A 56,669-nucleotide genomic window follows, 5' to 3' on the forward strand; every position below is an offset into this window, starting at 1 on the left:
CGGGTCGGACTCCAGCGGGTCGTGGGCGGGCGGGGCACGGCGCGTACCGGCTGCGCGGTGGCGAGGCGCCGGTGCGGCGTGACCCGGTCGAGGAGGTCGCCGAGGCGGTCCGGCGGGTGGTGGCCGAGCATCCCGGGCTGGCCGTGACGCTGCGCGTGGAGCTGGGCGAGCAGGCGTACCCGCTGCGGGTCTCCTGGTCCGGCACGGCGGTGACGGTGGGCCCGGCGGCGCCGCCCGCGCCGCCGCCGGCATGGCCCATGTCGGTGAAGACGGTGCCCGCGCCCGGCCACGACCCGCTGGAGTCCGACCCGGCGGCCCGGCTGGCCGAGATGATCCGGCGCGACCCATCGCTGCTGGACGACCCGGGTACGCGCTGACCGGCACCCGATGATCGGGGCGGCTACTGTCGGCGGGTGGCCGAACCCGACCTGACCCTGACCGCGACGCTGCGGCCGGCCGCGCTCGACGCCCGGCGCGGCGTGGTGCGCCTGCATCCCGAGGTGCTCACCGCGTTGGCGCTGCGCCCCGGCGACCCGGTACGCCTGACCGGCCGCCGGGTCACCGCCGGCATCGCGGCCGCCGCCGAGCCGAGCACCAGCGGCGCCCTGCTGCACGCCGACGACCTGCTGCTGGGCAACCTCGGCCTGCGGGCCGGCGGCCAGGTCACGGTGAGCCCGCTGCCCGCGACCCCGGCACGCCGGCTCACCCTGTCCGGCCCGGCAGCGGTGGTCGCCGCGGTCCCGCCGGAGATGCTGCGGCTCGCGCTGCTGGGCAAGGTGGTCACCGCCGGGGACGACGTCTCGCTGCTGCCGCAGGACGTGCTGCCGGACGCCGCCGTGCGCGGCCTGATCGAGGCCGCGCGGCGCAGTCTGGCCAGTTCCGTCGGGTACGCCTGGACGAGCACGCTGCTCACCGTCGTGTCGGCCGAACCGGCGGTCGGCGCGCTCGTCACCATGGACACGGTCGTGGGCTGGGAACACGGCGCCGCCACCCGCGGCTCCGGCCCGGCGTCCTCGGCCTCCACCGTGCGAATCTCCGCCCCCGCCGCCCCGGCCGGGACGGAACCCGAAGCGGACCTGCTCGGCCCGGAGGACGCGCCCGACGTGGACGAGCTGCCCGGCCTGCGCGCCCAGGCCGAGGAGCTGACCGAACTGCTGGACCTGGGCTTCCACCACCGCGAGGTGCTGGGCCGGCTCGGCACCACCGTCTCGCTCGGCGTGCTGGTGGAGGGTCCGGCCGGCTCGGGCAAGTCCGCGCTGGTGCGTGCCGTGGCCGCCCGGGTCGGCGCGGGCGTCCGGCCGCTGTGGGCACCGGAACTGGCCGCGCTCAGCAACGACGCGGCGGCCCGCCGGCTGCGCGAGGCGGCCTCGGCGGTACGCGCCGGTGGTCCCGCCGTGCTGCTGGTCACCGACGTGGAGTCGATCGCCCCGGCCGACGAGCCGGGCCCGCTGGCCACCGTGTTCCGGCAGGTGGTCGCCGAGACGCTGCGAGCAGGCGGCGCTGTGGTGTGCACCAGCGGGCGCCCCGAGGCGGTCGACCCGGCGCTGCGCGGCCCGGACCTGCTCGCGCTGCGGATCACCGTGCCGCTGCCCGACGCGGCGCTGCGCCGGGAGCAGTTGACGGTGCTGACCCGCGAGGTGCCGCTCGCAGGTGACGTCCGGCTGGACGAGGTGGCCGCCCGTACCCCCGGGTTCGTCGCGGCGGACCTGGCGGCGCTGGTACGCGAGGCCGGCGTGCGCGCGGCGCTGCGGCAGAAGACGGTGGAGACGCCGACGGTGGCGATGGCCGACTTCGCCGCCGCGCTGGAGGTGGCCCGGCCGACCACGATGTCCGCGTCCACGCTGGAGCTGGCGTCGGTGACGCTGGACGACGTGGGCGGGCTGCACGAGGTCAAGCAGACGCTCACCGAGTCGGTGCTCTGGCCGCTCACCTATCCGGACACGTTCGCCCGGCTGGGCGTGACACCGCCGCGCGGCGTGCTGCTCTACGGTCCGCCCGGCTGCGGCAAGACCTATCTGGTGACCGCGCTGGCCGGTACCGGGCGGGCGAACGTGCTGTCGGTGAAGGGCGCGGAGCTGCTCTCGAAGTGGGTGGGTGAGAGCGAGCGGGCGGTCCGGGAGCTGTTCCGCCGCGCCCGCCAGGCCGCGCCCACGCTCGTCTTCCTCGACGAGGTGGACGCGCTGGCCCCGGTACGCGGGCAGGCCACCGACGGCGGTACCACCGACCGGGTGGTGGCGGCGCTGCTGACCGAGCTGGACGGCGTGGAGGCGCTGCGCAACGTGGTGGTGGTCGGCGCGACCAACCGTCCCGAGCTGGTCGACCCGGCGCTGCTGCGTCCGGGCCGGCTGGAACGGCTGGTCTACGTGCCGCCGCCGGACGGTCCGGCCCGCGCGGAGATCCTCCGCGCGTCCGCCCGGGACGTCCCGCTCGCGCCGGACGTGGACCTCGACGCGCTCGGCGCCGAGCTGGACGGCTTCTCCGCCGCCGACTGCGCCGCGCTGATCCGGGAGGCGGCGCTGGCCGCCATGCGGGAGTCGCTGGAGGCGAGCACCGTGACCGCCGCGCACGTCGAGGCGGCCCGGACCCGCGTCCGTCCCTCCCTGGACCCGGTGCAGCTCGCGCACCTGGAGTCGTACGCCACCGGCCGGTCCTGACGAACCGGCCCGCCGCCGGTCAGCTCTCGCCGCGGCGGCGGGCGGCCGGGCGGCGGGGACGCTCCGGGACGCGGCGGCGCCGCTCGGGTTCGCGCTGCCCGCGTGCCGGACGGCGGGAGCGCTCCGGCGCGGTCAGGACCGGCTCGTCGGCGTACTCGTCGTCGTCGAAGTCCTCGCCCTCGTCGTAGGCGGCGTACTCGTCGTCCTCCGGCCCGGCGTCGCCCCGCTCCTCCCGGAGCGCGGTCTCGTGGTCCTTGACGACCTGGGAGTCCTCGATCTCGCCGCGCCAGCCCTCGACGGAGTCCGGGTCGAGCACGGTCTCGGTCATCACGTGCCGGACGAAGTGCTTCAGCTCCAACCGCACGCGGCGGCCCTGGGCCCGCCACAGGTTGCCGGTGTGCTCGAAGAAGCCCTGCGGGTGGTACTCCAGCACCACCAGGATCTTCGTCAGTTCCGGGCCGACCTCGTGGAAGCTGACCGTGCCGTCGACGGAGCCCTTCTCGCCCTTGGACCGCCAGTGGATCAGCCGGTCCGGGATCTGCCGGACGATCGTCGACTCCCAGGTGCGGTGCGACCAGAGGACCTGCGCCTTCCAGGTCATCTTCTCGTCGGCGTCGCAGTCGGCCTGCTCGACCTTCTTCATGAAGCTCGGGAAGTCGCCGAACGTCGTCCACTGGTTGTAGGCGACCCGGACCGGCACGCCGACCTCGATGGTCTCGACGATGTTGGTGACCTTGAGCTTCTTGCCCCCGCCCTTGCCGCCCTTGCCACCCTTGCCGCCGCCGAACACCGACATCACCTTCTCCTTACCGCCGGCCAGGCCGGCATGGAACATCGCCTTCAGCGGGGAGTCGCCGTCCGCGAGCTTCTGCGCGCCGGTGGCCGCAGCGACCAGGCCCGGCCCGCCGCCCTGCTTGGCGTACTCACTGAGCCGACCGGTGGCGCCGGTGACCCGCTCGGTGACCGCCTCCACGGCCCGCTCCCCGATCGCGGAGGCGAGATTGCGCAGTTCGCCACCGATCTGGTCGCGGGCCCGGTCGGCCAGGCTGCTCGTCGCCACGGCTCACCGCCCCCGATCGGCTCGGGCCGGCACCGGCGCGCCGGGCTGGTCGTCCAGCTCCTGCTCCTCGTCGGGCGCGGAGCGCTCGCCCTTCGGCGCGGAGCGCTCGCCCTTCGGCGCGGAGCGCGACCCGTCCGGCGCGGAGCGCTCGGCATCCGGCCGGCCCGCGCCACTCTTGCGGCGCAACGCGTCGGCACCGCCGCGCAGTCGTCCGCCGATGGCGTCGATGCCGTTGCCGGCGGCTGCGGTCGCGGCCGCCCGCCCGGCCGCCACCAGCGGCGGGCCCAGCCCACCAAGGTTGCGCAGCTGCGGGTTCGCGGACATCAGGTCCGCGCCGAGCTGCTTCAGACCGCCTGGGCGCCGGCTGGCCCGCCCGGCGGCGACCGCCGCGGCGAGCGTCAGCGCGGTACGCATCTTCTTCCGGCGACCCAGCAGATAGCCGAAACCGACTGCCAACGCCACCCGTGATCCGCTTTTCATCCGCTCTCCTTCGCGCTCTCCGGGAGGCGGACATCGCGTCCCGGAGAGGCGGGCAGTACCCGCCACTCCATCGGCAAAACATTTCCGCAGGAGCGCGAAACCACCCATTAAGGCGGTACTGAGCAGGAGAAACGTAAACGGTGAGCGAGGAGCCTCAGCGGATCGGAAGTGCCGAATCCAGGCTCATCCGGGCGTGCAGGCTTCCGTCTTCCTCACGCAATTCCGCACCGCATTTACGCAGCACCGAGATCGCACCCGCATTGTCCAGAGTGGTTTTCGCGACCACTGTGTGCATCCCGGCCGCCGCGGCGGCGTTCAGCAACTGCCGCAGCGCGGCGGCGCCCAGGCCCCGGCCCCGTGCCGACCGGCCCAGCCACATGCCGGTCTCCACCGTCCCCGGCTCGTCCCGGCGGGTCATCCGCACCATGCCGACCACCTCACCGCCGGAGACGATCGCGTACATGGCCGTGCGGGTCGGGCCGTTCAGCCCGCCGAGGCTGGCACGGTGGAACTCGCGGAACGCGTCGCGGCGGGCCAGCGACCAGCCCGCGGGGGCGTCCACCGGAGGCATCACGTCCTCCGGCTCCGCCTCGGCCGCCGCTACGGAGAGCAACGGTTCCAGGTTCCGTTCGTCCACCGGCTCCAGCCGTACAGCACCCGTCACGTCGCGCAGTCTGCCGCGCGTGGTCCGGGTCGTCCACCCCTTTGGGGAGGGATTGCCGCTATGGCCGACCGCCTCGTCCGGTCGTACCCCCGGGGTGTTCCCGCCTCACGCTGCGTTGTCATCCGACCGGTCGTTCCGGCGTGAGCGTGGTCACGCCGAGGGGTCGAACTCGCAGAGCACGGCCGAGGCGTCGTCGGTGCGCTTGTGCCGCCGCAGCCGGTCCGGGTGGTCCCGCTCGGCCGCGCGGACCCGGCCGATCAGCCCTTCCGGGCCCTCCACCGCCAGCACCTCCAGCAGCCCGGCCCAGTCGAACAGGCCGAACTGGTCGACCGCGCAGGAGGCGCCGTCGCTGAGCAGCGCGGCCCGGCGCAGCGCCCCCGGACCGCGCAGCGGAAGCGTCCCGGTCAGCGCGTGGTACGCCGCGTCCGGGTCGCTCGCCGCCGCCCAGTAGCCGTGGGTGCGGTTCATCCGGGTCCGCTGCACAGTCGTCGCGCGCCGGAACCGGGTCACCGGGTCGGTCTCGCCGTCCGGCAGCGCGGCGGCGCTGCGGCGCAGGTCCGCCACCGCGTCCGCCAGCCGGTCGTCGGTCACCACCTCGATCCCGCGGTCGGTGTCGAGCACCAGCGGGCTGTCGCAGAGCACCAGGTAGTCGACCCGGTCACCGCTGTGCCGCAGCAGGCAGACCGTGGACGACGGGGTGCCGGGATGGTCGAGGTCGCACGTCCCGCCGTGGTCGGCCCGTACCGCGAGGATCGCCGCCGCGAGGCTGCTCATCAGCGTGGCCGCGGGGCGGGCCGCGATCGCCAGGCCGATCCGGGCGGCCAGGTGCCGGACGTACCAGGCGGGACCGTGCGTGCAGCCGGTGTCGAAGCCCTCGGGCACCGTCGCGCCGTCGAGGACGCCGACGAGCGGGCCGAACCGGAAGACCACGTCCTCGTTCTCCGACCGCCCGGGCGCCGGGTCGGAGGCGGAACGCACCCGCATCACCGGCGCCTCCGCGACCGGGCGGGCCGGCCTGCTGCCGATCGCGTACCGGCGGTCTGGTGCCCCCATCGTCGGCCTCCGTTCGTCGTCGCCGGCCGCCTACCCGGCCCGCGCCCGGTCATCCGCGGCCGACCCGATCGAGGTAACCGTGCGTCATCTTCGCTGGACCTTCGGTAGCGTCGGACGCGACCGGGTCGGTCCCGGTGACAGGGGGTTCGAGATGTTGGAGCGGTTGCACGAAGGCGGCATCCGGGCGGAGCACGCCTACCTCGCCGGGTTCGTCAGCATCGGCCTCTCGGTCACCAGCTGGTTCCTCTCCAAGCACATGGAGCGCGCCGGGGTGGCGCGGGCGGACCGCTGGGGCATCTTCATCGGCGAGTGGGCGCCGACGTTCTTCGCCATCGGCAACGGGCTGCGCACGTACGAGAGGTGACGCCGGTCAGCGGCGCCGGTTACGGGCACGCGACGAGCGCAGCCGGCGCAGCCGGCCGATCAGCACCGGCTCGGCGGCGAGTGCGGCCGGCTGGTCGAGCAGGGCGTTGAGCAGCTGGTAGTAGCGGGTGGCGGAGAGCCCGAACGTGTCCCGGATGGCCTGCTCCTTGGCGCCGGCGTGCTTCCACCACTGCGCCTCGAACGCGAGGATCCGCCGCTCCCGCTCGGTGAGGCCGTCGCCCGGCGCGCCGGACGGCGCCGGGGCGGACGCCGTACCACCGGACGGGGCGACGTCGTCGAGGGACGTGCTGTCGTCGGCGGGCGCGGACCGGTCCGGCGGCGTGGACTCGACCGGGGGCGCGGTGCGTGGCGGCGGGACGGCACCCGCCTGGCGCGTGCCCGCTGTCGGCCCCGACGGGTCGGGCCGGTCGACGGCGGCCCGCTGCGAGGCGTCGGCGGACATGGCGCTCCTCTCCGACGGCGGGTGACCGGCACGCGGAGCGCGCCGGCCGGGGGAGCCCCAGCGTAACCAGGGCCGCCCCCGGCCGCATCGGACGCGGGGTCCGCACCGCCGGGGGGAGCCGGCGGCGCGGACCAGGTCAGGCGATGTCCCGCCGCCGCATCGTCCAGAACGCGGCCACGAGCGCGCCCACCAGGGCCACGCCGAACACCACCGCCGACTGCTGCCAGGTGACCATGTACGTGGCCGGCTCGCAGGCGCCCTGGGAGAACTGGCAGGTGTCGTAGTCGAACAGCTCCGCCTGCTTCAGGAACCACGACTGGGCGTACGTGGAGAGCACGTACCGGTCACCGAACTGGACGCCGAGCACGGCGACCGCGATCCGGATGGCGATCTCGCTCACCGCGAAGATCCCCACCGCCGCACCGAGGGCCATCGCCGTGTGCCGGCCCAGCGAGGCCAGCGCGAACCCGATCGCCGCCACGAGCAGCGTCATGCCCAGCGCGCGCAGCCCGTCCAGCCCGATCGACTGCCACACTCCGGCGGTCATCTTCGCGGTGCTGCCGCGCTGGCTGGCGATCAGCCAGAACGCCGCCGTCCAGAGCGCGCCGAGCACCACGGTCAGGCCGAAAACCGTGGTGAGCAGGGCGGCCAGCTTCGTACCCAGCACGGTGAGCCGTTTCGGCCGCCAGAGCAGCAGGTTCATCATCCCGCCGGTGTTCCACTCGGCGCCCACGAAGGAGGCGCCGACGATGAAGCCGAACAGCGCCACGGAGGCGGCGAACACGGCGATGAACAGGGGGAACTCGGCCCGGAAGTCGAACTGGTACGGCAGGTACCACTTCGCCTCGAACATGTCGGGCTGTGGCTGGTAGTCCTTGCCGCAGTTCGGGCCGTACCGTTCCTCGGTCTTCTCGCCGCGCGCCTGGGCCGCCTCACACTCGGCGATGGTGCGCTTCCACTCCGTCATCGCGGTCTGGTAGTCGTTGTTCGCCTTGGCCTCGGCCTCGGCCACCGCGGCGGGCGACAGCTTCTCGCTGGAGAAGCTGAACGCGGTCGCGACTGTGGCCAGGCCGACCACCAGCAGCACGAGCATCAGCCGGGTCACCCGGCGCTTGCCGAGCCGGCGCAGCTCGGTGACGAACAGGCTCATGCGCCCCAACCTCCTGCGGTGCCGGTCTGGTCGACCTTGGCGGACTGATCGACCTGACGGTGCTGGCCGGGGACCGGCGCGGTGGCGGTCAGTTCGAGGAAGACGCTCTCCAGGTCGACCGCGACCGGGGTGAGCTCGCTGACGTAGAGGCCCTGCTCGGCGAGGAGCCGGCTGACGGTGGCCGGCTTGTCCACGCCGGACAGCACCAGGTGGTCGGGCTCGGTGGCGACACGGACCCCGGCGCGGGTGAGCGCGTCGGCGGCCTGGGGCAGGTCGCTGACCGCCTCCAGGCGGACCCGCACGGAGGCCTGGGAGTGGGCCGCGAGCACCTGCTCGACCGGCCCGAACGCGACCCGGCGGCCGAGCGAGATGATGGTGACCGAGTCGCAGATGAGCTGGATCTCGCCCAGGATGTGGCTGGAGAGCACCACTGTCATGCCGTTCTCGGACAGGTCCCGCATCAGCCCGCGCATCTCCCGGATGCCGCCCGGGTCGAGGCCGTTCGCCGGCTCGTCGAGGATCAGCAGCTTGGGGTTCTTGAGCAGCGCGGAGGCCACAGCGAGGCGCTGCTTCATGCCGAGCGAGTAGGTCTTCACCCGCTCGCCGGCCCGGTCGCGCAGCCCGACCAGCTCCAGCACCTCGTCCACGCGCTGCTTGGGCAGTTCACCGGCCTGGGCCAGCAGGCCCAGCGTGTCCCGCGCGGAGAAGTGCGGGAAGAACTGCGGACTCTCCACGATGGCGCCGACCTGCCCGGCGACCGCCGGCAGGGCGTGCGGCAGCTCCTGGCCGAGGATGGCCATCCGGCCGCCGTTGGGCCGGATCAGGCCGAGCAGCGTACGCAGCGTGGTGGTCTTGCCCGAGCCGTTCGGGCCGAGGAAGCCGTGCACCTGGCCGGCCTCGACTCGCATGTCGAAGCCGTCGAGCGCGTGGCGGACCCCGCGTTTCCGGCTCCGGTACGTCTTGCGGAGACCTTCGATCTCCAGGACAGCCGACACAGCTGACCTCCCCCGATAAGTAGGCGTCAGCGACACCATACGCGGTATGCACCCGAAGGCAATACCCGGTATGCAGTGTCGGCGTGTCGGGTGAGGTCAGGCGCAGACGACGTGCACGCCCGCGTCGCGGAACGCCGCCACCACGTCGGGGGACGCGCCGGAGTCGGTCACCAGCGTCTCGACCCGGTCCACCGGGCAGATCCGGGCGAACGCGTGCCCGCCGAGCTTGGAGGAGTCAGCTATCACGACGACCCGCTTGGCCCGCGCGACCATGAGGCTGTTCATGGCCGCCTCGCCCTCGTGGTGGGCGGCGGCGCCGAGCTGCGGGTCGATCGCGTCCACGCCGAGCAGCGCGACGTCCAGCGTGACCTCGCGCAGCAGCGCCCCGCCGAGCGGGCCGACCAGCTCGAACGACTTCGGCCGGACCACGCCGCCGGCCACCACCACCTTCATCCGCGAGCGCACCAGCAGCTCGTTGGCGATGTTCAGCGCGTTGGTGACCACCGTGAGCTGTGCGCCCTCAGCGCTCGTGTTGAGATCGGGGCGGACCGCGAGCGCCCGCGCCACCTCGGTGCTCGTGGTGCCGCCGTTGAGACCGACGACGGTGCCCGGCGACACGAGCGCGGCGGCCGCCGCGCCGATCCGCTGCTTCTCGGCCGAGTGCTTCGCGGTCTTGTAGCGCAGCGGCAGGTCGTAGGAGACGCCGTTGGCGACCGCGCCACCCCGGGTACGGGTGATCATCTGCTGCTGGGCGAGCTGGTCGAAGTCGCGGCGGATGGTGGCCTGGGAGACGTCGAGCCGCTCGGCCGCCTCCTCGACGGTGACCCGACCGCTGTCGGTCAGCATCTCCAGCAGCGCGTTCCAGCGCGCGTAGCGGTCCACCGCGGGGCCCTCCCCAGACTGTGCGTGAACGGTGATCGGTTGCGTGCACACTAGTGCGCGAAACTGGGTCCGCGCAAAACCCTGCGCTGCGCGAACTGGGAGACGGTTGCCACGACCACCCCACTTCGCGCAGAATGACGCGCGAAAGGCGGCCGTATCGCGCCGTATTGCGCAAGGTCTCCCCGGCGAGGAGTTGTCATGGCGTACGTGCACGCGGAGATCGCGAGCCAGCCCGACTGCTGGCGGGAGGCGGCGCGACTCGCCCCGACCGTCGCCGCGCACCTGCCGCGCCCCGGCGAGCGGGTCGCCGTGGTCGGTTGCGGCACGTCGTGGTTCATGGCCACGGCGTACGCCGGGCTGCGCGAGGCCGCCGGCCAGGGCGAGACCGACGCGTTCCAGGCCAGCGAGTTCCCGGCCGGCCGCCGGTACGACCGGCTCATCGCGATCACCCGCTCCGGCACCACCACCGAGGTGCTCGACCTGCTCACCGCGCTGCGCGGGCGGATCCCCACCACGGTCCTGGTCGGCGACCCGGACTCGGCCGCCGTCACGCTCGCCGACGCCACAGTCGCGCTGCCCTTCGCCGACGAGCGGTCGGTGGTGCAGACCCGCTTCGCCACCACCGCGCTCGCGCTGCTGCGTGCCCACCTCGGCGAGGACCTCGGCCGCCTGGCCGCCGACGCCGAGGTGGCCGTACGCGCCCCGCTGCCGATCGACCCGGCCGGCATCGAGCAGGTCACCTTCCTCGGCCGCGGCTGGACCGTCGGGCTGGCCCAGGAGGCCGCGCTGAAGTGCCGCGAGGCGGCCACGTTCTGGGCCGAGGCGTACCCGGCCATGGACTACCGGCACGGCCCGATCTCGGTCGCCGCGCCCGGCCGGCTGGTCTGGGCGCTCGGCGAGATCCCGGACGGCCTGCCCGAGGACGTGGCCGCGACCGGCGCCGCGTTCGTGCACAGCCGCACGCACGGCTGGCGCACGGTGCTGACGAGCTGGTCGGCCGGCCGCAACCCGGTCGACCCGATGGCCGACCTGATCCTGGCCCAGCGCTTCGCGGTCGCGCTCGCCACGAGCCGCGGCCTCGACCCGGACGCGCCCCGGCACCTGACTCGGTCCGTGGTACTGGCGTGAGCCGCGGCGACGAGGTCGTCGTCGCGCTGGACGTGGGCGGCACCGGGATGAAGTGCGCCCTGGTCCGGCCGGACGGCACGACCGTGCACACCGAACGGCACGCCACCGACGCCCGGCGCGGCCCGGAGGCAGTGGTAGGCACGATCCTCGACGTGGCCGAAGGGCTGGCCGGCAAGGCCCGCGCCGACGGCCGTACGCCGGTCGCCTGCGGCATCGCCGTACCCGGTGTGGTCGACGAGGCGCGCGGCGTGGCGGTCTGGTCGGCGAACGTGGGCTTCCGGGACGTACCCCTGCGGGAGCTGGCGGGCACGCGGCTGGGACTGCCCGCGGCGCTCGGGCACGACGTGCGTGCCGGCGGCCTGGCCGAGGCGCGGCTCGGGGCCGGGCGGGACGCCGGCCACGTCCTGTTCGTCGCGATCGGCACCGGCATCGCCGCCTCACACGTGGTCGACGGGTCGGCCGCCACCGGCGCGCACGGCGCAGCCGGGGAGATCGGCCACATCCTGGTACGTCCCGGCGGCCCGCGCTGCGGGTGCGGGCGGACCGGCTGCCTGGAGGCGGTGTCGTCGGCCTCGGCGATCGGGCGCCGGTACGCCGAGCTGTCCGGCGCGCCCACCACCGCCGCCGAGGTGGCCGACCGGGCGGCCGCCGGTGAACCGCTCGCCGTGGAGGTGTGGCAGGAGGCGGTCGAGGCGCTCGCCGACGGACTCGCCACCGGGCAGGCGCTCTACGATGTGTCGACGGTGGTGCTCGGCGGCGGGCTGGCCCAGGCCGGTCCCCGGCTGTTCGACCCGCTGCGGACGGCGTTGCGCGAGCGGCTGACGTTCCACCGCGAGCCGCGCCTGGTCGCGGCCGACCTCGGTGACGAGGCCGGCTGCCTGGGCGCCGCCCTGCTGGCCCTGGACACCCTGGCGAAGGAGAGTCGATGACCCGGCGCGTGACCGGCAAGGTGGTGACCCCGACCGGCGTCATCCGGCAGGGTTGCGTGGAGATCGCGGACGGGCGGATCACCGCTGTCGCCGAGTATCCGTCGGTGCGTGACGGGCACTGGATCGTGCCGGGCTTCGTGGACATGCACACCCACGGCGGCGGCGGGCACACGTTCACCACGGGCGACCCGGAGTCGGCGCGGCAGGCCGCCGCGTTCCACACCGGGCACGGCACCACCACGCTGCTGGCGAGTCTGGTGAGTTCCCCGTTCGAGCTGATGCGCGACGCCACCGCCGCCTACCGCCCGCTGGTGGAGTCCGGAGTGCTCGCCGGCGTCCACTTCGAGGGCCCGTACCTGTCCGCCGACCGCTGCGGCGCGCAGAATCCGGAGTTCCTGCGCGACCCGTCGACCGCCGAGCTGACCGAGCTGATCGAGCTGGGCGGCGGCGCCGTCCGCATGGTCACCATCGCTCCCGAGCGGGACGGCGCCACCAAGGCGATCGAGCTGCTGGTGTCGCACGGCGTGGTCGCGGCGGTCGGGCACACCGACGCCACCTGGGAGCAGACCCGGGCGGCGGTGGCCGCGGGCGCGAGCGTCGGCACCCACCTGTTCAACGGGATGCGCCCGGTGCACCACCGCGAGCCCGGCCCGGTGGTGGCGCTGCTGGAGGCCCCGAACGTGGTGTGCGAGCTGGTCGCCGACGGGGTGCACCTGCACGACGGCATGCTCGGCTTCGCCACCTCGGTGGCCGGCCCGGAGCGGACCGCGCTGATCACCGACGCGATGGCCGCCGCCGGGATGCCCGACGGCGAGTACGAGCTGGGCGGCCAGGCGGTCACCGTGTCCGACGGGGAGGCCCGGCTCAGCCACAACGGCGCGATCGCCGGCAGCACGCTCACCATGGACGCGGCGCTGCGCCACGCGGTCGGCGCGGGCGTGGCCCTGCCGGACGCCTGCCGGATGGTCGCCACCACCCCGGCCCGCGCGATCGGTCTGGGCGACCGGGTGGGCGCGCTCATCGCCGGGCTGCGCGCCGACCTGGTGATGCTGGACGACGACCTGAACGTGGTACGGGTGATGCGCGGCGGCGACTGGGTGGAGTGATCCGCCCGGGGGTCAGACCGTTGGCACCTCGACGCCGAGCACCGCCTGCTCGTCCGGGCGGTGCACCAGCACGTCGGCCAGGTACGACTGCACCGCCCGGCGCATTCCGACGTCCCGCCCGGCCTGCTCGGAGAGCAGCCACTTGTGCTCGATGATCTGGGCGAACAGCTCCTGCGGCTCCAGCTTGCGGCGCAGGTGCGCGGGCACCGCCCGGACCACCGGCTCGAAGACCTCGGTCAGCCAGCGGTGCGCCGCCTGCTGCTCGTCGGTCAGGTCGCTCTCCAGCCGGTAGGCGTCCAGGTCGTTGAGGAGCTTGCGGGCCTGGTTCTCCTCCGCGTCCAGACCGGTCAGGCGCAGCAGCCGCCGGGTGTGGTAGCCGGCGTCGACCACCTTCGGCCGGACCAGGTAGCGCCCGTTGTCGACTGTCGACATGGCCACCTCGGCCACGTCGAAGCCCAGCTCGTTGAGGCGGCGGATGCGGCGCTCGATGTCGTGCCGGGCGGCGCGCTCGACCTGCTGCTCGTACGTGATCTCGTGCCAGAGCCGCTCGTAGCGCCGCACGACCTCCTCGCAGACCACCTCCGGGTCGATCGACTCGTGCAGCAGGCCGGCGGCCTGGAGGTCGAGCGCCTCGCCGAAGATGTTGACCCGGGCGATCTCCAGGTCCTCGCCGCGCTGGCCGTTGGACAGCGACGGGTACAGCGCACCGGTCTCGGCGTCGACCAGGTAGGCGGCGAACGCGCCCGCGTCCCGCCGGAACAGCGTGTTCGACAGCGAGCAGTCGCCCCAGAAGAATCCGGTCAGGTGCATCCGCACGATCAGCGCGGCCAGCGCGTCCAGCAGCCGGTTCATCGTCTCCGGGCGCAGCGTGTTGGAGAACAGCGCCCGGTAGGGCAGCGAGAACTGGAGGTGCCGGGTGATCAGCACCGGGTCCAGCGGCTCGCCGTCGTCGGTCTGCCGGTCGGCCACGATCGCGATGGCCTCGACCGACGGGAAGTCGATCCGCTCCAGCGCCCGCAGCAGGTCGTACTCGCGCTCGGCGACCCGCTCGCCGGTCTCCTTCACCGCGTAGACGTACCCGCCGAGCCGGACGAACCGCACGATGTGCCGGGAGATGCCCTGCGGCAGCGCCACCAGGTGCTCGGCAGGCCACTGCTCCAGCGGGGTCGACCAGGGGAGGTCGAGCAGCGCCGGGTCGACGAGGGCCGAGGTGATCCGCACGGCAACCAGTGTGACCGCTGACCCCCGCGCCGCGCTTCCCTTCGTGGCTGGGCACACAGCCGCCGATGCCCGCGCCGCCCGGCCGCCGCCCGCGGCCGGTAGCGTGGTCGCGTGCGTCAGACCTCGGGGGTACGCGGTGACCTGCGGCTGCGGCCGGTCCGGCCGGCCGGGTGGTGGTTCGACGGGCTGCTGCTCGCGGCGGTGGTGGCGCTGACCGTCGCGCTCGCCTCCGGTCACCTGTTCGGCCTCGACCGGGCGGTCGCCGACTGGTCCGACGACAACCGCCCGACGGCTGCCCGCTGGGTGGCGATGACACTGAACCTGCTCGGCCAGGGCACCCCGCTGACGCTGCTCGCGGCCGGGCTGGGCGTGCTGCTGGCGCTGCGGCTGCGCTCGGTGCGGCCGCTGCTGCCGCCGGTGGCCGGGTTCGTGCTCACGTTCTTCACGATCGGCCCGCTGAAGGTGTGGACGGCCCGTCCGGCGCCGAGCGCCTCGGTCAAGGAGCCGTTCCTGTCGCCCGACCAGACGCTGCCGCTGTTCCAGCACGACCTGCCGGTACGGTTCGCGCAGTCGTACCCGTCCGGGCACGTCGCCAACGCGATCGTCTGGTACGGCGTGCTGGCGCTGCTGCTGGCCCCGCTCGTGCGCACGTTCGGCCGGACCGCGCCGCCCCGGCTGGTCACAGTGGTCCGGGTGGTGCCCCCGGCGGTGGTCTTCTGCACCACCGTCTACCTGGGCTGGCACTGGCTGACCGACTCGGTCGCCGGGCTGCTGCTCGGCCTGCTGCTGGACCGCCTGCTGCGCCGGGTGCCCTGGAACAACCTGCCGCTGCCGGCGCGGCTGGGCGGCTGGGCCCGGCCGGCGGAGCATCTCGGCTAGCAGTCCGCCTCTTGTCTCGGCGCATCCACGCCGGTATACATTTAGCAACCTTAATAGTTAAGTTTGTTAAATGTAGGAGGTGCGCGTGCTGGCGAGACGAATCAGCCGCTGGCTGTCGGCCGGCGCCGCCGGTCTGCTGACCGCGATGATGGCGGTGGTCGTGGCCGCCCCGGACGCCCGCTCGGCCGCCGCCGACGACGAGGCGTGCCGGCCCGACGGGCTCCACCGCACGACGGGAGTGTCGGTGCCCTACTGCACCGTCTACGACACCGCCGGCCGGGAGAAGATGGGCGCCGACCACACCCGCCGGATCATCGGCTACTTCACCAGTTGGCGGACCGGCCGCAACGGCGCTCCCGCCTACCTGGTCAACCAGATCCCGTGGCAGAAGGTCACCCACATCAACTACGCGTTCGCGCACGTCGACGGCAACAACAAGATCTCCGTCGGCAACCCGGCCGCCCCGAACAACCCGGCCACGAACATGACCTGGCCCGGCGTGGCCGGTGCCGAGATGGACCCGGCCCTGCCGTACACCGGGCACTTCAACCTGCTCAACAAGTACAAGAAGCAGAACCCCGGAGTCCGTACGCTGATCAGCGTCGGCGGCTGGGCCGAGACCGGCGGCTTCATCGACGACAGCGGCAACCGCATCGACTCCGGCGGCTTCTACCGGATGACCACCACCGGCACCAACACGGTGAACACCGCCGGCATCGACACGTTCGCCGACTCGGTGGTGACGTTCCTGCGCACGTACGGCTTCGACGGGGTGGACATCGACTACGAGTACCCCACCTCCAACAACAAGGCCGGCAACCCGCTCGACTTCGCCCAGGCCGACGCCAAGCGGGCCGGTCTCAACGCCTCGTACCAGGTCCTGATGCGCACGCTGCGGGAGAAGCTCGACCGGGCCGCCGCCACCGACGGCAGGCACTACCTGCTCACCGTGGCCGCGCCCGCGTCCGGCTGGCTGCTGCGCGGGATGGAGTCCTACCAGGCGTTGCAGTACCTCGACTACGTCAACGCGATGTCCTACGACCTGCACGGCGCGTGGAACCACTTCGTCGGGCCGAACGCGGCGCTCTACGACAACGGCGACGACGCCGAGCTGGCCGCCGGCGGCGTGTACGGCGCGTACTCCGGCATCGGCTACCTGAACACCGACTGGGCGTACCACTACTTCCGGGGTGCGCTGCCCAGCGGCCGGGTGAACATCGGCGTCCCCTACTACACCCGGGGCTGGCAGGGCGTCACCGGCGGCACCAACGGCCTGTGGGGACGGGCGGCGCTGCCCGACCAGACCAAGTGTCCGGCCGGCACCGGCGGCTCGATCGGCTCCACCACCCCCTGCGGCAACGGCGCGGTCGGCATCGACAACCTCTGGCACGACCTCGACGCCGCCGGCAACGAGGTGCCCGGCGGCGCCAACCCGATGTGGCACGCGAAGAACCTCCAGGCCGGCATCACCGGCGACTACCTGGCCGGATACGGCCTCACCCCGGCCACCGACCCGGCCGACCGGATCAGCGGCAGCTATGCCCGTAACTACTCGGCCGCGCTGGTCGCGCCCTGGCTGTGGAACGCGGAGAAGAAGGTCTTCCTCTCCACCGAGGACGACCAGTCGCTGGCTGCCAAGGCCGACTACGTCGCGGCCAAGGGCCTCGGCGGCGTGATGATCTGGGAACTCGCCGGCGACTACGCCTACGACTCCGCCAAGGGCCAGTACGGCATGGGCGACACGCTGACCACGCTGCTCTACGACCGGCTGAAGGCCGCACCGGCGTACGGCGCCCGCAAGGCGGGCATCACCATGCCCACCCGGACGCTGGACGTGGCGGTCGGCATGGGCGGCTTCGCGCTCGGCGACAACAACTACCCGATCAACCCCGAGCTGCGGCTGACCAACAACACCGGCGCGCCGATCCCGGCCGGCGCGCACCTGGAGTTCGACTATCCCACCACCACCCCGGCCACGCTCAGCCAGCAGTCCGGCTGGGCGCTCACCACTGTCACGACCGGCCACACCGGCAGCAACGTGGGCGGCCTGAAGGGCGACCACAACCGGGTACGCCTCACCGTACCGACCGCGATAGCGCCCGGCTCGTACGCCGAGGTGACGCTCAACTATCAGCTCCCGATCTCCGGTCCGGCCAACTTCACGCTCGCCTTCGGCGGCCAGACGTACGCGCTGGCCGGGGACTGGGCACGTGGTGGCGAGGTGGTCACGCCGTCGCCCAGCCCGAGCGGTTCCGCCCCGCCCGGCGGGGGCACCTGCACCGCGCCGGCCTGGTCGGCGGCCACCGCGTACTCCGGCGGTGCAACCGTCTCGCACGCCGGACGGACCTGGAGCGCGAAGTGGTGGACCCAGGGCGAGACGCCGGGCAGCGCCGCGGTCTGGGCCGACCAGGGCGCCTGCACGGGCTCCCCGACGCCGACCGCCTCCCCGACGCCCACCGGCTCGCCGTCACCCACCGGTGGTGCGTGCGCCGCGCCGGCCTGGGCCGCGGGCACCGCGTACCCCGGAGGCGCCGTGGTGTCCTACGGCGGACACCGGTGGACCTCCCGGTGGTGGACCCAGGGAGACGTGCCGGGGACCAACAGCCAGGGCGTGTGGACCGACAACGGGCCCTGCTGAACCCGATCCCGGTGCCGCCGGCAGAATCCTGCCGGCGGCACCGGCCGTTCACCCCGGGCGCCTGGGACGCCGGTGTGGAAGGCCGGCACGGCGCTCAGCCGGCCGGGCGGATCTCCACGATGCTGATCCGGGTCCGGGTGCTGTAGGTCAGCCTGCGGCGGTGGTCGTCGTCCTCGGGCCGCACCGCCACCTGGATGCGGATCCGGGTGCCCTTCGGCAGCTCGACCCGTTCGTCCGGCGTACTCACCACGAACACCCCGCCGGTGGTCTCCGGGTCGATCGACACGCGCTCCTGCCGCAGCAACGGGGTGTCGTTCTCCGCGTCCCCGGGCCGGGTGTACTCGGCGCGTATCCGGACCAGGTCGTCACGCCGCAGACCGCGCAGGTCGACTGTCGCCTGGACGCTGACCAGCCCGGTCTCCGGCACGGTCCAGTGGTACAGGCCGGTGGCCCAGCGGATGGCGTGGAACCGGTCGGTGGTGTCGAGCGTGTCGCCCGCGTGCGCGGTGCTGTGGAAGGTGGCGATCACGTCCCGTTTCGTGGTCGTGGACGTCTTCTCGCCGATCATCGTCGCGAAGTCGCCGGCGGTGCCGCGGAACGCGTCCGCGTCACAGGTGTGCTGGCGGCCGATGATCGCCGAGTCGGTGAACTGCCAGATGCGCGGCGTCTCCGCCGGCTTGCCGTACCGGGTCCAGCCCGGGCCGGAGTCCCCGCCGGCCCGCGCGTACGCGGCCTTGAAGTCCTCGGCCACCCGGTACGGGTAGTCGGCGTTCCAGCGCGGGAGGTCGCCCAGGTCGTCGTCGCCGTACTGGCCGCGCGAGGCGTACATCACCGCCACCTTGCCGGTGCGTTCCTCCAGTTCCCGGCCCACGTCGACGCCGATGTGCGGGGGCACGTCGTCGGTCGGCCAGCGCTCCAGGTCGATCTGCCAGAAGAACCCGTCGTACGTGCGCCACCAGGGGGTGTGCTTGTCGGCGTAGTCGACGGCGGTGGCGGCCTGGTCCTCGATGGAGACGTCGGAGTGCACCACCACGTACATGCCCAGGAACGGGATGCCCGCGTCCTTGGCCGCGGTGAGCATCACCCCGTAGTACTGGCTGTGGAACGTGCCGTCGCGCGACTGTTCCGTGCCCTTGTAGGTCATGAAGTCGATGCCCGCGGCCCGGGCGTCCCGGATCCGGTCGGCGGTCAACCCCCGGTCGACGTCGTAGTCACTCGCGTCCCAGCCGAACAGCGTCATGTGCGGTACCTCCCGCGATCGCGGTGAAGTGGTTCCCGGAACTGCCGGAGCCGATTCGAGGGCACCTTTGCCCGATCGACGCGGAAAGAATCTGATCATCGCCATCGGACAACCGGCACGGAAGAATTTGTAAACCGCGCCTGACCTGCGTAAACGACTCTACAGAGAACGTCGACAATCGACCACCGCTGAGCGCGGATTATTTACGCAAATCATTCTCGTCAATTTGCAGCTCGCGGGCACCTGCCGTTCACCCGAGCGCTTTAGGCTGCCGGTGTGGAACAGCTGGCACGGCGACTCGGCGTACCCGACGCGGTCGTCATCGGTCTCGGCTCGATGCTCGGCGCGGGCGTCTTCGTGGTCTTCGCCCCGGCTGCGGCGGCGGCCGGCGGCACCGGCCTGCTCGTCGCGCTGGCGGTGGCCGGTTTCATCGCCTACTGCAACGCCACCAGCTCGGCCCGGCTCGCCGCCCGCTACCCCGAGTCCGGCGGCACCTACGTCTACGGCCGGGAACGCCTGCACCCGTTCGCCGGTTTCCTGGCCGGCTGGGGGTTCGTGGTCGGCAAGACCGCGAGCTGCGCGGCCATGGCGCTGACCGTCGGGGCGTACCTGTGGCCGGGGCGGGCGCGGCTCGTCGCGGTCCTCGCCGTGGTGGCGGTGACGGCGGTGAACCTGCGCGGGATCGGCAAGACCGCCACCGCCACCCGGGTCCTCGTCGCGGTGGTGCTCACGGTGCTCGCCGTGGTCGCGGTGACCGGCGCGCCGCAGGTCGCCGCCGACCGGCTCACCGCACCGGCGGGGATCGGCGCGGGCGGCGTGCTGACCGCCGCCGGCCTGCTGTTCTTCGCCTTCGCCGGGTACGCGCGGATCGCCACGCTGGGCGAGGAGGTACGCGACCCGGAGCGCACCGTCCCCCGGGCGGTGCCGCTGGCGCTCGGCGCGGTGCTGGCGATCTACCTGACGCTGGCGGTGGTCGCGCTCGGCGTGCTCGGCGCCGACCGGCTGGCGTCCACGGACGCGCCGCTGGTCGAGGTGGTGACCGCCGCCGGGCACCCGGGGCTGGCCTGGCTGGTCCGGGCCGGTGCGGCAGTCGCGGTGACCGGGGTACTGCTCTCGCTGGTGGCGGGCGTCGGCCGGACCACGCTGGCGATGGCCCGCCGCCGGGACCTGCCGGGCGCGCTGGCAGCGGTCCACCCGCGCCACCGGGTGCCGCACCGCGCCGAACTGGCGGTGGCCGTCGTGGTGATCGTCGTGGTGACGGTGGGCGATATCCGGGGCGCGATCGGCTTCTCCAGCTGCACGGTGCTGGTCTACTACGCGATCACCAACGCGTCGGCGCTCACGCTCGGCCCGGACCCGGACCGGCACGTCCCGGTACGGCTGCTCGCCGCGCTGGGCCTGGTCGGCTGCCTGGTGCTCGCGGTCAACCTGCCGCTGCCGAGCGTGCTCGCCGGGTTCGGCGTGCTCGCCCTCGGCGCGCTCGGGTACGCCGTCCGCAGGCGTCGGCCGGCCTGACCGATCCGACGCGCCCGGTCAATCCTGCGGGCGGCGCGCGGCCGGCGGGCCGGTGGGTGCCGGCGGCGGCGCGGGCGTGGTCTCCCGGAGCAGCGCGGTCAGCCCTGCCCGCCGGGCCACCACCGTCAGCCGGTCACCGGCCTGGATCACCATGCGCGGGTCGGCCGACCAGTCGGCCTTCTGGTTCGGGCGGGTGTACGCGAGCAGGCGTACCTCGCCGGGCCGGGCCACCGCGCTCAGCGGACTCCCGTCCAGCGGCGAACCGGCCACCACCGGCACCTCGGTGACCAGCAGCGCGTGCCGGTCGACCGGGATGGTGGCGATCACCGCGCGGTCGAGCAGCGCCGCCGCGAACGCCGGCGCGGCCAGATAGGACACGCTGCGCGAGATGCCGATGCCGAACGCCTGCTGGATCCGCTCGGCGAAGTCGCCGTCGAACAGCCGCAGCACCACGCGCAGGTCCGGGTCGAGGGACCGGGCGATCAGCGCGGCCCGCAGGTTCGTCCCGTCGTCGGTGGAGACCACCACGAGCGCCTGGCAGGTGTCCACCGAGGCGGACCGGAGCGTCTCCTCCCGGCCCGCGTCGCCCACGATCAGCGGCACGCCCAGCCGGTGCGCCAGCGCGGCGCCGCGCGCGTCCGGGTTCTTGTCGATCGCCACCACCTCGACGCCGAAGTCGTGCAACTGGGCCATCACCCGGGTGCCGATGTTGCCCAGCCCGACCATCACCACGTGCCCCGAGCGGTCCGGCTGGACCCGGCCCGCGTGCAGGGCCAGCCGGGCGTTGACGATGCCGTCGACCACCGCGGCCGTGATCAGCGGGATCAGCGCCAGCCCGGCCAGGTTGAGCACCACCTGCATCACCTGGGCGGCGACCGGCTTGTTGACGTCCGGGTCCTGGCCGGTGAGCGTGGTGACCAGCGTCAGGTAGACCGCCTCGCTCCAGCTCACGTCGGCGGCCCGGGCGTTGAGCCAGCCCAGCGCCGCGATCACCCCGAGCAGCACCAGCACCGCGATGCCGATCTTGCGGGTGGCGAAGTGGCGGACCGCGCGCAGCAGGACGGCGACCGGCTGCCGGCGCCGCCGCGCCCGTACCAGCCGCCGTGCGGCGACCTCGGTGCCCGCCGGCCGCCCGGTCGCCTCGGCCAGCACCACGTCGGCCGCCGCCTCGTCGGCGGGCAGCACCCGGACCAGGTCCGGATCCGTGGTGACGGCCAGGCCGCAGACCACGTCCTGCGGGCGTACGTCGTCTCGGCGGGCCACGTAGAGCGTGCGCCCGGCGTGCCGGAAGTGGGTCGGCGCCACCTCGCCAAGCGCGGCGGCCACGAAGGCGGGCGCGGCCATCGAGGCGTCGGACAGCACCGCCGAGTCGGGGAAGAGCTGCCGCAGCCCGTCCGCCAGGTTGGTGTTGAACATCCGCACCACCAGGCGCAGCCGCGACTCGACCTCCTGGGCGCACAGCGCGGCGTGCATGTTGCCCACGTCGTCCTGGTGCAGCAGCGCCAGCCCGGCCGCCCCGGCCAGCCCGGCCCGGCGGAACGCGGCCTCGTCCAGCCGCTCCGCCGTGACCACCCGTACCCCCGGCACGTCCCGCCCGTCGGGGCCCTCGGACCGGCGGCGGCCCGGCACCACGAGCGTGACCCGCACCTGGCCGTCGGCGCTGTCGGTGGCGAGCAGCGACCGGACCACCCAGTAGGCGAGCGGATCGGAGCCGCAGACCACGTAGTGGGGGCGTTCGTCACCGTTCATCCGGAGCCGCCAGCCGGTCGCGCGGCGCGCGCGGTCGCGCAGTGGCTCGGCCATGTCCGGATCGTAGTCAGCCGCTCGCGATGTGCGCAGCCCCGGCGATCATGAACGCATGGCGGGCCCGGGTCCGGGTAGAGCACCGGCATGCAGACGTTCCTGCCGTATCCGGACTTCCTGGCCAGCGCGCGCACGCTGGACCAGAAGCGGCTGGGCAAGCAGCGCGTGGAGGCGATCCAGGTGCTGCGCGGGCTGACCCGGCCGGACTACGGCTGGCGCAACCACCCCGCGGTGAAGATGTGGGCCGGGTACGAGGAGGCGCTGACCCGGTACGGGCTGGACATGTGCGCGGTGTGGTGCGAGCCGGGCCGGGCCGACACCTGCGCCGGCACGCTCGCCACCGATCTCGCGACTGCATGCGGCATCTCGGTGATCCGCACCCAGGACGAACTGGCCGCCGCCGGTGAGCTGCCGCCCTGGCTGGGCCGCGACGACCTGCACCGCAGCCACCGGTCGTCGCTGCTGCGCAAGGACCCGGTCCACTATGCGCCGCTGTTCGGCGATGTCTCCCCCGACCTGGAGTACGTCTGGCCGCCGTCGGACCGCCCGCGCCGCTGCCTGCCGTGAACGCCCCGCCGACGCGTACCCAGCGGGTTGCCGCCCCGACCGGCAGACTGTGAGCACCGCCGACTGGAGGATGCCCCGTGGGTCTGTCGCAAGTGGTAGGTCGCCTGATCGGCGTACGCGAGCACGTGGTGGACCCGGGCGGCGGTGGCCCCGACCGCGTGCCGCGACCGGTCGCGGCGCTCGTGGTCGGCGGCGGCATCGCCGGCATGTCGGCGGCTGTGGTGCTGGCCGAGCGTGGGGTGGCCGTGACGGTGCTGGAGGCCGCGCCGCACCTCGGCGGACGGCTCGGCGCCTGGCCGGAGGAGTTGCCCGACGGCGTCCAGCGCAACGAGCACGGCTTCCACGCGTTCTTCCGGCAGTACTGGAACTGGCGGTCGATCCTGCGTCGGGTCGATCCGGAGCTGGGCTTTCTCAAGCCGATCCCGGGCTATCCGATCCTGTCCGAGCAGTGGCCGACCGAGGAGTTCGGCAAGCTGCCGCCCGCGCCCCCGGCGAACCTGCTGGCGCTGCTGCTGCGCAGCCCCAGCCTGCGCCTGGCGGACCTGCGGTCGATGGACCGGGACGCGGCGCTGCCGCTGCTCACCTACGACCCGGTACGCACCTACGAGGAGTTCGACGAGCGGACCGCCGACGAGCTGCTCACCTCGCTGCGGCTGCCGGACCGGGCGCGGGCCATGCTGTTCGAGGTCTTCTCGCACTCGTTCTTCAACCACGAGGCGGAGATGTCGGCCGCCGAGATGATCGCGCAGTTCCACTTCTACCTGCTCGGCAACCCGGAGGGGCTGGCGTTCGACTGCCCTGATCGGGACTACGGCACGGCGATCTGGGAGCCGCTGACCCGGTACGTGGAGAAGCACGGCGGCCGGGTGCTGACCGGCGCGGCGGCCGCCCGGCTGGACCGTACCCCGGACGGCTGGCGGGTCACCGGTGCCGACGGCGACGCCTGGGAGGCGCCGCACGTGGTGCTCGCGGTGGACCCGCCCGCGCTCGCCGCGCTCGTCGACGCCTCCCCCGGCCTGGCCGGGGCAGCGCCCGAGCTGGTGGCGCGGATGCCCGCGTTCGGCCGGCCCGGCCCGCCGTACGCGGTGGCCCGCTACTGGATGGACGGGGACGTCCGGGCCGACCGCGCGGTGTTCAGCGGCGTCTCCCGGCAGCCCACGCTGGACTCGGTGACGCTCTACCACCGGCTGGAGGACGAGCCCCGCCGCTGGGCCGAGCGGACCGGCGGCTCCGTGGTGGAGCTGCACGCGTACGCCTGCGAGCCGGACGTGCCGGCCGACGAGCTGGCCGCCCGGATGCTGCGGGAGCTGACCGCGCTCTGGCCGGAGGTGGCCGGCCTGCGGGTACGCGAGCTGCGCGCCCGGGTCGAGGCGCAGGCGCCCGCGTTCACGCCCGGCAGCCACGCGTGGCGTCCCGGGGTGGAGACCGACGCGCCCGGCCTCTACCTGGCCGGGGACGGCATCCGCACCGAGTTCCCGAGCGCGCTGATGGAACGGTCGGCGGCCACCGGGATCATCGCCGCGAACCACATCCTGCGGGTCGAGGGGGCGGCGACCGAGCCGGTCCGCTCGATCCGGCCGCGCGGGCTGCTGGCCGGGCGGGCCGCACCGAAACGGTCATAAGCGGCCAAAAACGCCTCTACGCTCGACTGATCCGGTGACACGGGAGGTCGGGCGGTGAGCACCGCGACGCGGGATCGGCGCGACGAGGAGCACGGCACGCCACGGGACGAACGGACCGCGGTGGTCACCGCGCTGCGGCTCGGCTGGTCGATGGCGGACGCCTACCACCACGCGCAGACCGCCGACCTGACCGGGGACGGGCACCGGCAGACGCCGGCGCCGCCGAAGCTGTCGAACCTGACCGAGCTGGCCGGGCGGCACCGGCTCGGCATGTACCTCGACGGCGTGGACGTGGCGCTGGCCCAGATCGCGCCGCTGACCCCGCCCGGCCGTACGGTGCCGTCCGCCGCCGCCGCCCGTGGTGCCACCGGGGCCGACCGGGAACCGCTGCTGCGGGCGCTCGACGACCTCAACATCGACGTGCTGCGGTGGACGATGGCGACGAACCACCGGGTCGGGGTGGCGTACCGGCTCGGGCGCTCGCTCGCCGACACCGTCCGGCGCGGCGACGCCGACCAGCTCGCCGCGCGCTTCGGCGGCCGGCACCTCCAGATCAGCAGGTGGCTGGACGAGCTGGCGAGCGTGCTGCCGCCGTACTCGGCCGCCGTGGTGCGCCGCTCGCTCGCCGCCTGGGCCACCGCTGTCGGCCGGGCCACAGTGGGCGATCCGGGCGAGGCCGGGCTCGCCGAGCTGGCCCGCGAGCTGCGCAACCAGGGCGACCTGTGGCAGGACGTCCTGACCGGCGGCCTGCACCCGCGCGACCTGCTGGACGAGGAGAACTGGGCGGTGATCGCCCGCAACGTCGTCATCCGGGACCGGAAGCTGGTGGCGCAGGCGGCCCGGGGCATCTTCTGGCCGGTGCTGGCGCCCCTGCTCGTGGTGCTGCTCGCGGTCGTCGGGGTCAGTGCCGCCGCCGCGGCCGGCTCCCCCACCACCCGGGCGGCGGTGGCGCTCGTCGGCCTCGGCGCCGGGCTGACCGCGATCTGGCGGTCGATCTCCACACCCACGCTGTCGGTGGCGGCCGAGGTGAACCGCCCGCTGCTGGACAGCGAACTGGTGGTGCAGATGACCGCCCGGATCGAAATACGTTGCCCGCGATTCCCGAATCGATCTACCGTGAGCGCGCAAGGTCAACCACCGTTCCAGGAGCCGTCGATGTCGCTGCGATCCGCCACCACGATCACGTCGTGGCTGCTCGGCGACGGCTGCCGGGAACACGGTCCCTGGCCCGGAGGGCACGACTGACGCGTCTCGCGTCCCCGTCGTCGCCGCCCGGTCCCGTGGACCGGGCGGCTTTTTCGTCGCCGTACCGCCGATCGTGAAGGGAGAGCCCGGTGGACGCCGTCCTCGTCATCAACGCCGACCTCGGCCCGCTGCACCGGGTCACCGTCAAGCACGCGATCCGGATGCTCTGCCGCCGGGTCGCCGAGATCCACGAGGCCGAGCCCGACCGGGTGATCGGCGTCTTCCCGCTGCCGCGGGTGGTCCGCCTCGTCCGGTACGTGGTGACCCGCTGGCGGTTCAGCGCCGGCCCGGCCTGGTCCCGGGCCGGGGTGCTGGCGCGCGACAGGCGGAAGTGCGCGTACTGCGACGGCGCGGCCAGCACCATCGACCACATCCTGCCCCGCTCGCGCGGTGGCCGGAACACCTGGGGGAACACCACCGCCGCCTGCTACGCGTGCAACCAGCGCAAGGGCGACCGGACCCCGGCCGAGGCGGGCATGCCGCTGCGGCGGGAGCCGGTGACGCCGAGCTGGGCCGCGCTGGCGCGGTGACGGACGGCCGGCGGGCACAGGGGGCGGTGTCGGGGGTACGCCCCGGCGCCGCGCCCGCCGGTCCCACCATGCCCTAGGTGCCGAGACGCCGGGCCAGCCCGTCGAGCAGGAGGTCCAGCCCGCCACCGAACTCGTCCTCCGGTGCGACCGCACCGGCCGCCCGTGCGGTCTCGGCGAGCAGGGGGAACTCGTCGCGGGGCAACGCCGCGATGACGGCCGTGCCGGGCCCGGCCAGCGCGCCGAGGTGTTCCATCTGGATCGCGCCGATCACGTAGCCGAGCAGGGCGCGGAACGCGATCACCCGCCCGGTGCCGGTGAAGCCGGCCCGGGTCAGCACCGCGAGCACCGCTTCGCCCCAGCGCAGGATCGCCGGTGAGCGGTGCCGGTGCGCGGGCAGCAACGGGACGACGGCCGGATGGGTGCCGACCGCCCGGCGTACCCGGCCGGACAGCTCCCGGACGCCGTCCGGCCACGGGACGTCGAGCGGCGGGCGGGTGTCCACCCGGTCGAGGACCCGCTCGACGACGAGCGCCTCCAGTTCGTCGCGGTCGGCGACGTAGCGGTACAGGCCCATCGTGCTGGTGCCGAGTTGCGCGCCGACCGCGCGCATGGTGAGGCCGGCGAGGCCGTCCCGGTCGAGCACCGCGAGCGCCGCGTCGGCGAGCTGGGCGTGGGTCAGGGAACGGGGACGGGGCATGGCCTTGACAGCGTACAAGATACGCCTACGGTTGTAGGAGTACGTCGTACGCCTACAACGGGAGCGCGCATGGACGTCGTCACCCCTCGCCACCTGACCAGCGTGACCGGCACCCGAATCGACCTGCCGGATCCGGACCGCCTGGTCCACCTCCAGTTCCGTCGCTTCGCCGGCTGCCCGGTCTGCAACCTCCACCTGCGCTCGATCGTCCGCCGGCACGCCGAGATCGAGGCGGCCGGCGTACGCGAGGTGGTGCTCTTCCACTCCCCCGCCGACGAGTTGCGCGAGCACGTCGCCGATCTGCCGTTCGCCGTGGTGGCCGATCCGGACCGGCGGCTCTACCGGGAGTTCGGGGTGGAGTCGGCGCGACGGTCGCTGCTCGACCCGCGCGCCTGGCTGCCGATCCTGCGTGCCGTGGTGACCGGCACCTGGCACGTCCTGCGCGGCCGGGAGCGACTGCCGTCCCGCACGCCGCACGGCGGCCGGCTCGGGCTGCCGGCCGACTTCCTGATCGCCCCCGACGGGCGGGTGCTCGCCGCGAAGCACGGCGAACACGCCTCCGACCAGTGGTCGGTGGACGAACTGCTGGCCCAGGTCAGCGGGAGCCGGTCGGCACGCTGACCGCCGGATCGCCGGGGTGTTCCCGCAGGAACGCCTCGGCCCGGGGCGGGTCCCGGAGGATCTGCCCGCAGGCGAGCGCGAACATCACGCCGGTGACGCCGAACAGGACGAACCAGATCGGCGCCAGGCTGAGCAGCAACTGGCCGAGGTTCATCGTCACCAGACCGCCGAACAACGGCACGAATCTCCGCTGCCGGATCAACTGCTCGGCGGTGGTGCGCAGCCAGGGCAGGTCGTCCGGGGAGTCCACCACGCCCCGCCGGACGGCCCGGACCAGTTCCCGGCGACGGCGGAAGCTGACCGCCCACAGCCGCGACTCGCGGTCGGCCCGGTGACTGCCGCTGCGGACCATGCGGACCAGCGCGACGATTTCCAGCCCCAGACCCAGCACCACGAGAACCAGACCGGTCACCTCCACCCAGTCGGGCGGGTCACCGCGTTCCAGCCAGCTGCTCGGGAACGCACCGTTCGCCATCAGCCCGACCAGCACCGACGCCAGCGCGAACGTCAACACCGTGCCGACCAGCAGCAGCCGGACACGGCGGCGTCCCCGCTTGATCTCCCGACGTTCCGAATCACCGTCCACTATGGCCCCCGTTCGACGGCCGGAACGTACCCATCGGGGGATGCCGGTCAAACGGCGGTCAGCGCGTGGCGGGCGGGGTCCAGCCGAAGCGCGGCGGGCGGCGCTCGTTGATCGCCGCCACCCCCTCGCGGGCCTCGCCGCTGTCCCGCACCTGGGCGTGCCACCAGGCCAGTCGCTCGGCGTCGGCGCGGCCGTCGACGATCTCCTTGGCGGCGGTCACGGTGAGCCGGGACCGCTCGGCGACGGTGGCGGTCAGCGCCGCCACCCGCCCGGCCAGTTCCCCGGCCGGCAGCACCTCGTCGACCAGGCCGATCCGCAGCGCCCGGTCGGCGTTGACCAGCTCGCTGGTGAACAGCAGGTGCTTCGCAGCGGACGGCCCGACCAGCGCGGCCAGCCGCCGGGTGGTCGGTGCCGGATAGACCAGGCCGAGCCGGGCCGGGGGTACGCCGAACCGGGCGTCGGCCGCGGCCAGCCGCAGGTCGCAGGCGACGGCGAGCTGGCAGCCGCCGCCCACGCAGGCGCCCTCGATCGCGGCGACGGTGGGACGGCCGAACGCGGCGAGCCGTTCCTCGGCGGCCACCGCGATGCTGCCGTCACCGGCGGCCAGCAGCTCGTCCAGGTCGCCCAGGTCGGCACCGGCGCAGAACGTGCCGCCCGCGCCGGTGAGCACCAGCACCCGTACCGCCGGGTCGGCCTCCAGGCCGTCGAGCAGCACCGGGAGCTGCCGCCACATGGCCGGAGTCATGGCGTTGCGCCGGGCCGGGTTGTGGATGACCACGGTTGCCACCGGGCCGTCCAGGGTGACGGTCAGTTCCGCGTCGGACATGGGTCCGACCGTAACGGGCGGGGCCCGGCGACCACCCGAGTGGGTGGCCGCCGGGCCCCGGGGTCGGGCGGTCAGGTCAGGAGACGTTGAGCGCGGTGTCGTCGACCACGAACGAGGTCTGCAGCGAGCTGTCCTCGGTGCCGGTGAACTTCAGCGTGACGGTCTGCCCGGCGTACGCCGCCAGGGAGAACGACTTCTGGCTGTAGCCGCTGGCCTTGTTCAGGTTCGAGTAGGTCGCCAGCGTGGCCAGCACCGAGCCGGACGAGTTGAGCACCTGCACGTTCAGCTTGTCGTACTGGACGCTGGTGGTGCTCTCGGCCGAGTCGATGTGCAGCCAGAACGAGAGGGAGTACGCGGAGCAGCCGCTCGGCAGGCTCACCGACTGCGACAGCGTGTCGGTGCGGGTGCTGCCGTAGCCGTTCAGCCACGCGTTCCACGTACCGGTGCGGGTCGGCTGGCCCTGCGAGCCGTACTGGCCGATGACGCCGGAGGTGGTGGCCCAGACCGTGTTGCCGGACTCGAAGCCGGAGTTGCCGAGCTTCTGGCCCGCGCCGGTGCAGCCGCCGCCGACGCTGCTCACGGTCAGCGAGTACGTGGCGGACTTCGTGCCCGACGCAGCGCTGCCGGTGACCGTCACCGAGTAGGTGCCGGCCGGGGTGCTGGAGCTGGTGGAGACGGTGAGCGTGGACGAGCCGCCCGAGGTCACCGAGGCGGGGCTGAACGACGCGGTGGCGCCGGTCGGCAGGCCGGACGCGGAGAACGTCACGGTCTGCGCGGTGCCGCTGGTGGTGGACGTGGCGACGGTGGCGGAGGCGGATCCACCCGCGGTGACCGACCCGGAGGTCGGCGAGAGCGAGACGGAGAAGTCGTTGCCGGTGGAGCTGCACGGCGCGTCGTTGCCGGCCACGTTCACCGCGGTCCACGCCGCCTGGACGGTCTTGTACTCGGTGGAGCAGTTGCCGTACAGGTCGGTCGCGGCCCGCAGGGTGTACGCGCGGGCGGTGTTGGCCGGGTTGCTGGTGTTGACGTACGAGGTGTTCGAGGTGAAGTACACGTCGAGCGCCCGGTACCAGATCTTCTCCGCCTTGGCGCGACCGATGCCGGTCACCGCCGGGGCCGAGCCGCAGACCGGCGAGGTGCCGTACGCGGTGGCGCCGGTGCCCTCGGCGAGGTTGAAGAAGAAGTGGTTGCCGACACCGGAGGAGTAGTGCACGTCCTTGTTCTTCGTGCTGGTGGACCAGCAGGAGTCGGACGAGCCGTCCAGCGACGGGTTGTACATGTAGCGCAGCGGCGTACCGTTGCCGTTGATGTTGATCTTCTCACCGACCTGGTAGTCGCCCGGGTCGCTCGGCGCGGCGGCGTAGAACTCCACCATGTTGCCGAAGATGTCGCTGGTGGACTCGTTGAGGCCACCGGACTCACCGGAGTAGACCAGCCCGGCCAGCGCCTCGGTGACGCCGTGGCTCATCTCGTGCCCGGCCACATCCAGCGAGACCAGCGGGCGGGAGTTGCCCGAGCCGTCGCCGTAGGTCATCTGGGAGCCGTCCCAGAACGCGTTGACGTAGTTGTTGCCGTAGTGCACCCGGCTCGGCACACCCTGGCCGTTGCCGAAGATGCCGTTGCGGCCGTGCACGTTCTTGAAGTAGTCGAACGTCTTGGCGGCGCCGAAGTGCGCGTCCACCGCGGCCGACTGCCGGTTCGAGGTGGCGCCGTTGCCCCACGCGTTGTCCGCGTCGGTGAACGTGGTGCAGGTGGAGGTCCCGTTGTTCATGTCGCAGGTACGGCCGTTGCCGCGTACCGGGTCGATCATCTGGTACGTGCTGCCGCTCAGCGTCGTGTCGATGGTGACCGAGCCGGTGTAGATGCCCTGGCCGGTGCCGGCCACCGTCTCGATCTCGTCGTACGAGCCGATCACCTTGCCGGTGGTGGCGTCGGTGATGACGTGCAGCTTCGACGGCGTCTGCTTGTCCGCCTTCCAGCCCGTCGCGACGGTCTCCCAGGCGAGCCGGCCCTTGCCGCTGCTGGCGTCGACGAACAGCTCCGGCGCGCCGACCGAGGTGAGCGACCCGGAGAACGTCTTGCGGGCGCTGGCCTTGGCCGCGTCCGCACCGACCTTGGCGGTGGTGCTCAGGGTCAGCGGGGCGGAGAGGCTGACCGATGCGCTGGTCATGGTGCCGTTCGGGGCGGTGTGGATGACGAAGTCACCGCCGTACACGCGGAGACCCTGGTAGGTCCGGCTGTACCGGGTGTGCGCGGCCCCGGAGGGGTCGACCTTGGTGCGGACGGCCTGATAGGCCTCACCGCCGGCGCCCTGGACGACGCCGGGGTTGGCGCGCAGCAGGCTCGCGGCCTTGGCTGCGGCCGAGGTCTCGGGGCTGGGGGCGCTTGGCGCTGCCGCTTGCGCCGAGGTGGTGACGCAGGCCAGCACGCCGCTGGTGAGCAGCGCTGCGCTGACGGCGGCGACGGATCTTTTCACGGGCCCTCCTGGAAGGCGAAGTTGTGACGGGGGTAGTCACTGATGTAGATATAGCGATACATCGAAGAACGTGAAAGAGGCTGGCGAGATCCCGCCGGAGACATTGACCGAACGGATGAGGAGGACCGGTGGGCCGGAACCGGGTGGTCCCGTCGCGCGTCCGATCGGGTATGAGAGCTGCCTCCGCCGCGGCGGCCGTCGCCACCCTTCTCCTCCCGCTCGCCGGCTGCGCCCGCGCCGACGCGCCACCCGTCATCACGGACGGGCCCTCGCCGCTGCCCGCCACCGAGGTCGTGCTCGAGAAGTCGGGCGGCATCGCCGGGGTGAAGGACACCGTCACCGTGCGGCCGGACGGCCACTGGACGAGGACCGACCGGACCGGCGCCTCCCAGGAGGGCAGGCTCGCCGAGACGGACCTCGCCCGGCTGCGACAGCTCGCCACCGACCCCCGGCTGGCCACCGAGGCCACCGAGACCAAGGGCCCGGACAACTGCGCCGACGGGTTCACCTACCGGCTCACCGTCGGCCCGGCCGAAAGCGGGTACGTGGACTGCGGGCCCGCCGCCCGGCCGCCGGCCGTCACCGCCGAGGTGGTCGAGCTGCTCACCCGCGCCACCGGCTGACCCGGCTTTCAAACCCGCTGTCGCTGTGACATCGGCCTATGGCCGGTGGACCGGCGACCGGGCCAGCATGGAAGGCATGACTCGCGCACTCATCGCCCTGACCAGTCACTCCGAGCTGGGCCGAACCGGCCGCTCGACCGGCTACTACGTCGGCGAGGCCGCCGAGCCGTGGGAGGTGTTCCGCGCCGCCGGGTACGACGTCGACCTGGCGTCGGTGGCCGGCGGCGAACCGCCCGTCGACGGGCGGGACGAGAACGACACCACCCAGAACGACTTCCTCGCCACCGCCGGCGTCACCGACACCCCGAAGGCCGCCGACGTCGACCCGGAGCGGTACGACGTGATCCTCTTCGCCGGCGGCCACGGCACCATGTGGGACTTCCCCGACGACCCCGACCTGGCCCGGATCGCCCGCTCGGTCTACGAGCGCGGCGGCGTGGTGGCCGCCGTCTGCCACGGCCCGTCGGCGCTGGTGAACCTCACCCTCACCGACGGCTCCCGGCTGATCGCCGGCAAGCGGGTGGCCGGGTTCACCAACAGCGAGGAGGCGGCCGTCGGCCTCACCGACGAGGTGCCGTTCCTGCTCGCCGACAAGCTCACCGAGGCGGGCGCGCAGCACGTGCCGGCGCCTGACTTCACCGAGCACGTGGTCGTCGACGGACGCCTGGTCACCGGCCAGAACCCGCAGTCCGCCCGCGCCGTCGCCGACGCCGTGGTGAAGCTGATCCCCTGAGCGCCGGTCAGAACCGGTAGTCGTCGGGCAGACCGGTGGCCCGCAGCTCGGGCGGCAGGTGGGCGACGTCGTTGAGCGCGACGAGCGTCGGCGGGCCGCCCGAGCTGTAGCGGATCACGGTGAGCCCGCAGTTCTGCTGGTTGAGCCCGATCCACCGGTGCGGCGGCGCCTCCAGCGCGTGCAGCACCAGCCAGGCGACCAGGAAGTTGTGGGTGACGACCAGCTCGCGTACGTCACCCTCTGCGGGGGCGGCGGCGAACCGGGCCACCGCCTCCGCTGTCACGCGCGGCCCGTCGCGCCGCTCCCGCTCGGTGAACGCGGCCAGGAACTCCGCGTACCGCTCGGGCAGGCCGGCCGGGTCGGTGTCGTGCGGCATGTGGTCGCCGGCCCGGTCGTCCTCGCGTACCGGAACACCCGGCAGCGACGCCGCGACCAGCGCGGCGGTCTCCGCGGCCCGGCGGGCCGGCCCATGGTGTACGGCGGTGAGCCCGGCCCCGCGCAGCCGCTCGCCCAGCAGCGTCGCCTGCCGCCGGCCCCGCTCCGACAGGCCGGTGTCCGCCTCCTCCTCCGGCCGGTCCTGCTCGCCGTGACGGACCAGGTAGAGCAGGCGGCTGGGCATCGGCACCTCCACGGTCGGGGACCGCGAGACTAGCCCGCCGCCGCGCCGTTCACCGGCCCTGGTGCATCTGGCCGATCCGGATCCGGTTGCCGAACGGGTCGCGGATGCCGAAGTCGATCCCGTACGGCCGGTCGGTCGGCTCGTCGGTCACCTCGACGCCCTTCGCGACCAGATCCGCGTACGTCTTGTGCGCGTCGTCGGTGGTGAAGAACAGGAAACCCCCGGCAGCGCCCTTGGTGAGCAGCTCCCGGACCTGCTCGGCCGTCTTCGGGTCCAGCGCCGGCGGGCCCGGCTTCTCCAGCAGGATCTCCCGGCCCGGGTCGCCCGGCACGTTCACGGTGAGCCAGCGCATGAAACCGAGATCCTGGTCGGTGCTGACCTCCAGGCCGAGCTTGCCCACGTAGAAGTCGAGCGCCTCGTCCTGGTCGAGCACGTAGATCTGGGAGCGGGAAGTCGAAGTCATCGTCATGCCCACGACGCTAGAGCAGCGTCCCGGCCTGCTGCTTATCCAAAAGTGCGCAGTCCCGCGGTGGCGCTCGGGCGCATCCAGGCCTTGGTGAAACAGCTCGGGACGTCGGCCGGTGCGGCCTTGCGGCGCCGGTAGGCCGACGGCGACTCACCGACGATGCCGTGGAACGTCCGGCTGAACGTGCCCAGACTGCCGAAGCCCACCAGGTGGCAGATCTCGGTGACCGGTTCGTCGGTGCGCACCAGCAGGTACATGGCGCGTTCCACCCGGCGGCGTTGCAGGTAGCGGTGCGGTGTCTCGCCGAAGGTGGCCCGGAAGGTACGGATGAAGTGCGCCTCCGAGACGTGCGCGATCCGGGCCAGCGCGGGGATGTCCAGCGGCTGCGCGTACGCCCGGTCCATCGCGTCCCGGGCACGCAGCATCGCCCGGTTGGACTCCTCGACCGCGCGACTCATCGCTGGTCAGCCTACTGCGCGGTCCGCGCCTCGACCGCCTACGGCTCGTCCACGAGGCTCTTGGTCATGATGTGCTCGCGGCGTACGCCGTCGGGCATCAGGCCGCCGACCTCGCCCGTGTCCCGGAAGCCGGTGCGCAGGTAGAGGGCCCACGCGTTCGGGTTGCCCTCCGCCACGGCGAGCCGCAGCGTCCGCGCGCCCACCAGCCGGGCCCACTGCTCGACCGCCCGGACGAGGTGGTCGCCCACGCCCCGGCCGCGTCCCCCGGGTGCCACGTACATCGAGATCAGCTCGACGACCCCGTCGTGCTCGGTCGGCATCCCGCTCGCCATCCCGACCGGTTGCCCGTCGAGCAGCACCACGACGTTGTACGACCCGGGGACGGCCAGCCGCCCGCGCCAGCGTTCCTCGCGGTCGCCGTCGCCCTGCCAGTCCGCCAGCCGGGCGCCGAAGGCGTACCCGGCCTCGGCGAGCGCGGCGAGCCGCAGCTCCCGCCACACCTTCCAGTCGTCCTCGCCGAGGACGCGTGTCTCGATCATGCGAAGAGGGTTCCGCAGGCACCCCGAGCGGACAATCGATATCCGGCGTGGGCGGGGTCGGGTTGCCGGGCCTGCACGCCGGCGCCGGATAGCCTGCACCGGCCGCGACGACCAGGGAGCCTGACCATGAGACTGCCGCCCGGGGCCACCGGCTTCCACACACCCGGCGGACGAGCGGACGTCAGGGCCTTCACCGCCGTCTGTCACCACGCCGCCCGCGCCCTCGGTGCCACCGTCACCGGCGTGACCCCCGCCGGCGTCACACCCAGCTTCCACACCGTCGACATCGCCGCTGCCCGGCACCACGTCGCGGTGCTGCGGCACGTCACCGTGCCGTTCATCGCCTTCGCCCGCCCGCGAGCCGGCGGCGACGCCACCGTGACGTTCGTCGACCACGCCGACCTCGCCGCTGTCCTCGACACCCTGACCGACGCCAGGGTCCTCACCGCCGATCAGCTAGGGATCCCGCTGTCGCAGGCCGACCTGAGCGCCCTCGACCGCGCCGAACAAGACCAGATCGGCTACTGGGCACCGGCCACCGTCGGCGAGCTGCTGTTCAACTTCTGGGACTGACCATGCGTGGCCCAGCCCGGTGCCAGCTCCGTCGCGTACCGGTCCCAGGCTGCCGGTCCGCCGGGCAACGGCCTTGCGCGCGTTCGCCCTTCGGTACGGGCGATGTCGCCGAGCACCGTGGCGAACGTCCGCGACACGGAGTCGCCCCGAGCAGGTTGCGGACTCGTCATCCTTCCCACGTACTCCCGGATGAACTGGCGCTGCCACACCGAGGCGGGTTCCGGATCGACTGCCGGCGCGAGCACCAGCACCTCCGGCACAGCCTGCTCGGTCAGGGCCGCGGTGAGGCGGTCGTGGCCGTCGAGCACCAGCAGGGTGTTCAAGCCGCTCACCCACCACAGCAGCGCCGGCGGCAGGATGCCCTCCCGGAGTTGCCGTCGATACGAGCGAACCCGGCCGGCGCCCGCCGGTGAGAGCCTCCGCAAGGGCAGCACGTCACGCTGGTCCTCATCCGGGTCGCCGTAGCCGAACCATGTGACGTGCCCACGATCAGGGTCGACGGCCGGGAGTCGCTGCCAGTGTCCCGGCACACTCCAGCTCGGCATTCCCCGCGCCAGGGTCCAACAGCCACTGTGCAGCGGGCCCTTCCCGGCAACCTGAAGCCAGTCTGTGAACTGGTGTGCCCATCGCGCGGCCCAGGCATCGTCGTCCGCGCTCGTCTCGCGGATCCGGCGTGCGTGCGCCGCACCGATCGGAGGAATCGGCGACCGGTACAGGCCCGTACGGGCGTAGAAGACGCCGCGGGCGCGGGCCCGTTGCCGACCCAGCAGGACGACCCGGTCGGCTTGGCGGATCAGGAGCCGACGACCACCGGCGACCTCGACACGAAGCGCTGGGCGCGACGGTCGCTCGGCGTGCACGACAAGGCCGTCCCAGCGGCCGGCCGGCGCGGACGACAATCCGGATCGCCTCACCGCGCCATGCTACGGCGGCGCGAGTGCCTCTCGGTCTGTGTGGCATCGACCCTCCGCGACTTCTCGCTCCTGCTCGCCGGAATGGCTGCTCGTCAGATGCCAGGGGCCTCTCTAGCCTGAAACCGGCAGGCTCGGCCTGACAGCGCCAGCGGGGGAGAAGATCATGGAACGCGTGACGGGCATCGGCGGCGTCTTCTTCCGGGCACACGACCCGGACCGGATCAACCACTGGTACGCCACGCACCTCGGGGTCGACCTGGCACCGGAGTCCTACGACGTGTCTTCCTGGTGGCAGCAGCCCGGACCTACCGTCCTGGCGGCCATGCCGGCGGACTCCGAACACTTCGGCGGCCCCGAGCACTCCTGGTCGCTCAACTTCCGGGTCGCGGACCTGGACGCGATGGTCGACCAACTACGTGATGCGGGTATCGACGTCGAGGTGGACCCCGAGGAGTATCCGAACGGCCGGTTCGCGAACCTCAGAGATCCAGAGGGCAACATGGTCCAGCTCTGGCAGCCCGCGGGGGCCGACGCCAGTGGGCCCGCCTGACCCCTCGCGCGTGCACCGTCGTGTGGCTGCAGACGGAGCCGGGCGTCCCGCGGCATCGGACCGGAACGCCTTGTGGAATTGGAGCCCCCGGCCGGGATCGAACCGGCGACATCTCGCTTACAAGGCGAGTGCTCTGGCCAGCTGAGCTACAGGGGCGCGTGCGTCGGGCTCAGCATAGCGACTGAGCCCCGGAAATCCCGCCTCGCAGGGCTCCCGAGCACGGAAAACGTCGGTATCCCGACCGGTACGGCCGATGGATCATCGCCCGGCAACGCTCACGGGCCGGGAGATTGATGCCTCGCAGTGCCTTCCTGACCGTTATGCGTATGCCGTCCGTCCCATCCGACGCGCCACGTCTTGGCACGATCGCGAAAGCCGTTTACCGTGCAGTGACGCGGACGACACTCCGGCCGGCCTCGGCTGCCTGAGCGACGACCCCGTTGGCCGGTGCCTTGGGCACCGGTCGCTCCTTCACTCGGATCGTCCGGCACGTTCCTGCCGGTGAAAGGAAGCGCTCCATCATGGCTACGGTCACCTACGCGAAGGCATCCCGGATCTATCCGGGCACCGAGCGCCCCGCCGTCAACCAGCTCGACCTCCAGATCGGTGACGGGGAGTTCCTCGTCCTGGTCGGCCCGTCCGGCTGCGGCAAGTCCACCAGCCTCCGGATGCTCGCCGGCCTGGAGGACGTCGACGACGGCGCGATCTACATCGACGACCGCGACGTCACGCACCTCCCGCCGAAGGCCCGCGACATCGCGATGGTCTTCCAGAACTACGCCCTCTACCCGCACATGACGGTGTACGAGAACATGGCGTTCGCGCTCAAGCTGCGCAAGACCTCGAAGTCGGAGATCGACCGGCGGGTCAAGGAGGCGGCCGGACTGCTCCAGCTGGAGGAGTTCCTCAGCCGCAAGCCGAAGGCGCTCTCCGGCGGTCAGCGCCAGCGTGTCGCCATGGGCCGCGCGATCGTCCGCGAGCCGCAGGTCTTCCTCATGGACGAGCCGCTGTCGAACCTCGACGCCAAGCTGCGCGTCCAGACCCGTACGCAGATCGCCTCGCTGCAGGCGAAGCTGGGCGTCACCACTGTCTACGTCACCCACGACCAGGTCGAGGCCATGACGATGGGTCACCGGGTGGCGGTCATGCTGGACGGCGTGCTCCAGCAGGTGGACACCCCGCGGGCGCTCTACGACACCCCGGCCAACGTCTTCGTCGCCGGCTTCATGGGCTCCCCGGCCATGAACATCAAGACGGTGAAGCTGACCGACCAGGGCGGCGCGTTCGCCGAGATGATCGTGCCGCTGACCCGCGAGCAGGTCGAGGCGGCCCGCTCCGAGGGCGGCGACGGCAAGGTCACCGTCGGCTTCCGTCCGGAGGACTGCGACCTGGTCAGCCCGTCCGAGGGCGGCATGCCGGTCGTGGTCGAGCTGGTCGAGGACCTCGGCTCCGACGCCAACGTCTACGGCCACGCCGCGCTGGAGGGCCACAACGAGCGGTTCGTGGTCCGCACCGACCGCCGCAGCATGCCGAACATGGGTGACACCGTGTTCGTCAAGCCGCGTACCGGCCGCAGCCACGTCTTCCACGCCACCACCGGCCAGCGGATCTGACCTACGTACGCGAGAAGGGGCGGCCCGCCACGGCGGACCGCCCCTTCTTCGTACTCTCGATCAGACCTCGACGGACCGGCGGCGGGCGACCTCGGCCAGCGTGACCGCGGCGGCGACGCTGGCGTTGAGCGACTCCACGTCGGAGACCATCGGGATGCTGACGGTCAGGTCGCAGGTCTCCCCCACCAGGCGGGACAGCCCGCGCCCCTCGGAGCCGACCACCACGACGAGCGGGCCGACGGCGGCCTCCAGGTCGTACAGGTCGGTCTGCCCGTCGGCGTCGAGGCCGACCACGACGAAGCCGGCGTCCTTGCAGGCCTTGAGCGACCGGGTCAGGTTGGTGACCTGGGCGACGGGCACGCGCGCGGCCGCGCCGGCGCTGGTCCGCCAGGCGGTCGCGGTGATCCCGGCGGCACGCCGTTCGGGTACGAAGACACCCTGCGCGCCGAACGCGGCAGCCGACCGGATGACCGCGCCGAGGTTGCGCGGGTCGGTGACGCCGTCCAGCGCGACGAGCAGCGGGGCGGCCTGCTCCAGCGCGGCGGCGACCAGGTCGTCGAACGGCTCGTAGGCGAACGGCGGCACCTGGAGGCCGACGCCCTGGTGCAGCACGCCGCCGGTCATCCGGTCCAGCTCGGCGCGGCTGACCTCCAGGATCGCGATGCCGCGGTCGGCGGCGGTGCGGACGATCTCCTTGACCCGGTCGTCGATGTCGATGCCCTGCGCGGTGTAGAGCGCGGTCGCGGGCACCTGGGTGCGCAACGACTCCAGCACCGGGTTGCGCCCGACCAGCAGTTCCGGGCTGTCCTTCGCCGGGTTGGCCTTGCGGCCCGGCGCGACCCGGGGACCGCCCCGGCCGCCGGCCGGCTTGCCGCTCCGGCCCTTGGTCGTGGGCGTGCCTCGGCCACCGCCCTTGCCCCAGGTGGTGTCCTTGGTGCCGGGCTGACCGATCTTGGGCGCGCGGCCCTCCTCGGCGGCGGCGCGGCGCTCCTTGTCCTGCTTCCAGGCGGTGCGCTGGGGCAGCTTCTCGGTGCCCGAGTACGCCTTGTGCCACGGCCGCTCGTCGGCGGGCAACGTGCGGCCCCGCCCGGCGAGCGAGTCCTTGTTCTTGCCACCGGTGCCCTTGGGGGCACCCGCCTTCGGCGTCAGTCGCCGGCCACGGCGCTGCGAGTTGCCGGCCATCAGTCCTGCTCTCCAATAGTCCAACGCGGGCCCTGGGGGGTGTCCTCGACGACCACGCCTGCCTGCTTGAGCTGGTCGCGTACGGCGTCGGCGGCAGCCCAGTCCTTGCGGCCGCGGGCCTGCGCGCGCTGCTCCAGGGCCAGCGCGATCAGGGAGTCCACCACGCCGCGCAGGTCGTCCGTGCGGCCGCCGCCGGTCCAGGCCGGGTCCAGGGGGTCGACGCCGAGGATATCCAGCATCGCCCGGGTGGCGGCCAGCGTCGTGCGGACGGTCACATCGTCGCCGGCGGTGAGCGCGGTGTTGCCTTCCCGGACCACCTCGTGCAGCGCCGCCAGCGCCGCCGACGTGTTGAGATCGTCGTCCATCGCGGCCACGAAACCGGCCGGCAGGTCGCCGGGCCGGCCCGGGCCGATCCGCTCGGTCGCCCGCTGCACGAAGCCCTCGATCCGCCGGTACGCCACGGCGGCCTCGCGCAACGCGTCCTCGGAGTAGTCGATGCGGGACCGGTAGTGCGCCGCCACGTAGTAGTAGCGCAGCTCCACCGGGCGGACCCCGAGCGAGGCCACGTAGTCGAGGTCGAGCGTGTTGCCGAGCGACTTGCCCATCTTCGTGCCGCCGATGCCGAGCAGGCCGTGGTGCACCCAGTAGCGGGCGAACGGCAGGTCGGCGGCCTGCGACTGGGCGATCTCGTTCTCGTGGTGCGGGAACGTCAGGTCGAGCCCGCCGCCGTGGATGTCGAACTCCGGGCCCAGGTAGCGCCAGCACATGGCCGAGCACTCGATGTGCCAGCCGGGCCGGCCGCGGCCCCACGGCGACGGCCAGTAGGCGTCGGCCGGCTCGCCCGGCTTGGCGCCCTTCCAGAGCGCGAAGTCACGCGGGTCACGCTTGCCGCGGTCGGGGGCGTCGCCGGCGGACTGCATGTCCGCCGGGGACTGGCCGGACAGCGAACCGTACGCGGGCCAGGAGGCCACGTCGAAGTAGACGTCGCCGGAGCCGTCGGTGGCCGGGTAGGCGTGGCCGGTCTCGATCAACCGGGCGATCAGCTCGTGCATCTCCGGGATGTGCCCGGTGGCCCGCGGCTCGTACGTGGGCGGGAGCACGTTGAGCGCCCGGTAGGAGGCGGTGAGGATCTGCTCGTTCGCGTACGCGATCGACCAGAACGGCCGGTCCTGCTCCATCGCCTTGGCCAGGACCTTGTCGTCGATGTCGGTCAGGTTGCGGATGAACGTGACCTCGAAGCCCTTGCTCACCAGCCAGCGGCGCAGCACGTCGTAGTTGACGCCGGAGCGAAGGTGACCGATGTGCGGCGGGGCCTGGAGCGTGAGACCACACAGGTAGACCCCCACCTTGCCGGCTTCCCGCGGGACGAAGTCCCGCACCGATCGGGTGGCGGTGTCATACAGGCGTAGCGTCACCTCACAAGGGTAGCCGTCCGCACATTTCCGGGTTGGCCGGAGCCGGGTCGTACGCTGCGTGCTGTGGACACGGCGGCGCGCACGGGAGAGACGGCACAGACCCTGGACCGGGGTCTGCGGCTGCTGCACCTGGTCGCGGACGCGCCGGGCGGGCTGACGGTCACCGAGGCGGCGCACCGGCTGGGCATCGGCCGGGCGGCCGTCTACCGGCTGGTCGGCGCGCTGACCGGCCACGGGATGCTCCGGCGCGACGGCGAGGGCCGCCTGCGGATCGGCGTGGGCGTGCTGCACCTGGCCCGCCGCGCCCAGCCGCTGCTGGCCGAGGGGGCGCTGCCCGCGCTGCGCCGGCTCGCCGAGGGCACCGGGGCGACCGCCCACCTGACAGTGGTCGAGGGCGGTGAGGGGGTCGCGCTCGCGGTGGTCGAGCCGAGCTGGACGTCGTTCCACGTGGCGTACCGGACCGGCACCCGGCATCCGCTGGAGCGGGGCGCCGCCGGCCGCGCGGTGCTGGCCGGGCGGGCCGGCGATCCGGGGCCGGTGAGCACCAGCGGCGAGCTTCAATCAGGCGCGTACGGGGTGGCGGCGCCGGTGCTCGGCGTACCGGGCCTGGAGGGCAGCGTCGGGGTGGTGTCGCTGACCCCGCTCGACGTGGCCGACGTCGGCGCCCAGGTCACCGCCGCCGCCGAGGCGGTCGCCGCCGCGCTCTCCTGACCCCCCGCACGCCCTCACGCCAGCTCGGCGAAGTGGCTGCATCAGCGCACCCGAACCGCCCTCCTCCACACACCCTCGCGCCAGCTCGGCGAAACGGCTGCATCGAGCGGCCCGGATACCGCCACCTCCCCGAAGTGGAGTCGATCAAGACAGGCCCTGCGGTCCAGCCCACCCTCACGCCACTACGCCGAGGTGGTCACATCGGCGCACCCAAGCCAACGCCTCCACACACCCTCACGCCAGCTCGCCGGAACGGCTGCATCGAGCGGCCCGGATACCGCCACCTCCCCGAAGTGGAGTCGATCAAGACAGGCCCTGCGGTCCAGCCCACCTCACGCCACTACGCCGAGGTGGTCACATCGGCGCACCCAAGCCAACGCCTCCACACACCCTTACGCCAGCTCGCCGGAACGGCTGCATCGAGCGGCCCGGATACCGCCACCTCCCCGAGGTGGAGTGGATCATGCGCAGGTCGAGGGCCTTAGCACATGGACAGGGCCGGGTGGGGGTTGTCCACAGGGTGCGGTCGGCGGCGCGGCTGCGGCTGTCCACAGGGGTACCGATCTCGACCCGCACGCCGCCACGCTCGTCACATGCCACCTCATCCTCATCGACCACCGGAGTTGGCCTGGCAGGTCTTCCGGGGCTCGGAAGCGATCCGGCGCGGGCTGCTGTCCCGGCATCACCTGCGCGGCTCGTCCTGGATCCGGCTCCGGCAGGACGTCTACGCCGACGCGCGGCTCGACCGCGACCACGCGCTGGCCTGCCGCGCGGCGCTGCTACGCATGCCACCCGGCGCGGCGATCGCCGGTCCGTCGGCCGCCTACCTGCACGGGGTCGAGCACGCCGCCGACTTCACCGACGACGTGCACGTCCTGCTGCCGGCCACGGTCCGGGCCGACTCCCAGCCGGGGGTCCGGGTGCACCACGCCCCGATGTCGAGCACCCGCAGCGGCCTCCTGGTCCCCGTGGGCAGCGCCGCACCCGCGCGAACGAGCCCACCCGTCGGCACGAGGTCGCCCGTCGGCGCGAGCCCACCCGCAGGCGCCAGGTCGACCGGCGCGGTGATGATTTTGGCTGGGCCTCCGCCCCGCACCGAGCCGGCCGCCTGTGCCTGGGAGACGGCGGTCTGGGCCGATCCGGTGGAGGCGGTCGGCATCGTCGACGGGCTGCTGCGTACCGGTTCGGTGAACCGGTCGGCACTGGCGAGCGAGGCCGCCCGGAACGCCTGTCGCCCCGGCGGGCGGCGGGCGGCGTGGGTGTTCGGCCTGACCGACGGGCTGGCCCAGTCCCCGCCCGAGTCCCACCTGCGGGTCCGTCTCGTCCTCGCCGGCCTGCCCCGCCCGGTGGCCCAGTATCCGGTGCGGGTGCCGACCGGCCTGATCCTGCACCCCGACCTGGCCTGGCCGGAGTTCCGGGTCGCCGTCGAGTACGACGGTCAGTGGCACTCCGACGCGGACCGGATGCATCTCGACCGGCGGCGGCTCAACCAGATCGTCGCGGCCGGCTGGCTGGTGCTGCACGTGACCGGCCGCCGCCTGCGCAAGGAGTTCCCCACCCTGGTCCGGGAGATCCGCGCCGCCCTGGTGGCCCGGGGATGGCGGCCGTGACACGGGCCGGAACGCCGAGGTGGCGGCGTCCAGGTGATCCGGACGCCGCTACCTCGGGGAAACAGCCGTTACGGTCGCACGTTCGGCTTGACCGGGGTCTTCACCGCGGCGTAGGCGTCGACGATGCCGTAGCCGTAGAAGCCGTTGAAGTTCAGCGAGCCCGCGCAGTACGCGTCGAACTCGGCGTCCCGGCCCTCGTTGGTGTAGCTCTGCAGCCGCGGCTCCGGGCAGGCGTGCTCGGCCGCCGTCCGGTAGAGGTGCTGCTCGACCAGGTTCGGCGCCATGCCGTAGCCGTTGCGGCCCTCCTTCTTGCCGTGCTTGCTGACGATCAGCGCCGCCACGCCCGAGACGTGCGGTGACGCCATCGAGGTGCCCTGGAGGTAGGTGTAGTAGCCACACTCACCCTTGGCGGTGCACTGCTTGAACACCGAGTTCTCGAAGCCGGCGACGATGTCGCCGTTCTCGTCGACCGACCCCTCCTCCTGGAGCACCTTCTTCGGGTACGTGGAGAGGATCATGTTGGCGTCGGTGCGGTACGTGTCGGTGCCGAAGCCGTCCCGGAACCAGCCACCCGGCGCCGCCACCGAGATCTGCTCGGTGCCGTAGTTCGAGTAGTCCGACTTCTTGCCGGACGGGCCGACCGCCGACACGCCGATCACGTGCGGCCCCTCGACCGGCAGGTCCCAGCAGGTCGCGTTGTCGATCGGCCGCGGGTACGGGTCCGCGCCGTAGTCCGGGCTGCTCACGTCGGTGCGCGGCGCGCCCAGGTCCTCGTGGTTGTTGCCGAGCGAGCCGACGAGCGTGACGCCCTTGCGGTGGGCGAAGTTCAGCGCCCGCTTCATCGCCTCGATGACGGTGCGCTGCTCGGCCTGCGCCTCCGGCGAGTCGGCCGGGTTGGCGGTGCAGTTGTAGAGCCACGGGTCGACGTAGAAGGACATGTTGACCACGTCCAGCCCGGAGCGGCCCGCGTGCACCAGGGCGTTCACCACCGGGTTGAGGAAGAAGTAGCCGCTGTCCTGGCCACCCTTCAGCTCGACCAGGGAGACGTTCGGGGCCACGCCGGAGAGGCCGAAGCCGTTCGCGGCGGCGCCGATGGTGCCGGCCACGTGCGTGCCGTGCCCGCCGTCGTCGGTGCCGACCGGGTCGAGGCAGCTCGCCACCTCGCACGGGCCGTCGACGTCGGGGATGTCCGGGGCGAAGTTGCGCGACAGCGCCCAGTTGAAGTTCGGCGCGAGGTCGGGCTGGCTGGCGTCGACGCCGGTGTCCAGGATGCCGACCGTGACCCGGCGGTCGCCGGGCTCGATCTTGCGGGCCTTGTCGGCCCGGATCATGTCCAGACCCCAGAGCTTGTCGTCCAGCGGGTCCATCTTCTTGCCGTTGTTCCTGGCGGCCTTGCCCTTGGTCGCCGCGGCGGCCAGCAGGTGCTCCTGCTCGACCCGGTCCAGCTTCGGCTTGCGGCCGATCGCCTTCTCCTCGGCGGCGCCGACCAGCGCGCCGGCCGCGGTGGCCCGGCTGGCGAAGTCCGCCCGGTCGCTGGTGACCTGGAACAGGCCGACGTCGTCGGTGCGGGCGACGACCTTGCCACCGGCGGCGGTGATCGCGGCGACCGCCGCGTCGCCGGAGACACCGCTCTCGGCCAGCACGGTGAAGGTCCGGAACTCCGACGGCGCGGCGTTCGCCGGGATGCTCAGGCCGGTCACCGTGAGTGCCAGCGAGGCCGCAGCCGCGACCGCGCCGGCGGTGAAGCGCTTGCTCACCACATCAGATCCTCTCGTTGAGGGACGTGGTGTCATCCCACATCACGGGAGCGGGTTCCGCCAGATCGACGTCCGTTATCGGCGGCAACTAGGCATTCGCGTTCGTCAAGGTGGTGAGCACCGTGGACAGTCCGGCGAGGGTGGACACCTCGGCGTCCGGTTCGAGGCCCCGCGGGCGGGGCAGCCCGGCCCGGTTGAGCCAGACCGCGCGCAGTCCGGCCCGCTGGGCGGCGACCACGTCGTGCTCGGGCGAGTCACCCACGTGCACGATGCGCGCGGCGGGCAGCCCGGTCGCCGCCACCACCGCCGCATAGAACTCCGGCGCCGGTTTCTTGGGCAGGCCGCCCTCGTGCGCGTACAGCTCGAAGGCGAACTGCCCGGCGAGGCCGCAGCGTTCGGCACGGCTGTTGCCGTTCGTGGCGAAGCCCAGCACGTGGTGCGGGCGCAGCGCCGCCAGCGCGGGCAGCACGTCCGGGAAGGGGCGGCTCAGCGCGTACCGGCGGGCGAAGAACAGCGCCGCGAACTCGTCCAGGTCCGCCTCCAGCCCGGCCCGGGCCAGCGAACGGGTCAGTGCGGCCCGCCGGATCTCCTGCACCGGGGCGGCGCTGAGCGCGCCGAAGACCGCACCCCAGTCCCCCTCCAGGTCCGCGAGCACCACTCCGGCCGCCGCCGGGGTCCGCCGCCGCATCTCGTCGAGTACGGCGACGAGCGCGCCGGTGACCGCCGGGCGCAGGTCGACGAGTGTCTCGTCGGCGTCGAAGACGACGGCGCCGAGCGGCCCGCTCATCGGTCGCCGGCCAGCACCGGTTCGGCCGGCGCAGACGCCGACGGTATGCCCCGCAGTTCGTCCGCCCGGACCAGGGCGACGCCGCCGAGGATGAGCACGCCGCCGGCCAGCTGGATCAGGCTGGGCAGTTCGTCGAGCACCAGCCAGGCGATCAGCACCGCGAACATCACCTCGGTCAGCCCCACGAAGGAGGACAGCCGCGCCCCGAGCAGCCGGGTGCCCGCGACACCGGCCAGGTACGCGACCACGGCGGCGATCAGCGACAGCCCGGCGATCGGCACCAGCCAGCTCACCCGGTGCCCGCCGAAGGTGACGTCGGCGGTGCCGGCGGCGAGCGGCAGCGCTCCGATGCCGCCGAGCAGCAGCAGCGCCAGCGTGCCGACGGCCATGCCGCCGCTGGCCATCACCACCGAGGGCAGGCCCGCGTCGATCCGGCCGGCGATGACGAAGTATCCGGCCAGCCCGACGCCCGCGCCGAGCCCCCAGAGCACGCCCACCGGGTCGAGCCGCCCGGCGCCGGTGAGGTCGAGGACGAGCACCAGCCCGCACAGAGCGGTGACCGAACCGGCCACTGTGAGCAGCCGGGGGCGCTGCCCGTGGACCAGCCACATCCATCCGACCACGAGCACGATGCCGAGGTATTCCAGCAGTAGCGCCACGCCGACCGGGAGGTAGCGGACCGCGTTGAAGAAGCACGCCTGCGCGGTGGCCACGCCGAGCAGCCCGAACAGCACGACGCTCACCGCGTTGCGGCGCAGCACCGCCCACCGGCCGCGTAGCGCCAGCACGGCGGGGACGGCGAGCACCAGCGCGGCGATGCCGACCCGGGCGATCACCACGGCGACAGCCGACCACTCGCCGGTGATCAGCGGCCGGGCGAAGGTGCCCGAGGTGGCGAACGTGATCGCGGAGAGCAGTGCCAGACCGAGCCCGGCGCCGGACCGTTCACGCATCGGGAGCTCCTGGTCATGAGTGAAGGGAGGTTATGCTGATGACGCTAGGCGCAGCCTCCGACAGGAGTCAAGTTGCTTTTCGCTCATGACACCGAATGCGCGCTGGTCGCCGCCGCCGCGCTGGTGAACACCGCCGGCGACCCGGACGGGCTGCCCGATGTGGCCGCTCTGGACGCCTTCTTCACCACCCACGGGTGGAGCGGCCGGCACGAGCACACCGACGCCGAACTGCGCCAGGTCCGCGCGCTGCGGCCCCGGCTGCGCCGCATCTGGTACGCCGACACCGACGAGGTGGTGGCGATCGTCAACGGGCTGCTGCGCGAGTCGCACGCGCTGCCGCAGCTCGTCCGGCACGACGACGAGCCGTACCACGTGCACGCCGTGCCGCGGGACGCGCCGCTGGCGACCCGGATGGCGGTCGAGGCCGCGATGGCGATGGCCGACCTGGTCCGGATGGGCGAGCTGAGCCGGCTGCGGCACTGCGACCACCCCGACTGCGACAACGTGCTGGTCGACCTGTCCCGGAACCGGTCCCGCCGGTTCTGTGACGCCGGCTGCGGCAACCGGGCCGCGGTGAGCGCCTACCGCGCCCGCAGGGCCGCGGCGTCCCACTCCTGACGGGTCGCGGGCCAGGCGTCGCGGGTCAGCTCGTACTCGACCTCGCCGTGCTCCGTACCCGGGATCGGGTCGTCGAAGGCCAGGTGGAACGTGCGGACGTAGCGCAACCCCGCGCGGGCCATGACCGCGCGGGAGCGGTCGTTGACCGCCATCGTCTGGGCCCAGACCCGGCGGACGCCGGCCGTGTCGAACGCGTGCCGCACCAGCGCCCGCGCGCCCTCGGTGGCCAGCCCGTGTCCCCAGGCCGCGCGGCGCAGCCGGTAGCCCAGCTCCGCCTCGGCGCCGTCGTCGGACGGGTCGAGCGAGTGCCAGCCGAGGAACTCGCCGGTGAACCGGTCGAGCGTCGCCCAGCGGCCGAGCCCGGGGTGCCGGGCGTACTGCTCGAGCACCCGGGGCAGCACCTCGTCCCGGTACGTCCCGGCCGGGGTCGGCACGCCGCCCGTCAGGAAACGCATGACCTCCGGGTCGGCGTCCAGCGCCACCAGCCGGTCCACGTCGTCCGTCGTGAACCGGCGCAGCGTCAGCCGCGCGGTCTCCAGCAACACACCGCCGTCGTCACGCACGGTCGGATCATGCCGCGCCCACCGTGACGGGTCGAGGCAATTACCGGCGCCCGGTCAGGGGTGGGTCATCCGCAGCAGGTCCAGTGCCTCGTCCAGCTGGGTCTCGGTGAGCTTGCCCGAGTCGACGTGGCCCCGGGAGATCACCACCTCACGGATGGACACCTGCTTGGCCAGCGCCTCCTTGGCGATCGAGGCGGCCTCGTCGTACCCGAGGTGGCGGTTGAGCGGGGTGACGATCGACGGCGAGCCCTCCGCGTACGCCAGGCAGACCTCGGCGTCCGCGACCAGGCCGGCCACCAGCCGCTCGGCGAACAGCCGGCTGGACGCGGCGATCAGCTTGATCGACTCCAGCAGGTTGCGGCCCATCACCGGCAGCATCACGTTCAGCTCGAAGTCGCCCTGCGAGCCGGCGAACGCCACCGCCGCGTCGTTGCCGATCACCTGGGCGCAGACCTGCCGCATCGCCTCGGCCACCACCGGGTTCACCTTGCCCGGCATGATCGACGACCCCGGCTGGAGGTCGGGGATGCGCAGCTCACGCAGCCCGGCACGCGGGCCGGAGCCCATCCAGCGCACGTCGTTGGCGATCTTGTAGAGGCCGACCGCGACGGTACGGAGCTGCCCGGACGTCTCCACCAGCGCGTCCCGGGCGCCCTGCGCCTCGAAGTGGTTGCGCGCCTCGGTCAGCGGCAGCCCGGTCGACTCCCGCAGCTTGCCGATCACCCGGTCGGCGAAGCCCAGCGGCGTGTTGATGCCGGTGCCCACAGCGGTGCCGCCCAGCGGCAGCTCGGCCAGCCGGGGCAGCACCGACTCCAGCCGCTCGACGCCGTAACGCACCTGCGCGGCGTAGCCGCCGAACTCCTGCCCGAGCGTGACCGGCGTGGCGTCCATCAGGTGGGTACGCCCCGCCTTGACCACCGTCTCGAACTCGGCCGCCTTCTCCTCCAGCGCGCCCGCGAGCTGCTTCAGCGACGGGATCAGATCCTCCACCACGAACTGGGTGGCGGCCAGGTGGATCGAGGTGGGGAACACGTCGTTGCTGGACTGCGACGCGTTGACGTGGTCGTTCGGGTGCACGTCGCGGCCCAGCTCCCGGCCGGCCAGGGTGGCGATCACCTCGTTGGTGTTCATGTTGGACGACGTGCCGGAGCCGGTCTGGAACACGTCCACCGGGAACTGGTCGTCGTAGCCGCCGTCGGCGACGTGCGCGGCGGCGGTGGCGATCGCCTGCGCCACGTCCGCGTCGATCACCCCGAGCTCACCGTTGACCAGGGCCGCCGCCCCCTTGATCTGCGCCAGGGCCTTGATCTGGGCCGGTTCCAGGCCGCGCCCGGAGATCGGGAAGTTCTGCACCGCGCGCTGGGTCTGCGCCCGCCACAGTGCCTCGGCGGGCACCTCCACCTCGCCCATCGAGTCGCGTTCGATCCGGTAGCCGGTCGCCTCTGGAGTCGTCACGCGTTCCATCCTGCCGCGCATCCGGGCGGTGTGCAGGGAAAGTGGCGTGGCCCTCAGCCCAGCTCGGCGAGCAGCCTCTCGGTCTCCCGCCGGTCCGGCGACTCGACCTTGCGGAACAGCGCCAGCGCCCGCCCGGCGTACCGGCGGGCCTGGCCGGGGTCGGTGTGCCGCAGGCACCGGGCGAGGCCGTCCAGGGCCCGGGCCTGCTCGTAGCGCAGGCTCAGTCGCGTGGCGTCGTCCAGCACCCGGCGGTGCAGGTCGATCGCGGCGTCGACGTCGCCCAGATCGTGCAGGGCGCGGGCGAGGAGGTTACGGGAGGCGCACTGCCCGATCCGGTCCCCCGCGTCGGTCATCGCGAGCAGGGCGGCCCGATGCTGGGCCGCGGCCTCCGCCGGGCGGCCCGCCTCACGCTCCATCATGCCGATCTCGTTGAGGATCTCCCCCTCACCGAACCGGTTCGCGGTGGTCCGCTTCAGGTGCAGTGCCGCCCGGAGCAGCCGGCGGGCCGGCCCGGTGTGACCCAGGCGGTGCCGGATCATGCCGAGGTGGCCGACCGCGTTCGAGGTGTGCCGCGGATCCCCGGCCTCCCGCCCCAGGACGATGTGCCGCCGGGCCGCCCGGAGGGCCAGGTCGTACCGGCCGCGGAACAGCTCGGCGACGGACAACATGTTGAACAGGCTGGACATGGTCGCCGCGTCGTCCGGGTAGCGGCTGATCCGCAGCGCCTCGTCGACGTGCCTGATGCTGCGCTCCGCGTCGTCGGTCCCGAAACACACAGCGGCGAGGTTGGAGAGCGCCTGGACCTGCTCCCGGCGCAGCCCGAGCCGGCGGTACCTGTCGACGCCCGCCTCCAGGAACCGGATCGCCTCCCGAAAGTCCCCCAGCCGGAACTTCGCCGAGGCGAGGTAGTTCATGGTGATGGCCACTGCTTCCTCGTCCCCCGCCCTCACGGCGGCGCGCAGTGCCACTTCGTGCGTCTCGACCAGTTCGTCGAGGTGGCCACCGACGAAGTTGGACCACCAGCACGCCCGGGTCAGCTGCCAGCAGTACGCCGAGAGGCTCTCCGACTCGGCCAGATGCACCAGCCCGACGAGAGCCGCCCGGTTCTCGTCGAACCAGGACTGACCCGGCCCCTCCCGGACCGGCAGCAGGTCGGGACGTCGCGGCGGCGGGAAGGCGACCTGGCTCAGCGCACCCTGCTTCGTCTCGGCGACGATCGCCAGGCCGACCGCCACCTGAAGGTGATGGTCGAGCAGGTGGGCCACCGCCGTCCGGCGCTCGTCCGGACGCTCGGTCTCGGCCAGCAACCGGCGCGCGTACTCCCGGAGCAGGTCGTGGAGGCGGTACCGGCCCGGCGCGGTCTCCTCGGCCAGGTGCACGTCCACCAGCTCGTCCAGCAGGTCCTGCGCCTCCGGCAGCGGCACGTCGGCGAGCGCCGCCGCCACCCGGTTGTCGAACCGTACGCCGGGGTGGAGCCCGAGCAGCCGGAACAGCCGCCGGGCCGGCGCCGAGACCTGCGCGTACGAGAGCGTGAAGGCGTGCCCGACGGAGCGTTCGCCGACCGCCAGCTCGGCCAGTGAATCCTGCGCCTCGGCCAGCCGCCGCGCCAGGTCGGCGACCCGCCAGTGCGGGCGGTGCGCGAGCCGGGAACCGGCCAGCCGGATGGCGAGCGGCAGATGACCGCACCGCCGGGCCACCTCGGCGGCGGCCGCCGGCTCGGCGTCGACCCGGTCGGCGCCGACGATCCGGCCGAGCAGTTCGACGGCCTCGTCCGGGTCCAGGACGGGCAGCGAGTGTGGACGACCCTCGTCCAGGCCGGCCAGCCGGCGACGGCTGGTCACCAGCACGAGATTGTCCGGACCGCTGGGCAGCAGCGCCGCGGCCTGGGCGGCGCTCGCCGCGTTGTCGAGCACCACCACGGCCCGCCGGTCGGCCAGCTCGGAGCGCCACATCGCCAGCCGGTCCTCCGCGTCGACCGGCACCCGCTCGGTGGGCACGCCGAGCTGCCGCAGCAGGGTGGCTGCGGCCGCCGCGGGGGTCAGTGGGCTGCGCTCGCTGTAGCCGTGCAGGTCGATGAAGAGTTCCGCGTCCGGGAACCGCTCGCGCAGCGCGGTCGCGACCTGGACGGCGAGGGTCGTCTTGCCGCTGCCGGCCATCCCGTCGATCAGGTACAGCCGCGTCCCCTCCTCGACGATGTCCTTGACCAGCCGCGTCATGGTCTGCTGACGGCCGGTGAAGTCCCGGATGGCCCGGGGCAGCGTGCGTACGGGCGCCGCGGGGCGCGGACCGGCCGCCTCGTCACCGGCCAGTACGCGCTGGTGCAGTTCCTGCAACGCCGTACCGGGCTCGATGCCCAGTTCCTCGGCGTAGATGCGGCGGCCGTCCCGGTAGACGGCGAGTGCGTCCGCCTGCCGGCCGACCGCCGCGAGGGCCAGCATCAGCTGCCCCCGCAGCCGTTCCCGCAGCGGGTTGTTCTCGACCGCCTCGGTGAGCTCGTCGACCAGTTCGGTCCCCCGGCGCAGCCGCAGCTCGACGTCGACGCAGTCCTCCAGCACCGCGAGCCGTTGCTCGTCGAGCGCCTGAGCCCGCAGTCGCACCAGCCGGGCCGGGATGCCGGCGAGCGCCGGACCGCGCCACAGCGCCAGGGCGGCCCGGTAGTGGCGGCGGGCCTCGGCCGGCCGGCCGGCGGCCGCCTCGGCGCGGGCCGTCTCCACGGCACGGGCGAACATGTCGGCGTCGAGGTCGTCCGGCTGGATCCGGATGCCGTAGCCCGCCGGGTCGGTGACGATCGTGTCGGCCGGCAGCCCGAGCGCCGCGAACCGCTGCCGCAGTCGCGACACGCAGATCTGGAGCTGGGTCCGCGCGGTAGCCGGGGGACGGTCCTCCCAGACGGCGTCGACCAGATCCTCCACCGGCACCACGCGGCCGGGGCGCAGCAACAGCATGGCGAGCACGGTGCGATCCCGGCCCGCGGTGACGGTGGCTTCGCCGCCACCGACCCGCAAGGGCCCCAAGATCCCGAATCGCATCCGCGCCCCCGCCTGCCGCCATGCAACTTCCAGCAGCGTAGCCCGGCGGTCACCGAGCGGCGCGACGAGGCGATAGCGATCCGATAGCGACGGCACCCAGACTCGACACGGGTTGTCGGTGACGGCATCCGACGGGGGCGGTGCGCCTGCCCGGCCACTCGGCCGGGCAGGCGCACCGATGTCGATGCACGACGGACACATCGAGGGGCGCCCGGGACATTCCCGGGCGCCCCTCGCGTACGTCTGACGTCAGCGCCGGCCGACGGTGAGCACCGGCTTGGTGACCTCGGCGAAGAAGTCGTTGCCCTTGTCGTCGACGACGATGAAGGCGGGGAAGTCCTCCACCTCGATCTTCCAGACCGCCTCCATGCCCAGCTCGGCGTATTCGAGCACCTCGACGTGCTTGATGCAGTCCTGCGCCAGGCGGGCGGCCGGGCCGCCGATCGAGCCGAGGTAGAAGCCGCCGTGCGCCTGGCAGGAGCGGGTGACCTGGGCGGACCGGTTGCCCTTGGCCAGCATCACCATCGAGCCGCCGGCCGCCTGGAACTTCTCCACGTACGCGTCCATCCGGCCGGCGGTGGTGGGGCCGAACGAGCCGGAGGCGTAGCCCTCGGGGGTCTTCGCCGGGCCGGCGTAGTAGACCGCGTGGTCACGCAGGTACTGCGGCATCGGCTCGCCCGCGTCCAGCCGCTCGGCGATCTTCGCGTGCGCGATGTCCCGGGCGACGACGAGCGGGCCGGTCAGGGACAGCCGGGTCTTCACCGGGTACTTCGACAGCTCGGCCCGGATCTCGTCCATCGGCCGGTTCAGGTCGACGCGGACGACCTCCTCGGTCTCCAGCGTCTCGTCGGTCACGTCGGGCAGGAACCGCGCCGGGTCGGTTTCGAGTCGCTCCAGCCAGACGCCCGACGGGGTGATCTTCGCCACCGCCTGCCGGTCGGCCGAGCAGGAGACAGCGATCGCCACCGGGCAGGAGGCGCCGTGCCGGGGCAGCCGGACCACCCGTACGTCGTGGCAGAAGTAGCGCCCGCCGAACTGCGCGCCGATGCCGAAGTTGCGGGTCAGCTCCAGCACCTCGGCCTCCAGCTCCAGGTCACGGAAGCCGTGCGCGCTCATCGAGCCCTCGGTGGGCAGCGCGTCGAGGTACTTCGCGGAGGCGTACTTCGCGGTCTTGAGCGCGTACTCGGCGGAGGTGCCGCCGATGACGATCGCCAGGTGGTAGGGCGGGCAGGCCGCGGTGCCGATGAGCCGCAGCTTCTCCTCCAGGAACTGCATCATCCGCGTGGGGTTCAGCAGCGCCTTGGTCTCCTGGTAGAGGTAGGACTTGTTGGCCGAGCCGCCGCCCTTGGCCATGAACAGGAACTTGTACGCGTCGGCGTGGCCGTCCGGGTCCTCGGCGTACAGCTCCACCTGGGCGGGCAGGTTGCTGCCGGTGTTCCGCTCGTCCCACATGGTCAGCGGGGCGAGCTGGGAGTAGCGCAGGTTGAGCCGGGTGTACGCCTGGTAGACGCCGCGCGAGATCGCCTCGGCGTCGGTGCCGTCGGTGAGCACGTGCCGGCCGCGCTTGCCCATCACGATCGCGGTGCCGGTGTCCTGGCACATCGGCAGCACGCCGCCGGCCGCGATGTTGGCGTTGCGCAGCAGGTCGAGCGCGACGAAGCGGTCGTTCGGCGAGGCCGCCGGGTCGTCGATGATCGCGCGGAGCTGAGCCAGGTGGGCCGGGCGCAGGAAGTGGGCGATGTCGTGCATCGCCTCGGCCGTCAGCGCGGTCAGCGCGCCCGGATCCACGGTGAGGAACCGGCGGCCTCCGGGGCCGTTGACGACGTCCACGCCCTCGTCGGTGACCAGGCGGTATTCGGTCTGGTCGGGACCGGTCGGCAGCAGGGGTGCGTACGAGAAGGCGGCGGCACTGCTCATGACCGAAAAGCCTAGGGCAGAGCCGTCGATCGGTGGCACCCGCAGGTCGGTCCTGGGACGACGCTCTCACCCGCTGTCACTTGCCGTCGGCGCAGAGTTCCCGTTTCGGTCCGCAACTTCCCTGGTCGCTCGGCGGGCGCCCGCTGCCTCCCGGATCCGGCGCCACCGGCGCGCCGTCCTGGTCCGGCCCCGGCGCCTCGGACGTGCCGGCGCCCCAGCGGACGTACCCGATCTCCCGCCCCTCGCCGATGATCATGCCGTTCGGGCCGACCGCCAGCGCGTTCGCCGAGGTGCGCAGCTCGACCAGCACCCGGCCCTCCCGCGGCTCGACAGCGATCAGCCGGGACGGCTTCTCCTCGCTGATCACCGCCGCGTACGGGGTGAGCGCGGCACCGCTCCTGCCGCCCGCCGGCCGGGTCCAGCGGGTCCGGTCGGCCGACAGCTCCCGACCGAGCAGCGAGCCCTTGTCGGCGCTGCGCACCACTGTGTAGCGGTCGTCCACGGCGAGCAGCTTCTCGCCGTCCGCGCCGACCTGGAGCAGCCGGCCGTCGTACCCGTCGAGCACGGTCTCCCGGCCGTCCGGGGCGACTCCGATGATCACGTTGCGTCCGCCCTGCGGATCCTCCCGCTGCACGCAGCCGGCGTAGTCGGCGGTGCGCAGGTTGATCCCGGTACGCCGCCACACCTGCTGACCGGTGGCCGGGTCCACGGCGGTCACCGCGTAGTAGCAGCTCCCGTCGCGGGAGGTGGCCGCGATCCGCAGCAGCCGGCCGCCGACCACTGCGAGCCGCTCCTCCCGGCCGGGCTGGACGTTCTGGAGCACCCGGCCGGTGGCGGTGTCCACCACGTGCACCCGGCCGTCGACCGGGAAGCCGAGCAGCGGCGGTACGGACTCCGGCCCGGCCACCCCGCCGTCGATCCGGGTGGCGCCGAGCCGCCGGGTGCCGAGCAGTTCCGGGTTGTCGGCGAGCACGCCGCTGTGCACGCCGGGCAGGAACGCGCTCCACAGCGGAGCGGTGCCGCGCGGCTCCCAGGCACGCAGCGTGCAGTCGGTGGCCTGCACGCAGTACGCGTCCAGCAGCAGGTTCCGGTACGTCCAGACGGCGATCGCGCGGTCGTCGCGGCGGCGGGTCACGCCGCTCACCGGGTCGAGCACCTCGTACCCCTTGTCGAGCAGCTTGCCCACGGCGACGACGGACTCCCGGCCGCTGCCCGCGACCGCCGACCAGTCGGCCTTGCGCTCCCAGAGCTGGCCGCCGTCGGCGAGGTTGCGCGCCTCGATGCGGGTGCGCTGCTCCACGATCACGGTGTCGCCGGCGATGGTGACGCTGCGCGGCGTGCCGCCGACACGCTGCTGCCAGACCACGTCCGGCTCGGAGATCGGCTTGCTGCGGTCGACCCAGTCCCAGAGCGCCGGGAACGGGTTCCAGACGCCGGTCGCGGCGAGGACGACCACGGTGACGAGCCCGAGCAGCAACCAGCCGCGTACCCCTAGGCCCTTCACACCGCACACGGTAGCGACGATCACCGGTCCCCCGGGCCGCGTGCGGGGCGTGTCGCGGCCCTTCTTGGGTGGCCCGGGGTGTTAAGGGCCGCCGCGGGCGGCGGAGCGGACGAGCGGCAGCGTCCGGTACGGGATCTGCTCGGCCAGCGCGATGATGGTGGAGGCGCGCCGGATGCCCTCCGAGGCGACGATCTGGTCGATGACCCGCTGGAGGTCGGTGTTGGACCGGGCGACGATCCGGCAGAGCAGGTCGCTGGAGCCGGTGATGGTGTGCGCCTCCAGCACCTCGGGGATCGCGGCGAGGTGCGCGGTGACCTGGTCGTGGCCGTGCCGCTGACTGATCTCCAGCGTGACGAAGCTGGTCACCCCGAAGCCGATCGCGGCGGGGGTGATGTCCGGCCCGAACCCGGTGACGACGCCCCGGCCGACGAGCTTGTCGAGCCGGGCCTGGACCGTGCCGCGGGCCACGCCGAGCCGCCGGGAGCACTCCAGCACACCGATCCGGGGCTCCTCGGCGAGCAGTTCGATCAAGCGGGCGTCCAACTCGTCGAGCTGTACATCCTGACCAGTGTTCATGGTGCCCAACCGTACCGAATGCACAACCTGACCAGGAATAACGTCAACTGTTGCCCAACTCACCGTGGCCCGTAGATCCTCGCCGGAAGAGCACATCCACGGCGGCCCGCG

53 protein-coding genes and 1 tRNA gene are annotated in these 56,669 nt (G+C 73.1%); 22 read left to right on the plus strand and 32 right to left on the minus strand.

Annotation, left to right across the window (positions count from 1 at the left end):
* On the plus strand, window positions 1-377 hold a 377-nt coding region (locus EAD96_RS08420), incomplete at its 5' end, for a hypothetical protein (RefSeq protein ID WP_121683883.1).
* Between the two features lie 36 nt (window positions 378-413).
* Entirely contained in the window at window positions 414-2,654 is a 2,241-nt protein-coding gene (locus tag EAD96_RS08425) for an AAA family ATPase (protein ID WP_121683846.1), read from the plus strand.
* A 19-nt stretch (window positions 2,655-2,673) separates the two neighbouring features.
* Here the strand turns inward: EAD96_RS08425 and EAD96_RS08430 are convergent, their stop codons facing one another.
* From EAD96_RS08430 to EAD96_RS08445, 4 genes are all read right to left on the minus strand, one after another.
* Entirely contained in the window at window positions 2,674-3,714 is a 1,041-nt protein-coding gene (locus EAD96_RS08430; RefSeq protein ID WP_121683847.1) for an SRPBCC family protein, read from the minus strand.
* A 3-nt stretch (window positions 3,715-3,717) separates the two neighbouring features.
* Window positions 3,718-4,194 carry a hypothetical protein gene (locus tag EAD96_RS08435; protein ID WP_121683848.1) on the minus strand — a complete coding sequence of 159 codons (477 nt, stop codon included), beginning with the start codon at window positions 4,192-4,194 and terminating at the stop codon, window positions 3,718-3,720.
* Between the two features lie 154 nt (window positions 4,195-4,348).
* Window positions 4,349-4,858 (minus strand): GNAT family N-acetyltransferase, encoded by a 510-nt coding sequence (locus EAD96_RS08440; protein ID WP_158614781.1) that lies wholly within the window; start codon window positions 4,856-4,858, stop codon window positions 4,349-4,351.
* 150 nt (window positions 4,859-5,008) lie between these two features.
* Complete coding sequence (locus EAD96_RS08445; RefSeq protein ID WP_121683850.1) at window positions 5,009-5,911, minus strand: hypothetical protein; 903 nt, start codon at window positions 5,909-5,911, stop codon at window positions 5,009-5,011.
* A gap of 151 nt (window positions 5,912-6,062) precedes the next feature.
* Between EAD96_RS08445 and EAD96_RS08450 the strand changes: the two genes are divergently transcribed.
* The gene (locus tag EAD96_RS08450) at window positions 6,063-6,275 is read left to right on the plus strand and encodes a hypothetical protein (protein ID WP_120572870.1); all 213 of its coding nucleotides are present in this window, start codon (window positions 6,063-6,065) and stop codon (window positions 6,273-6,275) included.
* A gap of 6 nt (window positions 6,276-6,281) precedes the next feature.
* Here EAD96_RS08450 and EAD96_RS08455 read toward each other — a convergent pair whose 3' ends face one another.
* From EAD96_RS08455 to EAD96_RS08470, 4 genes are all read right to left on the minus strand, one after another.
* Window positions 6,282-6,737 (minus strand): DUF3263 domain-containing protein, encoded by a 456-nt coding sequence (locus tag EAD96_RS08455; RefSeq protein WP_120572869.1) that lies wholly within the window; start codon window positions 6,735-6,737, stop codon window positions 6,282-6,284.
* Between the two features lie 136 nt (window positions 6,738-6,873).
* Window positions 6,874-7,887, minus strand: coding sequence for an ABC transporter permease subunit (locus EAD96_RS08460; RefSeq protein ID WP_121683851.1), 1,014 nt, complete (start codon window positions 7,885-7,887; stop codon window positions 6,874-6,876).
* Window positions 7,884-8,882 carry an ATP-binding cassette domain-containing protein gene (locus EAD96_RS08465; RefSeq protein WP_120572867.1) on the minus strand — a complete coding sequence of 333 codons (999 nt, stop codon included), beginning with the start codon at window positions 8,880-8,882 and terminating at the stop codon, window positions 7,884-7,886. The genes EAD96_RS08460 and EAD96_RS08465 overlap by 4 nt, the downstream gene beginning before the upstream one ends.
* Before the next feature lie 96 nt (window positions 8,883-8,978).
* Window positions 8,979-9,764 (minus strand): DeoR/GlpR family DNA-binding transcription regulator, encoded by a 786-nt coding sequence (locus tag EAD96_RS08470; protein WP_120572866.1) that lies wholly within the window; start codon window positions 9,762-9,764, stop codon window positions 8,979-8,981.
* Between the two features lie 198 nt (window positions 9,765-9,962).
* On the opposite strand from EAD96_RS08470, the gene EAD96_RS08475 reads away from it, so the two are divergent.
* From EAD96_RS08475 to nagA, 3 genes are read left to right on the plus strand one after another with little or no spacing between them, the layout of a single operon-like run.
* A complete protein-coding gene (locus EAD96_RS08475) occupies window positions 9,963-10,892 on the plus strand; it encodes an SIS domain-containing protein (RefSeq protein WP_121683852.1) in 930 nt (309 codons plus the stop codon).
* Window positions 10,889-11,821 carry an ROK family protein gene (locus tag EAD96_RS08480; protein WP_121683853.1) on the plus strand — a complete coding sequence of 311 codons (933 nt, stop codon included), beginning with the start codon at window positions 10,889-10,891 and terminating at the stop codon, window positions 11,819-11,821. The genes EAD96_RS08475 and EAD96_RS08480 overlap by 4 nt, the downstream gene beginning before the upstream one ends.
* The gene (gene nagA, locus EAD96_RS08485; protein ID WP_121683854.1) at window positions 11,818-12,927 is read left to right on the plus strand and encodes an N-acetylglucosamine-6-phosphate deacetylase; all 1,110 of its coding nucleotides are present in this window, start codon (window positions 11,818-11,820) and stop codon (window positions 12,925-12,927) included. The genes EAD96_RS08480 and nagA overlap by 4 nt, the downstream gene beginning before the upstream one ends.
* 12 nt (window positions 12,928-12,939) lie before the next feature.
* On the opposite strand, the gene EAD96_RS08490 is transcribed toward nagA, so the two are convergent.
* Window positions 12,940-14,148 (minus strand): DUF4032 domain-containing protein, encoded by a 1,209-nt coding sequence (locus EAD96_RS08490; RefSeq protein WP_120572862.1) that lies wholly within the window; start codon window positions 14,146-14,148, stop codon window positions 12,940-12,942.
* A gap of 141 nt (window positions 14,149-14,289) precedes the next feature.
* Here EAD96_RS08490 and EAD96_RS08495 point away from each other — a divergent pair, with 141 nt between their 5' ends.
* The gene (locus tag EAD96_RS08495) at window positions 14,290-15,027 is read left to right on the plus strand and encodes a phosphatase PAP2 family protein (RefSeq protein WP_199733102.1); all 738 of its coding nucleotides are present in this window, start codon (window positions 14,290-14,292) and stop codon (window positions 15,025-15,027) included.
* Window positions 15,028-15,112: 85 nt separating this feature from the next.
* Window positions 15,113-17,665: a glycosyl hydrolase family 18 protein gene (locus EAD96_RS08500; protein WP_121683884.1), complete on the plus strand. Its 2,553-nt coding sequence runs from the start codon at window positions 15,113-15,115 to the stop codon at window positions 17,663-17,665.
* Between the two features lie 94 nt (window positions 17,666-17,759).
* On the opposite strand, the gene EAD96_RS08505 is transcribed toward EAD96_RS08500, so the two are convergent.
* Window positions 17,760-18,905 carry a hypothetical protein gene (locus EAD96_RS08505; RefSeq protein ID WP_121683856.1) on the minus strand — a complete coding sequence of 382 codons (1,146 nt, stop codon included), beginning with the start codon at window positions 18,903-18,905 and terminating at the stop codon, window positions 17,760-17,762.
* 276 nt (window positions 18,906-19,181) lie between these two features.
* Between EAD96_RS08505 and EAD96_RS08510 the strand changes: the two genes are divergently transcribed.
* A complete protein-coding gene (locus tag EAD96_RS08510; RefSeq protein ID WP_121683857.1) occupies window positions 19,182-20,420 on the plus strand; it encodes an APC family permease in 1,239 nt (412 codons plus the stop codon).
* Between the two features lie 18 nt (window positions 20,421-20,438).
* On the opposite strand, the gene EAD96_RS08515 is transcribed toward EAD96_RS08510, so the two are convergent.
* Window positions 20,439-22,169 (minus strand): TrkA family potassium uptake protein, encoded by a 1,731-nt coding sequence (locus EAD96_RS08515; protein WP_121683885.1) that lies wholly within the window; start codon window positions 22,167-22,169, stop codon window positions 20,439-20,441.
* A gap of 141 nt (window positions 22,170-22,310) precedes the next feature.
* On the opposite strand from EAD96_RS08515, the gene EAD96_RS08520 reads away from it, so the two are divergent.
* The 4 genes from EAD96_RS08520 to EAD96_RS08535 all read left to right on the plus strand — a co-directional run bounded on the left by EAD96_RS08520 (window position 22,311) and on the right by EAD96_RS08535 (window position 26,187).
* Window positions 22,311-22,790, plus strand: coding sequence for an MSMEG_6728 family protein (locus EAD96_RS08520; protein ID WP_121683858.1), 480 nt, complete (start codon window positions 22,311-22,313; stop codon window positions 22,788-22,790).
* Window positions 22,791-22,867: 77 nt separating this feature from the next.
* Complete coding sequence (locus EAD96_RS08525) at window positions 22,868-24,412, plus strand: FAD-dependent oxidoreductase (protein ID WP_121683859.1); 1,545 nt, start codon at window positions 22,868-22,870, stop codon at window positions 24,410-24,412.
* A gap of 54 nt (window positions 24,413-24,466) precedes the next feature.
* A complete protein-coding gene (locus EAD96_RS08530; RefSeq protein WP_233585553.1) occupies window positions 24,467-25,657 on the plus strand; it encodes a hypothetical protein in 1,191 nt (396 codons plus the stop codon).
* Between the two features lie 89 nt (window positions 25,658-25,746).
* Window positions 25,747-26,187: an HNH endonuclease gene (locus EAD96_RS08535; protein ID WP_120572855.1), complete on the plus strand. Its 441-nt coding sequence runs from the start codon at window positions 25,747-25,749 to the stop codon at window positions 26,185-26,187.
* A 73-nt stretch (window positions 26,188-26,260) separates the two neighbouring features.
* On the opposite strand, the gene EAD96_RS08540 is transcribed toward EAD96_RS08535, so the two are convergent.
* Window positions 26,261-26,884: a TetR/AcrR family transcriptional regulator gene (locus EAD96_RS08540; protein ID WP_233585554.1), complete on the minus strand. Its 624-nt coding sequence runs from the start codon at window positions 26,882-26,884 to the stop codon at window positions 26,261-26,263.
* Window positions 26,885-26,953: 69 nt separating this feature from the next.
* Here EAD96_RS08540 and EAD96_RS08545 point away from each other — a divergent pair, with 69 nt between their 5' ends.
* Window positions 26,954-27,505, plus strand: a complete 552-nt coding sequence (locus tag EAD96_RS08545) for a peroxiredoxin-like family protein (RefSeq protein ID WP_121683861.1) — start codon at window positions 26,954-26,956, stop codon at window positions 27,503-27,505.
* Here EAD96_RS08545 and EAD96_RS08550 read toward each other — a convergent pair.
* From EAD96_RS08550 to EAD96_RS08560, 3 genes are all read right to left on the minus strand, one after another.
* Entirely contained in the window at window positions 27,480-28,091 is a 612-nt protein-coding gene (locus tag EAD96_RS08550) for a hypothetical protein (protein ID WP_121683862.1), read from the minus strand. The two genes, EAD96_RS08545 and EAD96_RS08550, sit on opposite strands and share 26 nt — an antisense overlap.
* Window positions 28,092-28,149: 58 nt before the next feature.
* Entirely contained in the window at window positions 28,150-28,917 is a 768-nt protein-coding gene (locus EAD96_RS08555) for an enoyl-CoA hydratase/isomerase family protein (RefSeq protein WP_121683863.1), read from the minus strand.
* Window positions 28,918-28,993: 76 nt separating this feature from the next.
* On the minus strand, window positions 28,994-31,393 hold the full coding sequence (locus tag EAD96_RS08560; RefSeq protein WP_121683864.1) for a M4 family metallopeptidase: 2,400 nt from the start codon (window positions 31,391-31,393) through the stop codon (window positions 28,994-28,996).
* Window positions 31,394-31,563: 170 nt separating this feature from the next.
* Between EAD96_RS08560 and EAD96_RS08565 the strand changes: the two genes are divergently transcribed.
* A complete protein-coding gene (locus EAD96_RS08565) occupies window positions 31,564-32,016 on the plus strand; it encodes a hypothetical protein (protein ID WP_121683865.1) in 453 nt (150 codons plus the stop codon).
* Between the two features lie 76 nt (window positions 32,017-32,092).
* On the plus strand, window positions 32,093-32,749 hold the full coding sequence (locus EAD96_RS08570) for a type 1 glutamine amidotransferase domain-containing protein (protein WP_233585556.1): 657 nt from the start codon (window positions 32,093-32,095) through the stop codon (window positions 32,747-32,749).
* Between the two features lie 7 nt (window positions 32,750-32,756).
* Here EAD96_RS08570 and EAD96_RS08575 read toward each other — a convergent pair whose 3' ends face one another.
* The 4 genes from EAD96_RS08575 to EAD96_RS08590 are packed head-to-tail and all read right to left on the minus strand — an operon-like array spanning window position 32,757 to window position 34,831.
* Window positions 32,757-33,368 (minus strand): histidine phosphatase family protein, encoded by a 612-nt coding sequence (locus tag EAD96_RS08575; RefSeq protein ID WP_121683886.1) that lies wholly within the window; start codon window positions 33,366-33,368, stop codon window positions 32,757-32,759.
* A gap of 49 nt (window positions 33,369-33,417) precedes the next feature.
* Window positions 33,418-33,837: a VOC family protein gene (locus EAD96_RS08580; RefSeq protein ID WP_030502816.1), complete on the minus strand. Its 420-nt coding sequence runs from the start codon at window positions 33,835-33,837 to the stop codon at window positions 33,418-33,420.
* Window positions 33,838-33,872: 35 nt separating this feature from the next.
* Window positions 33,873-34,292, minus strand: a complete 420-nt coding sequence (locus tag EAD96_RS08585) for a helix-turn-helix domain-containing protein (RefSeq protein ID WP_121683867.1) — start codon at window positions 34,290-34,292, stop codon at window positions 33,873-33,875.
* 38 nt (window positions 34,293-34,330) lie between these two features.
* Entirely contained in the window at window positions 34,331-34,831 is a 501-nt protein-coding gene (locus tag EAD96_RS08590) for a GNAT family N-acetyltransferase (RefSeq protein ID WP_121683868.1), read from the minus strand.
* Between the two features lie 126 nt (window positions 34,832-34,957).
* Between EAD96_RS08590 and EAD96_RS08595 the strand changes: the two genes are divergently transcribed.
* On the plus strand, window positions 34,958-35,404 hold the full coding sequence (locus tag EAD96_RS08595; protein WP_121683869.1) for a hypothetical protein: 447 nt from the start codon (window positions 34,958-34,960) through the stop codon (window positions 35,402-35,404).
* Here EAD96_RS08595 and EAD96_RS30815 read toward each other — a convergent pair.
* Entirely contained in the window at window positions 35,353-36,318 is a 966-nt protein-coding gene (locus EAD96_RS30815) for a hypothetical protein (protein WP_147457855.1), read from the minus strand. The genes EAD96_RS08595 and EAD96_RS30815 overlap by 52 nt on opposite strands.
* A gap of 163 nt (window positions 36,319-36,481) precedes the next feature.
* Between EAD96_RS30815 and EAD96_RS08605 the strand changes: the two genes are divergently transcribed.
* Window positions 36,482-36,868 carry a VOC family protein gene (locus EAD96_RS08605; protein ID WP_121683871.1) on the plus strand — a complete coding sequence of 129 codons (387 nt, stop codon included), beginning with the start codon at window positions 36,482-36,484 and terminating at the stop codon, window positions 36,866-36,868.
* A 79-nt stretch (window positions 36,869-36,947) separates the two neighbouring features.
* Here EAD96_RS08605 and EAD96_RS08610 read toward each other — a convergent pair.
* Window positions 36,948-37,024 (minus strand) — tRNA-Thr (locus tag EAD96_RS08610).
* A 365-nt stretch (window positions 37,025-37,389) separates the two neighbouring features.
* On the opposite strand from EAD96_RS08610, the gene EAD96_RS08615 reads away from it, so the two are divergent.
* The gene (locus EAD96_RS08615) at window positions 37,390-38,481 is read left to right on the plus strand and encodes an ABC transporter ATP-binding protein (RefSeq protein ID WP_120572844.1); all 1,092 of its coding nucleotides are present in this window, start codon (window positions 37,390-37,392) and stop codon (window positions 38,479-38,481) included.
* A 60-nt stretch (window positions 38,482-38,541) separates the two neighbouring features.
* Here the strand turns inward: EAD96_RS08615 and rlmB are convergent, their stop codons facing one another.
* Window positions 38,542-39,663: a 23S rRNA (guanosine(2251)-2'-O)-methyltransferase RlmB gene (gene rlmB, locus EAD96_RS08620; protein ID WP_121683872.1), complete on the minus strand. Its 1,122-nt coding sequence runs from the start codon at window positions 39,661-39,663 to the stop codon at window positions 38,542-38,544.
* Entirely contained in the window at window positions 39,663-41,078 is a 1,416-nt protein-coding gene (cysS, locus tag EAD96_RS08625) for a cysteine--tRNA ligase (protein ID WP_121683873.1), read from the minus strand. Before cysS ends, rlmB begins: the two co-directional genes overlap by 1 nt.
* A gap of 63 nt (window positions 41,079-41,141) precedes the next feature.
* Here cysS and EAD96_RS08630 point away from each other — a divergent pair, with 63 nt between their 5' ends.
* Window positions 41,142-41,789 carry an IclR family transcriptional regulator gene (locus EAD96_RS08630; RefSeq protein WP_047891141.1) on the plus strand — a complete coding sequence of 216 codons (648 nt, stop codon included), beginning with the start codon at window positions 41,142-41,144 and terminating at the stop codon, window positions 41,787-41,789.
* Between the two features lie 593 nt (window positions 41,790-42,382).
* Window positions 42,383-43,399 (plus strand): hypothetical protein, encoded by a 1,017-nt coding sequence (locus EAD96_RS08635; protein WP_199733099.1) that lies wholly within the window; start codon window positions 42,383-42,385, stop codon window positions 43,397-43,399.
* A gap of 68 nt (window positions 43,400-43,467) precedes the next feature.
* On the opposite strand, the gene EAD96_RS08640 is transcribed toward EAD96_RS08635, so the two are convergent.
* The 3 genes from EAD96_RS08640 to EAD96_RS08650 form a co-directional block, all read right to left on the minus strand.
* On the minus strand, window positions 43,468-45,156 hold the full coding sequence (locus EAD96_RS08640) for a S8 family serine peptidase (RefSeq protein ID WP_199733100.1): 1,689 nt from the start codon (window positions 45,154-45,156) through the stop codon (window positions 43,468-43,470).
* Window positions 45,157-45,244: 88 nt separating this feature from the next.
* A complete protein-coding gene (locus EAD96_RS08645) occupies window positions 45,245-45,943 on the minus strand; it encodes an HAD family hydrolase (RefSeq protein WP_121683876.1) in 699 nt (232 codons plus the stop codon).
* Window positions 45,940-46,896: a DMT family transporter gene (locus tag EAD96_RS08650; RefSeq protein WP_121683877.1), complete on the minus strand. Its 957-nt coding sequence runs from the start codon at window positions 46,894-46,896 to the stop codon at window positions 45,940-45,942. Before EAD96_RS08650 ends, EAD96_RS08645 begins: the two co-directional genes overlap by 4 nt.
* 72 nt (window positions 46,897-46,968) lie before the next feature.
* Between EAD96_RS08650 and EAD96_RS08655 the strand changes: the two genes are divergently transcribed.
* The gene (locus EAD96_RS08655) at window positions 46,969-47,514 is read left to right on the plus strand and encodes a CGNR zinc finger domain-containing protein (protein ID WP_120572837.1); all 546 of its coding nucleotides are present in this window, start codon (window positions 46,969-46,971) and stop codon (window positions 47,512-47,514) included.
* Here the strand turns inward: EAD96_RS08655 and EAD96_RS08660 are convergent.
* The 6 genes from EAD96_RS08660 to EAD96_RS08685 form a co-directional block, all read right to left on the minus strand.
* The gene (locus EAD96_RS08660; protein ID WP_121683878.1) at window positions 47,478-48,077 is read right to left on the minus strand and encodes a GNAT family N-acetyltransferase; all 600 of its coding nucleotides are present in this window, start codon (window positions 48,075-48,077) and stop codon (window positions 47,478-47,480) included. The two genes, EAD96_RS08655 and EAD96_RS08660, sit on opposite strands and share 37 nt — an antisense overlap.
* 54 nt (window positions 48,078-48,131) lie before the next feature.
* Complete coding sequence (locus EAD96_RS08665; RefSeq protein WP_199733103.1) at window positions 48,132-49,541, minus strand: class II fumarate hydratase; 1,410 nt, start codon at window positions 49,539-49,541, stop codon at window positions 48,132-48,134.
* A 44-nt stretch (window positions 49,542-49,585) separates the two neighbouring features.
* Window positions 49,586-52,561: an AfsR/SARP family transcriptional regulator gene (locus EAD96_RS08670; RefSeq protein ID WP_121683879.1), complete on the minus strand. Its 2,976-nt coding sequence runs from the start codon at window positions 52,559-52,561 to the stop codon at window positions 49,586-49,588.
* 249 nt (window positions 52,562-52,810) lie between these two features.
* Window positions 52,811-54,478 (minus strand): fumarate hydratase, encoded by a 1,668-nt coding sequence (locus tag EAD96_RS08675; protein WP_121683880.1) that lies wholly within the window; start codon window positions 54,476-54,478, stop codon window positions 52,811-52,813.
* A 76-nt stretch (window positions 54,479-54,554) separates the two neighbouring features.
* The gene (locus EAD96_RS08680) at window positions 54,555-55,991 is read right to left on the minus strand and encodes a PQQ-binding-like beta-propeller repeat protein (RefSeq protein ID WP_121683881.1); all 1,437 of its coding nucleotides are present in this window, start codon (window positions 55,989-55,991) and stop codon (window positions 54,555-54,557) included.
* Between the two features lie 72 nt (window positions 55,992-56,063).
* A complete protein-coding gene (locus EAD96_RS08685) occupies window positions 56,064-56,558 on the minus strand; it encodes an Lrp/AsnC family transcriptional regulator (RefSeq protein WP_091425618.1) in 495 nt (164 codons plus the stop codon).
* Window positions 56,559-56,669 lie beyond the last annotated feature (111 nt).

The organism is Micromonospora sp. BL1 (assembly GCF_003667485.1).
GTDB lineage: Bacteria > Actinomycetota > Actinomycetes > Mycobacteriales > Micromonosporaceae > Micromonospora > Micromonospora tulbaghiae.

Bases quoted from the DNA above. Each gene is read 5' to 3' on its own strand.
- EAD96_RS08455 (WP_120572869.1), bottom strand. From the start codon at position 6,737: ATGTCCGCCGACGCCTCGCAGCGGGCCGCCGTCGACCGGCCCGACCCG.
- EAD96_RS08540 (WP_233585554.1), bottom strand. From the start codon at position 26,884: ATGCCCCGTCCCCGTTCCCTGACCCACGCCCAGCTCGCCGACGCGGCG.
- EAD96_RS08445 (WP_121683850.1), bottom strand. From the start codon at position 5,911: ATGGGGGCACCAGACCGCCGGTACGCGATCGGCAGCAGGCCGGCCCGC.
- EAD96_RS08645 (WP_121683876.1), bottom strand. From the start codon at position 45,943: ATGAGCGGGCCGCTCGGCGCCGTCGTCTTCGACGCCGACGAGACACTC.
- EAD96_RS08590 (WP_121683868.1), bottom strand. From the start codon at position 34,831: ATGATCGAGACACGCGTCCTCGGCGAGGACGACTGGAAGGTGTGGCGG.
- EAD96_RS08675 (WP_121683880.1), bottom strand. From the start codon at position 54,478: ATGAGCAGTGCCGCCGCCTTCTCGTACGCACCCCTGCTGCCGACCGGT.
- EAD96_RS08555 (WP_121683863.1), bottom strand. From the start codon at position 28,917: ATGTCCGACGCGGAACTGACCGTCACCCTGGACGGCCCGGTGGCAACC.
- EAD96_RS08605 (WP_121683871.1), top strand. From the start codon at position 36,482: ATGGAACGCGTGACGGGCATCGGCGGCGTCTTCTTCCGGGCACACGAC.
- EAD96_RS08565 (WP_121683865.1), top strand. From the start codon at position 31,564: ATGAGAGCTGCCTCCGCCGCGGCGGCCGTCGCCACCCTTCTCCTCCCG.
- EAD96_RS08450 (WP_120572870.1), top strand. From the start codon at position 6,063: ATGTTGGAGCGGTTGCACGAAGGCGGCATCCGGGCGGAGCACGCCTAC.
- rlmB (WP_121683872.1), bottom strand. From the start codon at position 39,663: ATGGCCGGCAACTCGCAGCGCCGTGGCCGGCGACTGACGCCGAAGGCG.
- EAD96_RS08615 (WP_120572844.1), top strand. From the start codon at position 37,390: ATGGCTACGGTCACCTACGCGAAGGCATCCCGGATCTATCCGGGCACC.
- EAD96_RS08475 (WP_121683852.1), top strand. From the start codon at position 9,963: ATGGCGTACGTGCACGCGGAGATCGCGAGCCAGCCCGACTGCTGGCGG.
- EAD96_RS08505 (WP_121683856.1), bottom strand. From the start codon at position 18,905: ATGACGCTGTTCGGCTGGGACGCGAGTGACTACGACGTCGACCGGGGG.
- EAD96_RS08585 (WP_121683867.1), bottom strand. From the start codon at position 34,292: ATGAGTCGCGCGGTCGAGGAGTCCAACCGGGCGATGCTGCGTGCCCGG.
- EAD96_RS08575 (WP_121683886.1), bottom strand. From the start codon at position 33,368: ATGCCCAGCCGCCTGCTCTACCTGGTCCGTCACGGCGAGCAGGACCGG.
- EAD96_RS08635 (WP_199733099.1), top strand. From the start codon at position 42,383: ATGCCACCTCATCCTCATCGACCACCGGAGTTGGCCTGGCAGGTCTTC.
- EAD96_RS08650 (WP_121683877.1), bottom strand. From the start codon at position 46,896: ATGCGTGAACGGTCCGGCGCCGGGCTCGGTCTGGCACTGCTCTCCGCG.
- EAD96_RS08515 (WP_121683885.1), bottom strand. From the start codon at position 22,169: ATGAACGGTGACGAACGCCCCCACTACGTGGTCTGCGGCTCCGATCCG.
- EAD96_RS08520 (WP_121683858.1), top strand. From the start codon at position 22,311: ATGCAGACGTTCCTGCCGTATCCGGACTTCCTGGCCAGCGCGCGCACG.
- EAD96_RS08685 (WP_091425618.1), bottom strand. From the start codon at position 56,558: ATGAACACTGGTCAGGATGTACAGCTCGACGAGTTGGACGCCCGCTTG.
- EAD96_RS08670 (WP_121683879.1), bottom strand. From the start codon at position 52,561: ATGCGATTCGGGATCTTGGGGCCCTTGCGGGTCGGTGGCGGCGAAGCC.
- EAD96_RS08570 (WP_233585556.1), top strand. From the start codon at position 32,093: ATGACTCGCGCACTCATCGCCCTGACCAGTCACTCCGAGCTGGGCCGA.
- EAD96_RS08435 (WP_121683848.1), bottom strand. From the start codon at position 4,194: ATGAAAAGCGGATCACGGGTGGCGTTGGCAGTCGGTTTCGGCTATCTG.
- EAD96_RS08665 (WP_199733103.1), bottom strand. From the start codon at position 49,541: ATGGAACGCGTGACGACTCCAGAGGCGACCGGCTACCGGATCGAACGC.
- EAD96_RS08545 (WP_121683861.1), top strand. From the start codon at position 26,954: ATGGACGTCGTCACCCCTCGCCACCTGACCAGCGTGACCGGCACCCGA.
- EAD96_RS08460 (WP_121683851.1), bottom strand. From the start codon at position 7,887: ATGAGCCTGTTCGTCACCGAGCTGCGCCGGCTCGGCAAGCGCCGGGTG.
- EAD96_RS08595 (WP_121683869.1), top strand. From the start codon at position 34,958: ATGAGACTGCCGCCCGGGGCCACCGGCTTCCACACACCCGGCGGACGA.
- nagA (WP_121683854.1), top strand. From the start codon at position 11,818: ATGACCCGGCGCGTGACCGGCAAGGTGGTGACCCCGACCGGCGTCATC.
- EAD96_RS08580 (WP_030502816.1), bottom strand. From the start codon at position 33,837: ATGACGATGACTTCGACTTCCCGCTCCCAGATCTACGTGCTCGACCAG.